Below are 49,017 nucleotides of genomic sequence, written 5' to 3'. Positions count from 1 at the left end.
TAAGTTAGTGTCCACTAATGGAACTAGAACGACATGGGTAGTCTCACAAATAACGGCACCAAAATCGATGGCTCAGACGTCCCTGAGACCGAGATTTCGAGCTCAGCGCCCGACGACACGTCGACCGGCAACGAGCGAGACGAGAGAGCCACATCCGACAGGGCGCCCGTCGCCCTGCCCGCCCATGTCGCAGGCTCCGGCACGCTCGATCGCCTGGTCGACACGGCCCGCGACTACGCTAAGGCATCGACGGCCGAGAACACGAACAAGGCCTACGTGGCCGACTGGAAACATTTTGCCCGCTGGTGCAGGCTCAAGGGGACCGAGCCCCTGCCCCCGTCCAATGAAATGATCGGGCTCTACCTCGCCGATCTGGCTGCCGGGTCGGGGTCCTCCCCTGGCCTGTCTGTCTCGACGATCGAGCGGCGGCTCTCGGGTCTCGCCTGGAACTACGTACAGCGCGGGTTTGCCCTTGACCGCAAAGACCGGCACATTGCCACGGTTCTGGCCGGTATCAAACGGCAGCATGCGCGGCCACCGGTCCAGAAAGAGGCCATTCTTCCGGACGACATCCTCGCCATGGTGGCCACCCTGCCCCACGACCTGCGCGGGCTCCGGGATCGTGCCATCCTGTTGATCGGCTTCGCCGGCGGGCTCCGGCGCTCCGAGATTGTCAGCCTCGATCACGGCAAGGACGATACCCCGGTTTCGGGCGGCTGGATCGAGATCCTCAAGGATGGCGCCGTCCTGACGCTCAATGCCAAGACCGGCTGGCGCGAGGTCGAGGTCGGCCGCGGCTCGTCGGAACAGACCTGCCCCGTTCACGCGCTGGAGCAGTGGCTGCACTTCGCACGCATCGATTTCGGTGCGGTCTTCGTGCGCACCTCGCGGGACGGCAAGAAGGCCCTGGAATCCCGCCTCTCCGACAAGCATGTCGCGCGGCTCATCAAGCAGACCGTGCTGGATGCGGGTATTCGCGCGGACCTGCCGGAGAAGGATCGGCTGGCTCTGTTTTCGGGGCACTCGCTTCGGGCTGGGCTCGCCAGTTCGGCCGAGGTCGATGAGCGCTACATTCAGAAGCAGCTCGGGCACGCCTCGGCCGAGATGACCCGCCGTTATCAGCGTCGGCGCGACAGGTTCCGGGTCAACATGACCAAAGCCGCGGGGCTCTAGGTTCTCCATCACGCCGCCTGCCCGCTCAACCGGCCATAGAAGCTGCGCTCGAGATGCAGCTCCCCTGCCCCGGCCTTCTCGATCATGCCGCGGAGATAGCCGCCCGGCGATGCCACTTCGCCCTTGGCATGCTTGTCGAAGGTCAGGACCAGTGCCGCGGTGGCGATCTGAGGCCCGAGACGATCCTGCGCCAGGTTCCAGGCGTGCTGGGAGACGCCGATCATCGGCCTCAACTGCCCCGCCACCCGGTGCAGATCGCCCCAATCCTTCAGGTATCCGCCCACATTGCGCGCCCAGGACGCGAATTCCGGACAGGCCTGCATCACCGTCGGCAGATCGAGCGCTGCTCCACGTTTCTTGCGCACCTCGGCAACCCAATCTTCCAGCTCCCTGTCCACGCGCTCTTCCGGTGGGGCATTTGGCGCGATGCCGGCCTCTTCCTCTTTTTCAGAGGAATTACTGGTTACAGGATTAAGTTTGGTTGTAGTTAGTATATGAGGTCCGGAAATGACCTCCCTGGGGTTCATTTCTTGAGTCTTCTCGGACACTTCTTCGATGGGCTCCGCCATGTTTTCCACAACCTCATCCGCTCGGACCGCCTTGAGGTAGGCTGCCTCAACCCGCTCCTGCAGCTCCCGAAACCAGTCCATGAGCCTCTCAAGCGTCTCTGACGCCGTGTGGCGGCGTGGAAGCCGCGCCAGGAGATCTTCGAACAGGGTCGTGAGCTGCGTCCAGGGGCCCTTCAGAGCGCCGCTCAGGGCCGCCTCGATCCGCGCCCGGATCATGCGCCGTGAGACGGTGATCTGGCGCTTCAGGCGCTGGCAGAGGGCACGTTCGGCCTGGATCTCGATATGCAGCTGCTCGAACTCCTCTGCACGGGCCGAGAGCGGCGACAGATCGAAGCCATAGGCCTCGATGATGACGCCCTCCTCATCTCTCCGGCCCCACCGTTTGCCATTCGGGCTATCCTTGAAGGAGATCACCCCTGCCTCGACCAGGCGCCGAGCATGACGCTTAAGGGCAGACAGCGAGAAGCCCGTCTGCTCCATCAGATAGGCGTTCGACGCCCAGACGATCGGCCGCCTGCCCTCCTCCCAATCCTGGGTCTGGGTAAACGCCCCGAGTGTGTCGAGGAGCAGGAGGTCGCCGGCTTTGAGGCCGATGTGCGCTCCGACTCGCTTGATTGCCACGAATGCTGTTGATTTGGGTACAGCTACCCGTTCACCGGCTTGGGCGAGCTGCTCCGCTACGCCAAGTCCCGGTGTCGGCTTGCGCCAACCTGTATGTTTCATGGATAGTTCTCGCCTCCTCTGCTTGATGGAGGGCAAAAGAATCCCGTTCGCTCAGGAGCGTTGCTGTTGACAGTGATTCGCCGGAGAACTATCGTGATAGCGACCAAACTAATCTTGATAAGCTCTCAGGCCCTCAGCTTGGGGGCTTTTCTTTTGCCGTTATCTCAAAGCATATCCGCTCCTGTTTCTTACCTCGTTTGGATCGAAGACCACCGTCTCCGCGGCTCCTGCCTCTTACTTCGATCCGTGCTTCTCCAAATACTCAGCGATGACATCACTCAAACCTCTGAGAATGTCCTCATCCAATGTTAGCCCCGTGGCAGCGACCGAGAGCTTCCCGCCCTGCCCTGTAACACTCAATTTCCGCGAACCGATCTTTCGCTGTACCGTGAGTTTCTTTGGGCTCTGCGATTTCTTTTTTGCAGGCTTGGACTGCTTCTCAGTCAGGTTACCAAGAACCTTTTCGAGGTCACGGTGGCTGAGATCGTAGACATCTTTGCACGCGTGCAAAATCTCAGCTCTAGCGGTATAGACAGCGCGACCACGTGATACCGCGCTGTTATGGACACCCACACGGTTGGCGAACTCGGTTGCAGTTATCTTCTCGTCCGGTTTGGCATCTTGTAGCCGCTCAAACATCTCGCCTATCGAAACCAGGCGCTCGAAAGCGCTGAGGTTTTCACGTTCCTCATTCTCCCGGAAGCGCATGAATAGCATCTCGAACTGCTCTTCACGGGAACCCCGAAGGGATTGTGGAACCAGAATGGCGCGGACAGGCAATCCCAAAGCTTCAAGGATCGCATGGCGTCGCCGACCCACGATCAGCTGGAACGTCACGCCTTCTACGTTCTCGGGCTCACGTTCATCCGGTCGCCAATCAGGATCCGCTGGCCGAACATGAATGGGCGTATCTTGACCATTCTTCTCGATACTCTCTTTGAGCTTCTCGAATGCCTCTTGGTCGCGCCAATCTTCACGCCGGTCCGATCCAATCACGTCCACGATCTGAGACGGATCAATCTGCAACTCATGTCGACCCGCGAGAATGCGCTCCACGACCTGCGCGCGCTCAACGTGAAGCATCTGGCTGGCGTCTGAAAGCGCTCCGGCCTTCCAAGCACTGCCAGAGCCGCCCAGTCTTGGCTTAACCCCACCAACCAGTTTCGCTTCGTCTTCGTGAACTTGTTCGCTTGCACCAGATCCAGGAGCCGCAGACACATCCTCATCTGGGCGCGTGGGCTTTTTCTTGAGGACCGAGCTGCTCAGTGTTCGCTTCATTCGGCTTCCTCCTCGAAATTGTAGAAGTTCTGCATCCAATCCTCGGCATAGCCACGCTCAAGACCAGGCCAGAGGCGTGAGACGATGGCGTCATTCACTGCGTCAGCATTCTCGATGAACCTGTTGATTCCTTTTCGCTTGCCTGGAGTATCTGGGTCGTACTCGTAGACGGATTGATAAACGTCCGACGCGTTCGAAATAGCATCAGAGCGAAGATAGAATACCGGCAGCACCTCATCTGGGCAGTTTTCGAGCAGGTTGCCGACCTGTGTGAGGTCTTGCTCATTTGTTCTCTGCACGATCGTGGGCAATAGCATATGTGCCGCACCGCCCATATCGATCCGATCCGTCGCGAAAATGTGGCGCAGCATGGTGAGGAGACCAGTCACAAAGGTGGACAAGGTCGCAATGTCGAAACCCTTCATCGTCTGCGGGATAATCAACGAAGTAGACGCCATCACATTGTTCAGCTGGAACAGTGTCAGCGCAGGCTGATAATCGATAATGATGCAGTCCAAGGTCTCGTTGAGGGCACTTTCAAGCTTCGCTTGGTCGACCCTACCGTTGCTCACCAGTTCATTCGGACGGGTGACCGGTGGATGCCCCTCTTTCCAACGATCTATGGAGTCTCTTAGGAACCTGTAGAACCGCTTTTCCGGGGTTCCCGCTCGCAACAACCTCGCGATCTGAATTTCACCTTCTGAGGTTTCGCCATGCGCAGGTACTAGCCGCACGCCCGGCCAAGAGGTTTTCTTGAAAAACCCGTCAAGCGTCTCCGCATCATAGTCAGTGTAGGGGATGGATTCGTCGGTCTGAAACAGCCCCGCGAAGTCAACCATCGTTGGAGTTTCGTCATCTGGCAAAGTTGGCATTTCTTCGCCGCCGACAAAATAGAGCGTGATCGTGCTCTGGGGGTCAGCGTCCATGACGCCGACTCGCATGCCGTAGTGCAGACTCAGGTACTGAGCGAAGTGCGCAGCACTAAGCGACTTCGCGGTGCCACCTTTCTGACTTGCAAACGAAATGACGGGCAAAGGATCGTCGGGTTTGCGCCAAGCAAGAAAATGCTCAGGCCGCTTTGCTGAGGCAGCCATCAAAGCCCGGATGTGCATCAGCTCCGTTAGGGTGAAAACACGCTCGCGCCCTACATGCTTGCCGGCAGGAAAATCCTCATTATCCTTAGCGAACTTCGTCAGATGCTGATGGCTAATGTTCAGGAAGCGAGCACATTGGCGCATCGACCAAGAGCGCTTGATGCGCTCACGCATCGTCAACTCCTTGTTGACCGAGACCATGGTCCGGCCAAGGCCCCGCTCGAGCTCTTGAAGGAACTGTTCTATACTGCCGCCCATTGCACCGCTCTCATTTCGACTCTCTCACGGAATCGCTCCGAGTTATGAATAGCACGGTTTTTGAGGAAATGTACAGATATTGTACGCCTACAGGATTTCCGGCGCACAATATGGGCTACACCGATTGAAAATACGGACAGCAACTTGAGCCGCCGAGGTGATTTTGCACGCGTGCAAAAACCTCGGAGCCTGGTGCAGCCAGACCGCCGGAGCGGTCTGGCCCTTGGCTTAGGCTGCGTCTTTGGGACCCCAGGGGATGATCGCTTGCAGGGAAAGATCGTCCTGGTTCGCGGCCTTGACGAGGTTGGCGTTGAAGCAGTGGTCGCGGATGGACAGCGTGTATTAGTCGGCGCCGGTCTCCTTGTTCTGCTTCTTCCAGATGCCGCCGCACTCGACCAGCTTGCCGCGCGGGAAGCGGTCGAGGACACGGTGTGTGGGGGCCATCGAGTTCGCGCTCCCGACGGGTTCGACCGTAATGTCGAGATCGAAGGTCAGGGTCGAGAAGGGGCCGGTGCCCTTGGCGGTTTCGATGTCGGCGCTGGTGAATTTGATGCAGTTCGTGGTCAAGGACCAGAGCATCTCATTGAGACGGATTCCAGCTGACTGCCCGTGAGGAGGCCGATGGTGATCTCGAGTACGTCGCCGTGCGAATTCGACTTCGACAGGCCGGAGCAGGGGGCAAAGATGGCTAACGGTCAGGCCGAAGGCGAGCGCAAACTCCGGTATAGCTTTGCCGATCGAGGAGGCCCACCTGAGACCTTCGCCGAAGAAGAGATCGGGTCGCCGCTTGCCGGACCAGAAACGGATTGCGTGGCCCTGAAGCTACCCGAGGATCCGTTTGGGGACCTTGATCGCGGCCAAACTGCCGGCGGACGGGTCTAGTAGGGTGCGCGCACATCCAGCGAACTAGCCGCGATTTGTCGGTGACCATCGCCAGCCGGGCACAGGCCCACTACGGCGAATCAGGATCGTCCTCGCTGTGCTGCAAAGATGCCCGCAAGTGATAGCGAATTAGCTGGACCAAGCCATGTGATCCCACGCCATTGAAAATTGGTCGTGGCCAAATTGCCAAGCACCGGCTTGCCTGCTGCGACGAGTGTCCGTGCCCGCGCTATGCGTTCGAGGATGCTGCGTTCGGAAGTTCTGACTAGTGAGATTCGTGAGGTGCGGTAAGGCCGGGGGGCTTCGCCGAAAACGGAATGAGCGTTTCTGAAGGCGTCCTTAAACGTGCCCAACCTAAGCCGTTCATGCAACATTTCGATCAGGTCTCTTAGCTGCCCGTCACACATCTGCCGGAAGCACGCAATTCTCTGAGAACTGTTACAAAGCCTTGAGCCGACGTCCACCGGCATCGACAACAAGATGCGTCTTCTAAACGCATGGATCACCGGTTTCTGCTGGTTGCCAGTCTCGCGGTTGCTGGCAAAAGCTCTGCTTCGTCCTTGGCGTTCGCGGCCAATTTAATGACGTTCAACTGGCTTGGCTCTAGCTGGTCGAGCGGCATCATCCGGATGTCGACTGCGCCGTCAGGCGCGACCGATCTGGTGATTTCGCTCTTCTTCGCAGTGGAAGACTTCGAGTGGTTTGTGGTCTTAGCCATGGCAAGGGACCTTGAGGCCGGACCCGGAAGAGACTCTCTCTATCCTTTTAAGCCCAGCACCAGGGCTTCCCTTTCACTAGCTCTCGGCAACGACAGAACATGTCGTCGATTGACCATTTAATCGAGCAGCTCACTCGCTGGGTTCTCCGCGACATCGACATCATCGTAGTATTTCTGCGCCTGTATTGGCGAACGATGCAGGGACAGACGCATTGCGGAGGGCAGGGGGGTGCCGGCAAGAGCGGCTTGCGTCAGGAAACCAGAGCGAAGCCCGTGTGGAGACGCAAAGCTCCTATCCAGGCCAGAGTCTTCCAGAAGTCGCTTGACGATCTGATTGACCGCAGCATCCGACAACCGCTTCTTGCCCAGCGCACCCGTGCGGGTGATCCGGCGGAACAGCGGCCCGTCTTCAATCTCGGCCGCGTCGATCCAGGCGACGAGCGCCCGGGCGGCGCGGCCCTTGAGCACGAGTTTCGGCGTGTTGCCTGCGTCGGTCGTCTTGGTGCTGGGCAACTGTATCCAGACGATACCCGAAGCATCAAACGCCTCCAGATCAATGTCGCCGCGATCGAGGCTGACAATCTCCGACCGGCGGCGACCACCCGAAGCCCAGCCGAGCATCAAGATGGCGCGATCACGAATGCCGCGAAGACCGGGACCTGCTGCCTCGGCGAGTTGCAACAACAAATCTCTCGTGATCGGATGAGCCGATTTCGGGGCAGGGGGCCTTGCCGCGGCTTTACGCGCCTTCGCACGGGCCTGTCGCACGAGCGGCGCCTCGAAGGGCGAGGCAAAGTTGCGCATGCGGTGAAAAGCCCGCCAGGAGGCAATGCGCCGGTCCAGCGTCGAGGGGGCAGGGCAGCTAAGGCTCTTGCGCAGCCCCATGGCGATCAACGCTCGCGCAACCTCACCGGCCTTCCGCGCATCGTTGCTCAGATCGCGACTGTGATCGAGGATGAAGCGCAGCGCGACATCTTCGCTTTCGGGCCATGCCAACGCCGGTTCATCAGCAAAGCGCATTTTCTTCCAGGCCGAGAGATAGATCAGATCCCGTTCATAGGCCCGCCGCGTGTTTTCAGGCGTGCCGCGCGCATAGAGGTCATTGAGCGCTTCGCGGTCTTCTGCGTCGAGACGCGGAACCGGGTAGGGCAGGGGGCTCTCTCTCGTCGCGCTGAGTGTTTTTGGCCGTGGTTTCATGCACTGAGAGTGACGAGAATGGCTGTTTCTGTCAACATTCGATAATTGTATCTTATCGTATGTTGGATTGCACCCCTTAAAACCCTTGAGTGGTGTTCATTAGGCATCTATTTTGCACATTATGCAGAGGCAACACTTTATTATCCGAGCTGATGACGAAGAGACCGAACGCGGTATCTACGATCCTGAGCCACTTCAAGATGAAGATCTCTGGTTCATGCCCGCGCCGGGTGGGGAGAACGCAAACGACCTTGCGCCGCCGCTGCCCCGGGCCGATCGCTCCAGGCTCATCAATGTCGACACATGGCGGAAGGCGGAAGCCAGTCTCGCCGTGCCGCTGGCTCAGGTCGCCGCGAAGCTTGGGGCCCTCGATGAACGTTTGCGGCGGGCTCCAGAGGGCTGGCGGCACCGGTTGGCTCTAATCGAAGCGTCCGGGTTGAGCTGGCTCGGGACCGAACGGATCTCGGCCGAGCGCCTGTCACTTTGGCGGGCCATGCGGCTCAGTGGCATTCAGGAGGACAACCGGGCTCTAGCACGCGCCGATTGGGCTTGTCGTCGCCTGACGGAGGGGCCAATGCCCGACGTGACGTCCGCCGAGAGCATCATGGACTTCCTTGGTCGTCAGGAACCCCTTGAGACGGATGATGTTCAGCATCCCTCTGGCGAGCCGATTGGGGAACAGCTTGCCGCATGGTGCGAAGAAATGGAAAGGGCGCGGGACTTCCATCCGATCAGTCAAGCCGCGTTCGGTCTGTTCCTGTGGGGACCAGCTGGCCTGCTAGCACATGTGCAAGGTGCCGAGATGGAGGCGGCGGTTTTGGCAGCGAGGCTTGCGACTAGTGGGCTGACAGGCGGGGCAGTATTCCTGCCGCTGGCGGGTGGCGGGTTGTCAAGGCTGCGTCGCGCCGGAAATCCGCAAGAGCGGCTTCGGCAATTTTTGGACGGGGCAGGGGCGGCGACATTGGCGGCGTTGCGTCATCTCGATCAGCTCGAGGCCTGGCAGGGCAGGGCAGAGCAAGCGTTGCAAGGCCGGTCGGGTCGTACACCGAAGCGATTGATTGAGGTTCTAACAGAATGGCCGCTGGTTTCCGCGCCGATGGCCGAAGCAATAACCGGGGCCAGCCGGGCGGCCCTTCAACGCAATCTCAATGATATGGCTCAGATGGGACTCATCCGCGAAATCACCGGGCAGGGCCGATACAGAGTGTGGTGTGCACTTGTATAAAAGGTGTTCCCTGGAACGAACCCCGGGCCTGACTGCCAAATCCGAAGGCCTAACCGGCCGCCTTCGCGAGCCCCCTGCGTATTTCCGGAATGACGTTTGCGCCGAGAATCTCGATGGCCTCCAGCATGGATCGGTGGTCGATAACGCCCACACCGAATTGAAGCAGGATCCGGTCAAAACGCAAGACCTCATGTGCGGCGAGAATTTTCTCGGACAATTGCGAGGGGCCACCGGTAAAATAGCCGCCATTGGGACCGGAAAACTTCTCGAACATCTCGCGGCTCTGCATGGGCATGCCGCGTTCGCGGCCGAGTTTTCCCATCTTCGCCGAATGCGCTGGATAGTAGATGTCCAGCGCGGATTTCATGCTGTTATGCACAAAACCATGGGCTGTCAGCGATGTCTTCAGGCGCGATGCCCTATGGCCCGCCTCATGCCCGGCCTGGTGATAAAGCTGGAACATTGGCGCGACACGTTTCCATTCGCCGCCCAGAATCAATGCCATCGCCATCGGCAGTCCCATGGTGCCGGCCCGCATGGCCGATTGCGGCGTGCCGCCAACCCCCAGCCAGATCGGCAGTTGCAGCTGAACCGGCCGCGGATAAACACCGAGCCCATCGAGAGGCTGGGTGTGGGCGCTCCCCGGCCAGTTTGCGTGCTCGGCCTTGTTGATCTCCAACAGCATGTGCAGCTTTTCGATGAACAGATCATCGTAGTCGTTCATGTCATAGCCAAAGAGTGGGAAGGATTCAGAGAACGCCCCCCGCCCGGCGATGATTTCGGCGCGACCATCGCTCAGTCCATCCAGCGTGGCGAATTGCTGAAACACCCGCACCGGGTCATCGGAACTGAGAACCGAGACCGTGCTGGTAAAGCGGATGCGCTTTGTCTGTGTCGCCGCGGCGGCGAGGGCAACCGCGATCGAGGAGACGGCGTAATCGTCCCGGTGATGTTCGCCGAGTCCGTAGACATCAACCCCGACCTGATCGGCCAGAGTGATCTCTTCGACGATGTTGCGCAGGCGTTCGGGCGCGCCAACGACCTGCCCGGTAACCGGGTTGGGACCTATATCGCCAAAGGTAAAAAGCCCGATTTCCATTGCGGTTCGCTCGATTGTTCCAGGGTCCGGCTCAGCTTATCGCAATAATGAGCTTGCCGGTTACACGGCCCTCAGCGCTGAGTTCATGGGCTGGGCCGACCTGATCCAGGGGGAAGGTTTTTTCGATGCGTAGATCCAACGCGCCCTCGGAGTAGAGCCGCGCTGCCTCCTGTAGCGCCTGTTCCGGCTGTGCCTGCGGGGTGGGCGAGAATTGGGCACCATGTTCGGGGGCGGAGAAATCGACGATTGAGATAACCCGCGACGCCTCGCCGGTGATTTGGATCAGTTCGGGAATGTTGCCCGCGCCGACGAGGTCGAGGGTCGCGTCGATCCCTTCTGGCGCAAGGGTCTTCAGCCGGTCGGCGAGCCCCGGCTCGTAAGTGGTCGGCGTTGCTCCGAGACCGCTCAGATAGTCATGCTTGGCTTCGCTGGCTGTGCCGATGACGGTGATCCCGCGCGCCTTAGCGACCTGGACCGCAACCGAACCGACGCCGCCAGCCGCGCCGGAAATCAGGATCGTCTCGCCCGCCTTGGCTCCGACATAGTCGAGGCTGCGAATGGCGGTCTCCGAAGCGACTGTCATCCCGCCAGCCACGTCAAAGGGCATCGCATCAGGTTTGGCCGTCCAGTAGTTCAGCACTGCATAGTCCGCGAATGTGCCGATACCTGCACCAAAGACGGCATCGCCCACGGCCACGCCGCTCACGCCTTCACCAACCTCATCGACCATTCCGGCGGCTTCGAACCCCACGCCAGCGGGAAACTCAACGGGCATGAAATCCTTGAAATACCCGGCCCGGATCTTCCACTCCGCCGGATTTACCCCGGCTGCGCGGACGGCAATCCGCACCTGGCCGGGCCCCGCATGGGGTTCGTCGACTTCGACCAGTTCAAGGACTTCAGGTCCGCCAAACTCATTGAATTTGATTGCTTTCATTGCCGTCTTCCTTAATTTACCCGCGAGCGGGACTATCTATTTCTATGTGGTTTGCCGGGTCGGCATTTTGTCAACTTTGACCCGTAGGCCTTTCACCCGGGGTAGACTTTCAGCGCGACCAGGGTCTCCAACATCTGGCTCTTTTCGTAGGAAACGAAATCGACGCCGGTCACTGCCGGACCGGCAGCGATTGCGGCGGAAACCAGCCCGACTTCCCCATTCGCAACCCAGTTCGGATCAACGTGTTCGCGTGCACGTGTAACCACTGGGCCAAGGACCTGCGACGTAACGCGAAGCCGGTCACCAAGTTCAGCGGTCAGCACCTTGCGCATCATCAAAAGCGCCGCCTGCTGCATGTTGATAATCGACGCGCCGGGCACCGGCATCTGGGCGCTTCCCCCGAGGATCAACTGGTAGGTTCCAGATTGCGGCAGATGGGGAACCCAAGCGCGAACCGTCGCGACATGGGCGCTACTTACGCTGACAAAGAAGCTCTGCCAGTCTTCGTCCGAGATTTCCCACAGGGGGTTTTTCTGCCACCATCCGCCGATCGAAGCAACGATATCCGTAACCGGGCCGAATTCACTAATGACGAGCTTGGCCATCTCCTCAGCGTCTTCGAAGCTGGCGGAGTCGCCGGATACAAAATCCACCCTTCCCGGACCTTCGAGATCCGAAAGGATGCCTCGCAGCTCATCGATCTTGCGATCGGTTCTGGACGGAACGACGACATGTGCACCAGATTTCACCCATGCGCGAATAATCCCCTCGTCAACATCTCCGGTTCCTCCGGCAATGACCACACGGCGGTGACCTAGATCGGGATAACGGGCTTTTGCCAAATCAATAATCTCAGCCAAATTGAGCACTCCTGTTGCTCGTAGCAGTCAGGCAAGGCCCGATGCTTGTTCGAGTTATTCGTTCAAAGTGCCTTCACAGTGGCACGCACCGTTTCGGTCCAGGGGGTTGTCGGGCGCCCGATCAACTTTTGAAGCGTGTGGCTTTCATCCTTCAGCGCACCCTTGGCTGCATTGGCGTCGCTGTCGGCAAGCAGCGCGGCAATCGGGGCGGGCAGGCCGGCGCCTTCCAAAGCGCCAGCAAATTCCGCCTCGCTCATGTTGACATAGGCGACGGGCTTTCCGGCCGCCGCAGAGATCACCTCGACAAACTCGGCCATCGTGTAGCTTTCGTCCCCGGCCAACTCGTAGATCGCCCCGGACTGAATGGTATCGGCGGCCAAAACGGCAACGTCGCCTTCTGCATAGTCCTGACGGGTCGCGCTAGAGAACAGCCCGTCGCCAGCCGCGCCGAGATAGGCCCCATGTTCGAGCGCGGGCGGGATCGAAGCCGTCTGGTTCTCGGTATACCAGCCATGGCGCAGGAAGGCGTGAGGCAGGCCGGAGGCCTTGATCGCCGCTTCGGTTTCGCGATGGTCGGCGGCAAGTCCGATGCTGTTCGTCTCGGCCCTGAGAACCGAGGTATAGGCAAGAAAGCCAACACCGGCCGCCACAGCGGCATCAACCGCATTCTTGTGTTGCTCGGCACGTCTGCCCATTTCGGAAGCAGAGATCAGGAGCAGCCGGTCGATGCCCTGAAAGGCCTGCTCGAGCGATGCGCGGTCGTCGTAGTCGCCGATGCGCACTTCAACGCCGTGCCCTTCCAGAGCGGCAGCCGCGTCGGGTCTACGCACAAGGGCCACGACGTTCTTGGCCGGAACCTTGCCGACCAGTTCGGCAACGACAAGCGCGCCGAGTTGGCCCGATGCACCTGTGACGAGGTATTTTGCCGTCTGATCCGCCATGAACATGTCCTTTACTTTGATTCTGGTATACATATGAGGTATGGTCTCTTTCAGTTACCTACTATTGCTCAGCATTGGAAGAAGGCAGTTGCAAATGACCAGGGAACACCAAAGTAACCCTGCTGATGTGCTCGGTGACCTCATCAAGCATTTCGAGACCAGTCCGGAAGGCGGCATTGATACGGCAAGTTGTCCGGTCCGCGATGTGCTGGACCGTATCGGAGACAAATGGTCGGTTCTGATCCTGACGCTGCTCGCTCGTGAGCCAAAGAGGTTCAGCGCATTGAACAGGGTTGTCGGTGACATCTCCAAGAGGATGCTGACCCAGACGCTGCGCTCGCTGCAGCGCGATGGGCTGGTTGAGCGGACCGTCTACCCGACGACACCGCCGATGGTCGATTATCGTCTGACGGATCTTGGCCGGTCCGCGCTCGAACCTCTGGCCGGGCTGATTGTCTGGGCCGACCGAAGCCATGACCAGATCCGCCAGGCGCGTGAGGCGTTTGACCATAAGGGAGAGGATATGCCCCTGGTTTCCTAGGGTCCGGGCCCCTGCCTTCAATGACCTGTCAGGTTTGTCACGGTCGACACGCCGGATGAGCCAGTCCTCGGGTCAACACATATGTCGATCGGCCCAAACGAATGGGCAGCCTTGGAAAGGTTCCTTTCATGCGCAGTTTCTATCTCACAGCCCTCGTCCTGGGCCTGCTGACTGCGGTCGGCCCGCTGGCGATCAACATGTATCTGCCCGCGCTTCCAGTCATCGAGGATGTCTTTGACACCGACACGGTGACCGTTCAGCTAAGCCTTCTTTCGTTCTTTGTCTCCATGTCACTGGCTCAGCTCATCTATGGCCCGCTTTCGGACATGTTCGGCCGCAGGCTGCCGCTATTCATCGGTCTGACACTCTATCTGCTGGGGGCGGTCGGTTCCGCGCTGGCCCCGGACATTCAATGGCTGATCGCCGCGCGTGCGCTTCAGGGGCTGGGCGCAGCAGCGGGAATGGTGATCGCGCGTGCCGTCATTCGAGATCTCTATACCGGCCCTCAGGCCGCGCAGCTCATGGCCACGCTAATGCTGGTGGTCAGTATTGCGCCGGTCCTCGCTCCGCTGGCGGGAAGCGCTGCGCTCGCCGCAGGTGGTTGGCGCACGATCTTCTGGTCGATGGCGGCGGCGGCCATCGCGGCGCTTGTGCTTCTGACCACCGCGCTCAAGGAAACCCGCCCCCCCGAACAGCGCGGCGACAGCAGCCTTGCACGCTCGCTCCGGGACTACGCAAGCCTTCTGCGCGAACCGAGGTTTCTCGGCATCGTCTTTGTTGGTGCATTCGGGTTGGCCAGCTTCATGGCCTATGTGGCGAACTCGTCCTTCATCCTGATCGAGTACTATGGACTGAGCCCGACGCAATACAGCCTCGCCTTTTCGATCAACGCCGCAGGGTTTATCGGCGTCGCCCAACTCAACGGGTATCTGAGCCGACGCTTCGGGCTAGGGCCGATGATCCGGTTTGCGACGGCGGCGAATGTGGCTGTCATGCTGCTGCTGCTGATCACGGAACTGGTCGGGATCGCAACGCTGCCGGTGATGATTGTTCTGCTTCTATGCGGCTATGCGTTTCTGGGTCTCGTCGTGCCGGGCACGGCGGTGCTCGCTCTGGAAGATCATGGAGAAAAAGCCGGAACGGCGTCAGCGCTGATGGGTGCACTGCAATTCATGACGGCGACGGTCATGATCGGGATTGCGGGCGCATTCTTTGACGGCACGCCCATTCCGATGATCGTGGCCATCGCAGCCTGTTCCGTGATCGCTTTTGCTCTGGCGATGCTTTCTGTACCTCGAAAGGAGGCGCAGATCCCCGCTGAATAGGGTGTCGGCGCCGGTCAGGCTGCGCCTGCGGCCACCTTCCCGATCCGGTAGGTGCAACGGCGGCCACCTCTCACAATATGCTCGACCCTCTCGATGGCGGTACCAGGGCCCAGAACCTGCTCAAAAACCGCCTGTTCGGACCGGCAGAAACCTTGACAGAAACGCGCGGCAGCGCAGATCGGGCAGTGGTTTTCGACAAATAGGAACGTCCCGTCACCGGCATCCTCGAAACTCGCCATATAGCCTTCGTCAGAGCGCAGTTCAGCCAGTCTGGCGACGCGCTCCTTCAGGCTGCCGCATCCCACCATCGCGGCTTCGTATTGTGCCCGTGTCCTAGTCTCTCTGGCCGAGATAACCCGATCCAGGGCCTCCGCACCCAACTCATCCTGAATGCTGCTCAGGATTTCAACGGTTAGCCCGGCGTGGGTATTCGGAAACCGTGCCTGCCCCTTTTCGGACAGGTGCCAGTAGGTCGATGGACGGCCTCGGCTCGCACTGCGCCGCTCTTCGCGGACCAGCCCGTCATTCGAGAGCTTCATGAGCTGCTGGCGCGCGCCCTCACCGGTGATCCCAAGCCGTTCGCCGATCTGCGACGAGGTCAACGCGCCCTGCATCTTCAGGGTCATCAGGATGCGATCCGACGGCGCACGTGGTGCATCCGGGTATTTTTCCAAGTGATCGCTTGACATATTGGCCGGATTGTTTTTCAAAGTCTTCACTTGTTTAATTACCCGCTCACGTACCATGACGCAAGCCGGACCCGATAAGGAGAGACATGATGGCCTTTGAATTGCCCGCCCTAACCTACGACCACGCAGCCCTTGCCGCGCGGGGGATGAGCCAGGAAACGTTGGAATTGCATCACGACAAGCACCATCAGGCCTACGTAACCGCGCTCAACGGCTTTGTGGACGCGAACGCCGACCTGCAAGGCAAGACACTGGAAGAAATCATCGCGCTCACCTATGGCGATGCCGATCGTGCGCCCGTGTTCAACAATGCGGGCCAACACTGGAACCACATTCATTTCTGGAACGCACTTTCGCCTGTGGGTGGCGGCATCCCGGGTAAACTCGAAGGCAAGATTGTCGATGCCTTCGGTTCGGTCGAGCAATTCAAGGCCGATTTCAAGACCGCAGCCAACGGTCAGTTCGGCTCCGGCTGGGCGTGGCTGATCCAGAAATCTGATGGCACATTGGCCGTCACCAAAACACCGAACGGCGTGAACCCGCTGGCTACAGGAGAGGGCACGACGCTGCTGGGCCTCGATGTCTGGGAACACAGCTACTACGTCGACTTCCGCAACCGGCGGCCCGACTATGTGACCAACTTCCTCGACAACCTGGCGAATTACGAATTTGCCGAAGCCAACCTCGCCTGAACGCGAGTCGGTCTCGGCGTCGGGGCCCAGTTTGAAACAGGCTTTCTGCGTTCCGAGTCGGCTCGACAATTCGATGCGTATCGGCCATTTCTTGATCTCAAACTCAAGAGAAGACCAAGTGAATACTCTTCTCGGATCTCACGTCAGACTTATGTAGGGCCTCCTTCAGTTGCCTTCCTCAAAAAAAGGCCTGGGGACAGCCGGCTCAAGCGAAGGAGAGTCACCAATTAGTGACCTAGCGACGGCGCATGGCAGAACGTTTGGAGGTGGGTGACACCGGGTGTAGCGCGGCTTATAGCATGAAATCGTCCAAGCAGTTTGGGCGATTATTCTCAAACAAGGAGGACGGGAACTGGATTTGCCAATTTCGCGACGCGCACCGAAACTCGTGATTTTTGACTGTGACGGTGTGCTCGTAGACTCCGAGCCGACCTTCAATCGCGTGCTGCACGCTTATTTGCTTTCGACTGGCGCAAGCTTGTCACTCGTTGAATGCCACGGCTTGTTCGTCGGCAAGAGCAGACATGATGTCGAACGTTATGTGAGCGAAAGGGGATTGCGCCTTCCTGCGAAATGGCCACACGACTTCTACGACAGAGTTCTCGAAGCCCTCGGAAAAGAGGTCGAGCCGATCCCGGGCGCCCGTGAGGCGGTGACGTTGATTTCGTCGGCTGGCATTCCGCTCTGCGTAGCCTCAAATGGGCTTCTGGCAAAGATGCGTGTCACACTGGAACGGGCGGGGCTGCTTCCCTGGTTCGAAGGAAATATGTTTTCGGCTTATGATGTCGGCGCCAGCAAACCCGCGCCCGATGTGTTTTTGCATGCGGCCGAAATGAATGGCGTTGCGCCAGAGGATTGCGTGGTAGTCGAAGATAGCATGAGCGGATTCGAGGCGGCCTCCAACGCTGCGATGACCTGTTTTGCCTACCTCCCGAAGACAGCTTTGAATCCAGAGAACGTCTTCGGTGCGCGACGGCTAACCGATATGGCTGACCTGCCGAAACTGTTGGGGCTTTGAGTGGTCAATCCATAGACGGCAACCAGCTTCGCATGGACCGGACGACGTATACCCGGCTGCAAATCTCCATCGGAACAAACAAAGTTTGTGACCTGCGAAGGAACACGGCCATCAAACAAGATAGTTGTTAAATTTTTGTATCCGCTTCACCAATTCTTGTTATTGATTGACTGAGCGAGCAGCATGCACCCAACCCCCTCGCGGTTGCCATCAGCATTTGGGGGAGGACCATCCACTCCAAAGCCCAGGCTGCACCCGACCGTTCCTGTTCATGGATCAAGGCATGATGCATAGCCGAGACCTGTACCGAATTGAACCGTGCCAACGTCACCAAGAGCTCGGCAGCAATCGGGTTGTTCTTGTGAGGCATGGCGGACGAGGTACCACCTCCTGAAATCGCGATCACACCGATGCCTTGCTGCGCCATGAGGGCGATGTCCTGCCCAATCTTGCCTAGAGTGCCAGAAATCATTGAAAGCAGAGACGCATATTCCACAATCCCGTCACGCATCGTGTGCCAGGCCTTTTTAGTCGGCGCAAGATCGAGCTGGTTGGCGACATCGGCGACAACTTCATCCGCCTTATTTCGGAGAGCCTTGCGGTCGCCGGAGGCCCCGCCAATCTGTACCCGCTCGATACGGGGACGGATTTGATCCAGCCGCACCCGATGCTCGGCCAAAGGCAGGCGCCAGGGTAGAACCCGATCACGTACCTTGATCACCGTGGCGGCCTGCATTCTTGTGCGCCCCATTAACGGTTCATCCCCGAACCGCTCTTCTAGCTCCTTGAGGAATTTCTCCAATTCAATCAATCTGTTGGTGATGAGCAATGAAGCCTCTCGCAGAACCAGGACTGTCGTGGTGTCGACCACATCCTGAGAAGTAGCGCCCATGTGGACGGCTTCTTCAGGTGCGATAGCCTTAAGCTGTTTGACCAGACTCGGCACCGGCAGACCATCCTGCGCCGTACCTTTGGTAAGATCGGTTAGATCGGGTTTGGCAACTTCGATTGCTTGTGCAGCTGTCTCGGCCAGAGTTGCGTCAATCAGTCCTGCCCGGCCACAGGCCCGCGACCATGCCGCCTCGAAGGCGAGCATGTGCTGAAGATGCCGTTCCGGAGAGAGGATCGCTGCCATAGCGTCATCGCCGAACAGACCGGATAGCCACGGACTCTCAAACACTGAAGCGCTCATAGCGAGCTCCTTATGGTGCGCCGAAAGCGCGGGATGACCAATCTATATGATGCCGCTTTTCCCGATCTGGTCAGATGTCGAGGAAAACCGTCTCGCCCTCGCCCTGTAGTCGAATGTCGAAGCGGTACTTGCCGTCGCCGGTTTTCTTGGCGATCAGGGTATTCACCCGTGGTCGCTGTTCGATTCGGATCAGCAACGGGTCATTGGCGTTGTCCTCGTCTTCGAAATAGATCCGGGTATTGAGACCTACGTTAATCCCACGTGCGACGACCCAAAGGGAAATATGAGGCGCGCTCTCGACTCCACCGCGCCCCTGGTAAGAGCCAGGTTTGACTGTGCGCAAGGTAAACTCGCCGCTTTCCGCGTCGGCCGCAAAGCGGCAATGGCCTGTAAAGGCCGGATCGGCGCTTTTATCGCCCGGAAACACGCCCCCAGCATCGCATTGCCAGCTCTCGATCAACGCATCTCGCATCGCCCAGCCGGTGCCGTCAAATACGGAGCCAACGATCTCAACGATCTCACCCTTGGCCTTGCTTTCATCCAGAAAAGGCGTGGTGCCAATCTCTTCGTCATAGTATCCTGCGTTTCCCGCATAGGTAGGCATCAGGCCGATATGGACATAAGGACCCGCCGTTTGCGAGGCGCTTTCGATCAGTGTTTCAAGTTTCTGAACCATTTCACATGCCCTCCAGCTTGTTTTCAAACATGGTCTGACGGCGACCCCGCAAAACAATGTCAAATTTATAGGCGAGAAAATCGAGTGGGCGCGATTTCGAGAAATCGAGCGGCGCGACCAGCCGGTCGAGCTGGCTGCGATCCTTGATGGTCGCGGCGATCGGGCAGTGATTGATGAGCGGATCGCCCTCGAAATACATCTGCGAGATTAACCTTTGGCCGAAGCTGTGGCCAAATATCGAAAAGTGGATGTGCATCGGACGCCAGTCATTGGCACGGTTAGGCCAGGGGTAAGCCCCTGGACGAATGGTCAAGAATTCGTAGTATCCGTTTTCATCCGTGATGGTCCGACCGCAGCCGCCGAAATTTGGGTCGAGCGGTGCGAAATAGGTGTCTTTCTTGTGCCGGTAGCGCCCACCCGCATTAGCCTGCCAGATCTCTATTAGCGCGTTCGGTATCGGGCGGTTCATCTCGTCCAGCAAGCGGCCATGCACCAGGATGCGTTCGCCCACGGCGGGAGCAGCACCCTTTGTCCAGTTCAAGATCAGGTTGTTGTCGAGCGCGCCGAGCTTCGTGTGGCCGAATCTCGGACCAGTCTCTTCCGAGGGAGTGCTCTCCATCGAAAGCAACGGCAGGAAGGGCGAGCGCGCGACGCTCGTTTTGTAGCCAGGATCATAGGGCTCGGGGTGGATCGCGCGGTTGCGCGGAATCAGTGGTCCATGGTCAGTCATTAGATACTTTCCTCCATTTCCGCATAAGTCTGCTTGGCCAGCTTTAGCGCGTGGTTGGCTTTCGGCACGCCAGCATAGATCGCGACGTGTTGCAGCGCCTCGGCGACATCCGCTTTCGAGGCACCGGTATTGGCGGTAGCCCGGATATGCATTGGAATTTCCTCGAAATTTCCTGTCGCGGCCAGCAGTGCGAGGGTCAACATCGAGCGTTCGCGTCGGGTGATCCGCTCCGACGCCCAAACAGTTCCCCATGCGCTTTCGGTGATCAACGACTGAAACGGCAAGTCGAATTCGGTCTTGCCTGCCTCTGCCCGGTCCACATGGGCCTCGCCCAGCACCTCGCGGCGCACTTGCATGCCTTTGTCGAACGTCTCTGTCATGGGATGATCCTTTCCACGAAATTCATCAGGGTGTGGGCAAATACCTTTGGCTGCTCTACCGCAGGAAGATGGCCGGAGCGGTCGAACATGACTAAATCGGAGCGGGGCAGGGCGGCGGCGAGCTTTTCGACCACGTCCGGCGGCGTCGCCTGATCGTGATAGCCGCCGATCACCAGCGCGGGCTGGGTGATTTCGCGAAGGCGGTCGGTGATGTCGGTGCCGGCGATCGCCGCGCAAGTGGCTATATAGCCTTCCGTATCTGTCCGGGTGAGCAGCGCCCGCCACAGATCGGTTTCAAGAGTCGCAAGCATATCGGGGCCGAACCACCGCTGTAGGATGCCGTCTGCCATTGCCGCCATGCCATTAGTGCGTACACCCTCGATCCGACTCAGCCAGCTATCCGCATTTCCCAGCATTGGGGCGGTATTCGAAAGCACCAAGCCGATCACCCTATCCGGCGCCATGAGCGCGATGTGCTGCGCGATCAGGCCGCCGATGGAGCAACCGACGATCACCGCCTGAGCGAGACCGATATGGTCCATCGCGGCCAGCACGTCCTCGGCCAGCTCTGGAATGCCATATCCCCGCGGCGCGGTACTGCTCAGCCCGTGACCGCGCTTGTCCATGCGCAAGTTCGACCAGCCCGCGGGTAGAAGCGCGACGACATCGTCCCACATCCGCAGGTCTGTGCCGAGCGAATTGATGAAGACAAGCGCGACACCTTCGCCGTCAGTGGCGCGCAGATGCGTGGTGCCCCAATCGCGTTTCAATGCCTGCATGGTATCCTCCTGCCGATAATTTGGCATAACTTTTCCCTTTACAAAAATATGATCTTGGCCAAAAGCTATAACCAAATGGATATACCTAATGGTCTGAAACTGCGCCATCTCGAAGCTTTCCTGACCGTTGCTCAAGCCGGAACAATCTCTGCTGCGGCGCGGCAACGGAACGTGTCGCAGCCGGCATTGTCAAAAACGATCTCGGAACTGGAGGGGCTGCTTGGCGCGCATCTCTTCGAGCGTACAGGGCGGCGGGCCGTCTTAACCCCGGCAGGTGAGAATTTTCGTGCTCATGCCCGCGCCGCGCTGCAAAGCCTCGAGGCAGGGGTGCGCGACCTGTCGGGGCAGGTGGCGGCGGGGCTGGTGAAGGTTGGGTTGCTGCCGACCGTGGCCGGTGGGTTCTTCCCCTCGGTCGCTCTTGCATTCTCGCAGGCGCGCCCGGATGCGCGGATCGGTATAATCACTGGGCCGAACCACTACCTGCTCGAACGACTGCGCGGCGGCAAGATTGACCTTATGGTCGGGCGCATGCCACGGGCAGCCGACATGGCAGGCCTGTCTTTCGAGTATCTCTATGACGAGCCGATCTTGCTGGTGGCGCGCGCCGGACATCCAGCGCTGGATCTGCCGGTGACCGACGCTCTGCTACGCTATCCCCTCATCCTGCCCAACCCCGGTGCGATCATTCGTCAGAGCGTGGATCAATACCTTGCCGCGATGGGGTTATCCGATCTCACACCGGTGTTCGAGACGGTGGCCCTGCCGGCGGCGCAAACGCTTCTCGAAGGTTCTGAGATGCTCTGGTTCATCTCGCGCGGCGTCGTGGCGCGGGAAATTGCGCGCGGCAGCCTTGCTGCGCTCGATCTAAAGTCGGATTACATGGCCGGGGCGGTTGGTCTGACACGCAAGTTCACGTTCGACGAAGACAGCCATGCCGATCTGCTGGCGCGGCTTCTGCACCGGCGGGTTGAAGAGGATTGCGCCCGTCGTTGAGCCAGTCAGACGGCTTCTAGCGCAATAGCAATACCCTGTCCTACACCGATACACATGGTGGATAGCGATTTCTCACCAGGCTTGAGGTCAAGCATCGCGGTGCCAGTAATCCGCGCACCCGACATGCCCAGCGGATGACCCAACGCGATTGCCCCGCCATTGGGGTTCACACGCACGTCATCATCAGCAATCCCAAGATTACGCAACGTGGCGAGGCCCTGCGAGGCGAAAGCTTCGTTAAGCTCAATCACTGCGAACTCCTCTTGGCGCAGGCCAAGACGCGCCAGAAGCTTTCTCGAGGCCGGAGCCGGGCCGAAGCCCATGATGCGCGGCGCCACGCCGGCGGTTGCCCCGCCGAGCACTCTGGCGATCGGCTTAAGCCCATGCTTTTCGGCAGCTTCTTTCGTCGAAAGGATCAAAGCGGCAGACCCGTCATTCACGCCAGAGGCGTTGCCCGCTGTCACAGTGCCATCGGCTTTCACGAAGGGCCGAAGTTTTTTCAGGCCTTCGTATGTAGTCGTGGAACGCGGATGCTCGTCGGTGTCGATGACCAGAGGATCACCTTTGCGCTGCGGGATCGTAACCGGCACGATCTCCTGGGCCAAACGGCCATTGACTTGGGCTTTGGCCGCTTTCTGCTGCGAGCGCAAGGCGAAGGCATCCTGATCGGGGCGCGAGATGCCAAAATCTTCGGCCACATTCTCTGCCGTCTCGGGCATGCTGTCGACGCCATATTGTTCCTTCATCAGCTTGTTAACGAAACGCCAGCCGATAGTGGTGTCGTGGACCTCATTGGCCCGCGAGAAGGCGGAGGTGGCCTTGGGCATCACGAATGGCGCGCGCGACATGCTCTCTACCCCTCCGGCGACAAGCAGCTCGGCCTCGCCGGATTTGATCGCCCGAGCTGCAGTGATGACCGCATCCATACCCGAGCCGCAAAGTCGGTTCATCGTCGTACCCGGCACCGTCTCGGGATAGCCTGCGAGAAGCAGCGCCATGCGGGCGACGTTGCGGTTGTCTTCGCCAGCCTGATTGGCGCAGCCGAAGATCACCTCGTCGATCGCGGCAAGGTCGAGGCCCGGATTGCGCGCGGCAATGGCCCGAAGCGGAATCGCGGCAAGGTCGTCAGCGCGGACGGAGGAAAGCGCACCGCCAAAGCGGCCGATTGGTGTGCGGATGTAGTCGCATATGTATACGTCAGTCATGAGATTCCCTCGGGAACATTGAGTTCGGCAACTTCGCCAACAATGTGCAACGTCGCGCCAGTCACCGCCTGCAAGGCGTCCAAAGTGATGCCCGGCAGTTTTTCACGAAGCACGAATTTGCTATCTTCGATGTCAATCACGGCCAGAGAGGTGTAGACGCGGGTCACGCACCCGACGCCTGTCAGCGGGAAAGTACAGGCCTCGACCAGTTTCGGGCCGCCATCCTTGGTTACATGGTCAGTTACAACCGCCACACGCTTGGCCCCATGCACAAGGTCCATTGCTCCACCCACGGCCGGCACGCCTTTGGTGCCTACGCGCCAGTTCGCCAGATCGCCGTTCTGGGCGACCTGATACGCGCCAAGAACGGCCAGATCGAGGTGGCCACCGCGCACCATCGAAAAGCTGTCGGCATGATGGAAAAAGGATGCACCGGGCTTCAATGTAATCGCCTTTTTGCCCGCATTAATAAGATCCCAGTCTTCCTGTCCCTCCGCAGGGGCTTTTCCGAATCCCAGCACGCCGTTCTCGGTATGATAGGTTACATCGCGGCCATCGGGCTGGAACTTGGCGATCATCTCGGGAAATCCGATACCGAGGTTCACATAGGAACCATCTTCGATATCCTGAGCGGCACGCCACGCGATCTGCGCGTTCGTCAGTTTGTCTTCCATTAAATTGAAACCGGACATCAGTAGACCACCCCCCTACGCACGAGTACTTCTTCTTGTTGAGGCGCGGGAACCTCGACAATCTTGTCGACGAAGATTCCGGGGGTAACTACCGCCTCAGGATCGATGGAGCCGGGTGCGCGGAGGTTGGAGACCTGCGCAATCGTGCGATCGGCAGCCATCGCCATCAACGGATTGAAGTTCCGGCCAGCCAAACGATAGGTAAGGTTGCCGGTCTCGTCACCATCATGGCCTTTGATCAGGGCGAAGTCGGCCTTCAACCACAACTCTTGCACGTACATCTTGCCGTCGAACGTCTCTGTCGGCTTGCCTTCGGCAAGCTCGGTACCAAAAGAAGTTGGCGTATAAAAAGCGGGAATGCCTGCTCCGCGCGCGCGAATGCGTTCGGCCAATGTACCCTGCGGGATCAACTCGAGCTCGATTTCGCCTGCCAGGTATTTTTCGTTGAATGCCTCGGCGTTGGAGCTGCGCGGGAAAGAGCAGATCATCTTCCTGACCATCCCCGCTTTGATCATCGCGGCGATTCCGATCGCGCCGTTTCCCGCGTTATTGTTTATCACGGTAAGATTCTTGGGGCTGCCGGTGGCACGAAAGCGGTCGATTAAAGCGTGGATCAGTTCGATCGGGGCTCCGGAGCCTCCAAAGCCACCGATCATAACCTGTACGCCATCGGGGATATCCGCAACCGCGTCAGCGAGGCTGGGCGATGTTTTGTTCATCAGGATCCTCCTTAGATACCCTTCGAAATATCCCTAGATTACCGCCGTAGCGAGTAAAATGTTCATATATTGATCTTTTTTCAACATGTGTATATCAGCGTTCGCATGTTGAACAATCCCACCGACTACATCGCATCGCTCGCCAAGGGGCTGAAAGTGATCGAAGCCTTCGGACCCACATCCCCGCGTCTTTCGATATCCGAAGCTGCCGTCGCCAGTGGCTTGGATCGCGCTGCTACGCGACGCGTACTGTTGACGCTCCACCGCGAAGGTTACGCCGACTATGACGGTAAGTTTTTTACTCTTACCCCGCGCATCCTACGGCTCGGAGTGGCCGCACTTGCTTCCCTACCGCTCTCGCAGATTGTCCAACCTTGGCTTGACCAACTCTCCGAGCAAATTGGTCAAAGCTGTTCCGTGGCACTGCTCGATGAGACCGAGATCGTGTATATCGCGCGCGCGGCGCAGAAACGTGTGATGTCCATCGGGCTCATGCCTGGGTCACGACTCCCCGCCCATTGCACCTCGATGGGAAGGGTTCTGTTGGCTGCGCTGCCTCGCGAAGAGGCTGACCTGCTTGTCAGACGCTCGGACCTTACCCCGCGGACCAAGTTCTCAATACTCGACCCAGTTCTGACCTTGTGCCGGATCGATGCTGCGAGAGAGGACGGATATGCGTTTGTGGACCAGGAAGTGGAAACGGGCTTACGGTCAATCGCTGTTCCGCTGAATGATCGCAAGGGTTTGACCGTCGCTGCTCTCAATATCGGTTTGTCGTCTGCCGGCTGGACACCGAAGCAGACGATTGAAACATACTTGCCGCACTTGCTTGGCGTCCAATCGGCCCTCGGGCGGGTTCTCTGATTGACATTATTTAGAAGTCTAAGTTATTAGGACCTCAAGCCGGGAGGATACCTTAGATGGAAAATCTGAAACTAGACGCGAAGCTCTCTCTTCAAGAACCAGCCCATCTCTACTACGGCGGCGCATGGGTGCCGCCACTAGAGGGAAAGTACGAAGACACTTTCAACCCAGGAACCGGCGAGCGGATCGGGTCGGTTGCGACGGCAAGTCGCGCCGATGTCGATGCGGCGGTTGCGGCAGCGAAAGAAGGGTTCGAGGTATGGCGGGATGTTGTGCCGCTGGAACGCGCACGTATCCTGAAGGAAATCGCAAATCTCTTGCGAAAGCATGGCGATGAACTGGCGATGATGGACGCTGCAAACTGTGGCAACCCCTATACTGAAATGCGCGGCGACGCCGCGATTGCGGCAGCGCAGATGGAGTTTTTCGCCGGTCTTGTGACCGAAATGAAGGGTGATACGATCCCTATGGGACCAGAGCGCATCAACATGACCCTACGCCAGCCGATGGGCGTGGTTGCAAGGATTCTTGCCTTTAATCATCCGTTCATGTTCTGCGGCGGAAAGATGGCAGCGCCTCTGGCCGCAGGCAATGCCGTCATCATCAAGCCGCCGGTTCAGGCTCCGTTGTCTTCGCTGCGGCTGGCGGAGCTCATCGATGGCCTGCTGCCTAAAGGCACGTTCAATGTTCTGCCGGGCGGCGTCGAGGCAGGAGCTGGGCTGGCCGAACATCCCGACGTCGCCAAGGTCACACTCATCGGCTCCGTACCCGCGGGCCGGGCGGTGATGCGCAGCGCGAGCGACACCGTCAAACCAGTGCTGCTCGAACTCGGCGGCAAGAACGCGCTGATCGCCTATCCGGACAGCGATCCGAAGAAGATCGCCGATGCGATCGTCGGCGGCATGAATTTCGGCTGGTGCGGGCAATCTTGCGGATCGACGAGCCGCGCTTTCTTGCATGTAGACATCCACGATGCGGTCATCTCACATCTCAAAGCGGCTGTCGAACGGTACAAGCCAGGCATTCCGACAGAGCCGGAGACCACGATGGGGGCGATCGTCAGCCGGACACAGTTCGATCGGATCATGGACTTCATCGAATCCGCCATGAGCGAAGGCGCGCGTGCCGTAACCGGCGGCCATGCGGTGACCGAAGGTGCGCTGGCACAGGGAAGCTTCATCGCGCCGACGATTTTTGCGGATGTAACGCCGCAGATGCGTATCGCTCGCGAAGAGATTTTCGGGCCAGTTCTGGCGGTCCGCAAATGGTCGGACGAAGATTCCATGCTGAACGAGGTCAACGCACTTGAGCTGGGGCTGACCTGCGCAATTTGGACTCGGGACTTGGTTACGGCTCATCGCACGGCTGCTCGTGTCGAGGCCGGGTTTGTTTGGGTTAACGAAGTTGGCCGGCATTTCCTTGGTGCCCCGTTCGGTGGGGTCAAACAATCGGGTATCGGGCGCGAAGAAGGTATTGGCGAGCTGATTTCCTTCACCCATGAAAAGAATGTGCATATCAATCTGTCGGGTCAGTAACCCGGTGCAGAGGTAATGTGCGAACGGGGTCTGGGATCCAAAAGCTTTTTCTTTATTGATTGCTTTGGCCGGGATGAGACCATCCCTTCCTACCCTTTCTGCAAACCGACAAGGATCTGAAAAATAATGAGCAATGTTGCGAACGTCCCCGATATCATCCTCGAACCTATGGTTCGGAACGCCATTGTGGAGGACCTGGGTGCAGCAGGCGACGTGACAACCCGTTCCGTTCTGCCTGAAGGCACGCGCTACAAGGCGCAAATGCGTGCACGGCAGGACGCGGTTGTTTCTGGGATGCAGGTGGCCTCTCTGGCGTTTCGGCTGATTGATCCCGATCTTATTGTCGAGACTGTTGTCGCGGATGGTACGGCCTGCAAAACGGGCGATACCTTGATGCGTATAGAGGGATCGGCGGCGTCGATCCTTGCCGCAGAGCGTGTTGCCCTGAACTTTGCCGGGCGGTTGTCCGGGACGGCAACTTTGACAGCGTCCTATGTGCAGGAACTTGCGGGTACCAAGACACGTATCACCTGTACACGCAAAACCACACCGGGGCTGAAGCTTGTCGAGAAACTCGCGATTTTGCATGGCGGCGGCCACAATCACCGGTTTTCCCTGTCCGATGCAATCCTGATCAAGGACAACCATATCGCAGCGGCTGGTGGCATCAAACAGGTGTTGGAAGCCGTTCAGCGAAATGTGGGTCACATGGTCGTGGTCGAGATCGAGATCGACGGTTTGCATCAGTTGGACGAGGTGCTTCAGACCGGGGGCGCAGATGTCATCATGTTTGACAATATGTCGACCGAAGACATGGCCGAAGCCGTAAAGCGCATTGACGGGCGGGCGAAGACAGAAGCCAGCGGGAATGTGACCCTTGGCCGTTTGCGCGAAATCGCATCGGCAAATGTGGATTATATTTCCTCCGGTGCTTTGACCCATTCGGCGGGGACCGTCGATTTCGGTTTGGATTTCTGATCCTCTGAACCGCTCCAGACCGTCTGAAATGCAAAATGCCCGCCCTTTCGGCGGGCAATAAATACCTATTGCGTACGCCTTTCAAAATGGGGCGCTGCTGCATCAACACTTCATAAGGAAAGGCCAAAACACATGACAGAGCACAGGCTGTATCAGGTTGAGCGCCCAGTATCGTCGGATAGTTTGGGAGTTTGGGGTAGCGATGTATTTGCGGATATGTTGCGAGGTTTGGGGGTGAAGTATGTTGCGCTGAACCCTGGGTCGAGCTTTCGGGGTTTGCATGACAGCCTTGTGAACCACCTTGGTAATGAAGATCCGCAGATGCTGTTGTGTCTGCACGAAGAGCATGCGGTTGCGATTGCACATGGCTATGCGAAGGTGACGGGGGAGCCATTGGCGGTGATTCTGCACAGCAACGTGGGTCTGATGCATGGGACGATGGCGATCTTCAACGCATGGTGTGATCGGGTTCCTGTGCTGATCTATGGTGCGACGGGGCCGGTTGATGCGGCGCTGCGGCGTCCTTGGATTGACTGGCTCCATACCTGCCGTGACCAGGCGTCGATGATCCGGAATTATGTGAAATGGGACGATCAGCCTGGCTCGATGGAGGCGGCGCTGGAATCGATGTTGCGTGCGGATGTGATCGCGCGGAGCGAGCCGAAAGGGCCGACCTATGTGAACTTTGATGTGTCGATCCAGGAAAAGCAGCACGCGCAGGCCCCGGCGCTGCCGGATTTTGCGCGTTACCAGCCGCCTTTGCCTGCGGCTCCTTCGGCCGAAGGCGTGGCACGTGCGGCGGACCTGCTGAAGAACGCCAAGGCGCCTGTGGTGCTGGCGGGGCGGGTGTCGCGCGATCCGGCGGATTGGGCGCGGCGTGTGGCCTTTGTCGAGGGGCTGGGGGCGAAGGTTCTGACGGATATCCGGATCGGGGCGTCTTTCCCGACGGATCACCCGCGGCATCGGGGTAAACCAGCCTTCTTCATCGACGACGCGGCGGGCGCGGTGCTGCGCGAGGCCGATGTGATCCTGAGTCTGGACTGGCTGGATGTCGCGGGTACGCTGAAACTGGCGGGCGAAGTGACGGCGCAGGTGATCCAGGCGTCGCTGGATTATCAGCTGCACAATGGCTGGGGGATGGAGCATCAGGCGCTGCCTGCGCTGGATCTGCACCTGGCCTGTGGCCCGGATGTTGCGATGCATGCGATTGCCGATGCCCTGGGTGTAGGGGCGGGCGAGATGCCCGGTGATTTGCCGGTCAAACCCGCGCTGAACGCCCCCGATGCAGATGTTGAGCTTGATATCATGACGCTGGCCGGGGCGCTTGGCGAAGGTTTGGAAGGTGTCTGTGCCAGCTTTGTGCGTTGGCCGTTGGGTTGGGCGGGCGAGGCGTGGCACTTCCGTCATCCGCTGGACTTCCTGGGTTCGGATGGCGGCGCGGGGATCGGCTCGGGTCCTGGGATGCTGATCGGGGCGGCGCTGGCGCTGAAAGACAGCGACCGGCTGCCTGTTGCGGTTCTTGGGGACGGCGACTTCATGATGGCGGCCTCGGCATTTTGGACGGCGGCGCATTATGGCACTCCGTTCCTGGCGGTGGTGTCGAACAATCGCTCGTTCTACAATGACGAGGTGCACCAGGAACGCGTGGCAGTGGCCCGCAACCGCCCGGTCGAGAACAAGTGGATCGGCCAGCGTATCGGTGATCCGGATATCGACATTGCCGGAGTTGCGCGGGCGCAGGGCTGCGAAGGGATCGGCCCGGTCTTTACCGCGGGCGAGCTGGTCGAGGCGATCAAACAGGGCGTCGAGATGGTGCGCGCGGGCAAGAGCGTAGTGATCGATGCACGTGTCCAGCCGGGGTATAACCCCAACATGGTCGCTGGCCTGACGCGGAGCGACTGATGATGACCCCGAAGATCTATATTGCGCAGGATCCTGTGCTGGAAGAGGTGTTGGACACCGCAACGGATCGGCTGCGGGCCGAAGGCTGGGAGGTCGTTCGCGGCCCCCAGATCACCCCGGGTGTTCCGCTGCGGCTGACGGAAGAGCAACGGCAGGCGCTGCTGTCGGACGTTGATATCATCGTGGCCAGCTCGCGGTCGCGGCTGAGCGAGGCGGATCTGGATGCCTCACCACGGCTGCGGGCGCTGGTCTTTCCGACGATCGGGGTGGATGCGGTCGATCTGGAGGCCTGTGCCGCGCGTGGTCTGATCGTGGCCAATGGTGCAACGCCCGAGAACTTTCTGGCGATGTCAGAGGCGACAGTGATGCTGATGCTGGTGCTGCTGTACCGGCTGCATGAATCCGAACGCCTGCTACGCGAAAATGCGGGCCGGCCGCAGCAGATGTATGCGCGGATGGTGCGGGGCCGGACGATCGGCCTGATCGGGTCTGGCCGGATTGGGGCCGGGGTGATCGAGCGACTGCTGGCGTTCGAGCCGGCACAGATCCTGGTGCACGATCCGTTCCTGACACCTGACACCGCACCCGCGGGCGTACGGTTGGTGGAGCGCGACGCGCTGCTGACCACGTCCGATGTGGTCAGCCTGCATGTGCCGCTCAACGCGCAGACGCGAGGCATGATTGCCGAGGCGGAACTGCGCGCGATGAAGACAAATGCGGTTCTGATCAACACCTCGCGCGGGGGTCTCATTGACGAGGATGCGCTGGTGCGGGTGATGACAGCAGGACACCTGGCCGGTGCGGGGCTGGACGTGACGGAAACCGAACCGCTGCCCGCCGACCACCCGCTGCGCGGCCTCGACCGGGTGATCCTCACCCCGCATATCCTGGGCCACACCATTGATCTCTACACGGTCATGCCCGACGTCCTCGTCGAAAACGCAACACGCATCATGAAAGGTGATCTGCCGACATATGTCAGGAACCCCGATGTGGTGGAACGCTGGCGACAAAAGTTGAACGATCTGAACTGACCAACCCCTCCGCGCGAACGGTGTGCACAGCCGAACTGCAGAGCCTATGTTCCTTGCACCTATTGAATGGCCGTGAACCGCGCCGGGTTTGCCGGAGGCGTTACACAACGGTTGCCCGGCGCTGTGCGGCACAGTGGTGCAAGGCAGGTGTCGGCGCATGATGGTCGCGTACTGGAAAGCAACCGGCGCACAATCCCGACACAGGGGCAAAACCACCCCGGAAGAAAGTCCATACTCGGGCCCAACGATAGGCACCCCGGCTTCCATGTCTTGACTTTGTACCAAGGCTCGGCACCTATGTTGCGCGCGCCACAACTCTGGAGTTCTTAGCTATCAAGTCCGGGCGGGCGCGCTGTTTGGATAAAAACCATGTGTGGAGACAGGCCGTGAGCGATGCGATGAAAGAAAAGCAATCAAGCCACGTACCTGTCCAACCCGACGAGCGCATGGCCCGGCTGGTACGACTGGCGGCCCGCGGGTTCAACCGGGCGCTTCAACTTCGACTGCAAACGGAAAATGTTACGTTCGGTCAGTGGATTTTCCTGCGCATCCTCTGGCAGGAAGACGGGTTGTCGCAACGCGAACTGAGCGACCGGGCGCATCTCACCGAACCCACCGCCCACACCGCGCTCATCAAAATGGAAGAATTGGGTTTCATAGAGCGACGCAACGTCGAGGGCAACAAACGGCGCCAGCACGCGTTTCTGACGCGGAAGGGCTTGGAGCTGCGCGACGTTCTCGAACCTCTGGCGCTCGAAGTGAACGATGCAGCGATGGCGGGACTGTCCAAGAAAGCTCAGGAAGACTTGCGACACGCACTTGCCGTGATGATCCGGAACCTCGAAAATGACGAACAGGATGCGGCCGCCAGAGGGGTCCGTGTTCCCCCGACCAAGGGCAACACAGCAAACTGAATCGCGAGCCATGCGTGCCGAGTGTCCGGCGCGGGCCATTCAATGGCGGTTGCGGACATAGAGAGCCTATGGGGGCGGGGGTTTGAGGCCTGCTGCTCCGGGGCTCCACGGGTTGATAGTGCGTCACGACAAAGCACCTACGCCGGACACACGGCTTCGGCGTGTTCCGCGTCAGGAACTATGACTTGAGTGGCTTTCGCTGAACAATAGTCTCGACTTCAATCAGGGTTGACGGGTGCGAGTGGATAGACTACTAGCATTAAAGATAGATATCTAATATTAGATGTCTACTGAAAACAGGGAGGAAGACATGAAATTTCCAATCAAAGCCGTTGCCGCATCGATCGGCCTCGCGGTTCTTGCGAGCGCTGCTTCCGCAGAAAGCGTTAATGTGACCCTTTCAGGCGGCAATCCCTCGGGGCTTTGGTCGCTTCTGGGCGCTGGTATTGACCGTGCCGTCAAGGCGGATGACCCGAGCGGCGTGGTGACCTATCAGGCCACCGGGGGTGGCTTTGCGAACATCGGCCTTCTGGGCCGTGAACGGACCGACCTGGGGATGGCACATGATGCCGAGATCAAGCTGGCCCTCGCAGGGGACGAACCGTTTGACGCGCCGATCGAGAACCTTCAAGCCATCGGCTACATGTACAACTGGGCGCCGATGCACTTCTTCATCAAGAAGTCTCTTGCCGAAGAATATGGCATCGACAGCATTGACGACCTCGCGACGTCCGGCGCGGCGATCCGTGTTGCGAACAACAATGCCGGGAACATCGTCGCCAACATCACGACCTTCATGCTCGAAGAGGCGGGCTACGACGAAGCCACGATCGAGTCCAATGGCGGCGTGCTTGTCCGCGGTGGTTCGTCACAGCAAGCAGATCTGATTGCAGACGGCCGCACCGATATGGTGATCAACGGCATTTTCATCGGACATTCGTCGTTCCGTAAAGTTGACGAGGGCAATGACGTCGTGTTGCTCAGCGTTCCCGAAAACATCATCGCTGCGACCAACGAGCGTTTCGGAACCGGCACGTTCACAATTCCAGCCGACAGCTACAAGAACCAGACCGAAGATGTCGTCACGCTCGCACTGGGTGCGATGGTAATCACTTCCGATGTACTGCCGGAAGAAACTGGCTACATGCTCGCAAAGAGCATCGCGTCCAATATCGACGAGATCCGCGGCGTGCATAAGGCGATGCAGGCGCTCACACCGGAACTTCTGACGTCGCAGACCACGCTGCCGTTCCATCCTGGTGCGGAGCGTGCCTACAAGGAACTGGGTCTGCTCAAGTAAGGTCGATCCCGCGATCCGGCCGGCGCGCGCTGCAACGACACGCGCCGGCCCACTCATGGACTGCACAGAGCAATGCCCCGCGGTGGCTACGTGAGATGTCACGTCATGTCATCGCGCGGCCCATACATCGCGGTTCTTTCTCTTCTCTGCCTTATACGGGGTCTACATGAATTTTCCTTCGCTTACAGAAACCGGTCGTCGTAGAAATTTAGGCTCGCCGATGAGAACCATCGTCATGGTTCTGGCGGCGGCATTCGCGGTTTGGGTAATCCACTCGAACCTCTTCATCATCTCCGATCCGCTCATTCAGGGCATTCTGTTCGTATCGGGCATTTTCACGATTCTCTTCCTCGCGATCGGCGCGACCTCGCGCGCGCCGGACAGCATTCCGATCTATGATTGGGTTCTCTCTGCGCTGAGCCTGGCCACAGGGGTGTATTTCTACGTGACCTCGGGAGCGATTGCGGACCGGATCAGTCTACTCGACGAATTCACAACCGATCAGTTTTTCTTTGGCTCAGCCTTGTTGTTTCTGACCATCGAAGCGACCCGCCGGACCACCGGCCTAGGCCTGACCGGCGTTGTCGCCCTCTTCCTGATTTATAATCTGTTTGGCTCTCTTCTGCCGCCGCCATTCGGGCATCGCGTCAGCGAGTTCAGCTATCTCTTGGATATTCTGGTTTTCACCACCGATGGACTTTTTGGCGTGCCGCTTCAGGTCGTTGCCAGCTATGTTTTCCTGTTCGTGATGTTTGGAACATTCCTGGCCAAGGCCGGGGGAGGGGACTTCTTTTTCAACCTTGCAGCGCTTGTGACCGGCAATGCGCGCGGCGGCCCCGCCAAAATCGCGATCATTTCGTCGGGCCTGTACGGCACGATGTCCGGGAGCCCAACATCCGATGTTGTTGCAACGGGGTCGATCACGATCCCTGTCATGAAGCGACTCGGCTATCGGGCACGGTTCGCGGGGGCGGTGGAAGTCGCGGCGTCGTCTGGCGGAAGCGCGATGCCTCCGATCATGGGGTCAGCAGCCTTCATCATGGCCGAGTATTCCGGCATTTCCTACAACGCCATCGTGCTCGCCGCTCTGGTGCCGGCGCTTCTATACTACACGGGTGTCTTCGCTCAGGTTCACTTCCGGTCAGTCAAGCACAACCTTCGACCCTCTGCAGACGAAATACCTTCAGCAAAGGAAACATTCAGGACCGGATGGGTTTTCCTGCTGCCGATCATCGGCATCATCGTCGCCCTCATTCTGGGGTATTCCCCGACCTTCACAGCCGGTGTCGGAGTTCTGGTAACCATCCTGTCCGCGATGATGCTGAAAGACACACGGCTGTCACTGTGGCAGTTGGTGGAAGGGCTGGGGGCGACTACGCTCCAGATTCTGCCAGTCGCCGGCGCTTGTGCCGCGGCCGGTCTTGTGATTGGCGGCTTGTCGATGACCGGCCTTGGAATGAAATCCGCGAACGTCATTTTGACTGTCAGCAACATGCAACCACTGCTGACACTCGTTATCGCCGCGGTCGTCACGATTGTTCTCGGTCTCGGGATGCCAACGCCCAGTGCGTATATCCTGGCAGCCGTGCTGGTCGGACCGGCGCTGGCAAAGCTCGGTTTCCCGACGTTGCCGAGCCAGATGTTTCTGCTCTACTACGCGATTCTCTCGGCACTGACGCCACCGATTGCTGTGGCTGCAATCGCGGCCTCAGCGATTGCCGACGAAGACCCCTTCAAGATCGCGTTCTCTGCAGTCCGGCTAGCCGTCGTCGGCTTCCTGCTGCCCTTCGCCTTCGTGTGGAACCCGGGTATCCTCCTAGAACTTGGCCCCCTGGCAAACACCTTGGCCGTCGTGGGTGCGTTTGCCGGAGCCCTCGCGGTCGCAGCCTCTCTGGAAGGCTTGGTCAAGACGCAACTCACTGCAATCGAAAGGGGCGTACTTCCCATCGCTGCGATTGGCGCCGTAAGCCCATATTTGGCGGTATCCGCGATCTGTATTTTGGTGATTGTCGCAATGCTAATCCGGCAGATCGCTTTCACGACAGAAAGCGCCCACGTCGACAGTGCCTAGCTGTGGCGCCTCAGCAGGTTGCCCCTATTGAAGTGCAGTCTGGTCATCGAGGGATTCAACCCAGAGGCGGCATTTGGTCTGGGCCAATTTTTAAGGTTGGTCCGGGCCGGTCGGCCTATGACACCGAACACAGGCGGCCACTTCCGTAGGTGGGAACTGATCATTTCGCAACCGGCGCAAAGTATGTCGAGGTTCAGAAAATGAATGAAACACGGGGGCCGGAAGAACTTGGGCCAAAACAGCTTTGTATTGGCACCGACGCGATCTCCGAGCTGTCGGTTTCCATCAGAGCACCCCTTGTACAGGCCGCGGTCGTCGCGAAGGCGATCAACGATGCCGCTCTTGATCACCTAGATTGGAACCGATTTGACGCGCACATGTCCCTACAGAATCAGACTGGCATTGACCAGATCATCTTCTCGGTGACCTTGCATGGGGAAGAAGCATCCGATTCGCTCCGAGACGGAATGGCCGCCTTGGGCCATGATCTCGAAGAGAGGCTGAGCTTCGCTTCGGTGACTGTAGGACACCAGGTGCCAGCCAGCGGTACGGACCCGAACCCATCGACCGCGCCACGTTTTTGGAAGGCCTGGGTGGCCAGCATGCTGGGTGTCTATCCCTTGCTGATCCTTATCTACTACGCGCTGCAACCGCTCACGCAAAACCTTCCAGGTCCGGTGTCTCTGTTCCTTGTTGCGCTGGTGCTCACCGGAGTGAACGGTGTCTACGTTGCGCCGTTTCTGGGCAATAGATTGCGTTTATGGCTCACACGGTGAAGCGAGATGGCGCGCTTGCCGCGACTCATGCGCAGGCTGGCTGCCATGGCACCTCAGTAACGGGCCCGGCAAGCCGCTGTCGGGGAGGTTCCGGAGCACAATTGCGCGAAAGTATCTCGGTCAGGCGATCTCGTCAGATTGGTCTAGTTCAGAACCCGCTATTTCGGGCAACAAGTGAGGTCATGTCCTACAACGCAGGCAAAAAAAGTGGCAGGTTACGTTGACAGACAAAACTTAGAGAGCTAAGAATAGTTGAGCGGTAGAGAACCACTCATCCACTGAAAGAGTCGGATGCCCTTGGAGGAGCCCAGATGCTTACACCCGAAGAGAATGAACTGCTTACACGCGTAACGGGGGATGCCCCGATGGCGCAACTCATGCGTCAACACTGGACGCCCGTATGCCTGATCGAAGAGGTTGAAGAGTCGGACGGCAAACCGCTTCGAGTCGAAGTTCTCGGCGAAAGCTATGTCGCGTTCCGGGATACCAAGGGTCGTCTGGGAATGCTGGATGAGCTTTGCCCGCACAGAAAGGCCTCTCTGGTATATGGCCGAAACGAGGAATGTGGGCTGCGCTGCCTTTATCACGGCTGGAAGATGGACGTCGAAGGCAATGTCGTCGCCATGTCTTCGGAGCCGGAAGGCAGTCCATTGATGGACAAGGTCAAACATCGTTCCTACCCCGTGCGGGAGTGGGGCGGTTTCGTCTGGGCTTGGCTCGGCGAGAAAGACGACATGCCCGAGTTCCAGCCGCCGGCCTTTGCGCCAACCGAAGACACCCCGGTTTCGATCCTGAAAATTCGCGTTCCTGCAAACTGGGCGCAGATCCACGAGGGTCAGATCGACAGCGCGCACTCGTCGTCGCTCCATTCGTCGAATATGGTTCCGGCACGGGTCGAGGGCGCCGCGGCAGACGACAAATCATGGTACCGCCCGTCGACCGACAAATCCCCACGTATGCAGACTGAGACCACGAGCTACGGTTTCCACTACGCGGCGATCCGAAAGCCAATCAAAAACGCTCAGACGCACAACTACCTGCGTATCACCGAATTTATCGCGCCTTATTATTCGCTGATTCCGCCGAACAACAACTACCGGGTCGCCAGCGTCATCGTGCCGATCAATGACGATGAGACAGCATTTCACTTCATAGCCTTCGACGGACCGAACGTTCCCTCCACCGAAGAGTGGCGCAAGTTTGCCCATGCCGTACCGGGTGAGGACGTGGACCACAAATGGCGCTCTCTCCGGACGTTGGAGAACGACTTCAAGCAGGACCGCGAAAGGATGAAAGAAGGCCACTTTACCGGCGTGGACGGCATTCCGAACGAAGATATTGTGATGTGGGTTTCGATGGGTAGCCGCGTACAGCGTCACACGGACATTCTTGGGGCCTCCGACCTGGCGATTGTCGAGTTCCGCCGCCTCATGGCCGATGCGGCAAAGAAAGTCGCCGAAGGTGGCCAGGCAATCGGCACCGAGTCGAAGATTCCGCAAAGGGTAATCGCCTCTCACGAGGGAGTGTATCCTAAGGACGTCGATTGGCGAACACTGGTGGACACGTCGAGCAAGACGGAAGCGGCGGAATAACTTGCGCACATGTTTCCTCCCTGAACCGTCCAAGGCCTCAAGGGGTTTTGGGCGGCTCTTTTTTCGTGGTGCCGTCGGACTTTCATAGCTTCCCTCGACGGATTCTGCTCGGCGGGCGACAGGCGTTATGACGACAGCAATCAATATCGAAGACTTGCGGGCGCAGGCACGGCGTCGCCTGCCACGGGTGGTGTTCGATTATTTGGATGGGGGCGCGGAATCGGAGGTGACGCTGCGGCACAATCGCAGTTCCTTCACGAATATCGTTCTCACGCCGCGAATCCTCAAAGGGGGGAGCGTCGATCTCACCTTGGAGCTGTTCGGGGAAACATACTCGAAGCCGTTTTTCATAGGGCCGACAGGGCTGAACGGCCTCTACTGGCCCCAGGGAGATCTGCACCTCGCCGCTGCGGCCGAACGAGCCGGGGTCGGGTTCACGGTTTCGACCGCCTCGAACACGACGCTGGAAGAGATCGCGCGGAGGAGCAAGGGTCCCCTCTGGTTCCAGCTTTATCCGTGGGGGAAGGGCGCATTCGCTGATGCGCTGATCGACCGGGCACAGGCGGCCGGTTACTCGGCTCTGGTACTGACTGTCGATTCACTCGTGGGCGGCAAGCGCGAACGTGATCTGCGGCACGGCTTCGCCCACGAAATCCGCATTGGCCCTCGGACTGTTCTCGATGGGCTTCTGCATCCTGCTTGGCTGACCTCCGTATGGCTCGGGCCGCACCGTCCCAGACTTGAGAACCTCTTGGACTTTGTCGGAAACAGCGCGAGCGACAGAGAACTGGCCGAGTTTACCCGATCTCAGCGGAACCCGGAGTTTTCTTGGGGAGATGTTCGCCGCATTCGGGAGAAATGGAAAGGCCCGCTGCTGATCAAGGGTATCATGTGCCCAGAAGATGCGATTGACGCGCAACGCGCCGGTGTGGATGGAATCGTCGTCTCGAACCATGGTGGCCGTCAGCTTGATGGCGCTCCTGCCACCATCGACGTACTCGCAGATATCATCGCGGCTCTTGATCGGAAGTTTCCGGTTCTGCTGGACGGCGGCATTCGTCGCGGCAGTGACATCGTGAAAGCCCTCGCCTTGGGTGCGAAGGGCATTCTGCTGGGTCGCGCGCCGCTCTATGGCTTGGCGGCGCAAGGCGAGGCGGGCGTGTCACGGGCGCTTTCGATCCTTGAAGAGGAGATGACGAGGACCATGACCTTTGTGGGCGCAAGATCCGTGTCTGCGGTCTCTGATTTCAACGTCGAAATTCGACGGTAATAAATGGTTCCTCCGCCAGTAGCGCTTGCACGATCAACGTTTTGGATGACTGCGTAGTTCAAGGTCGGTTGACACACATAACTTAGCTATCTAAACAAATTCACAATCACGACCATATGGGAGGACCTCATGGAGAATATCAAGATGCGCGTCGAGAAACGGCGTGACTTGACCCCGAGCATCGCCGAATTCACCCTGGTGCCGGTTGGGGCCGATGTGCTCCCTAGTTTCGATCCTGGTGCTCACATCACCTTGGAAACTCCGTCCGGAGCGATGCGTCGCTATTCACTGATCAACGATGGCAGCGACCCAAAGGAATTTGTTGTCGCGATCAAAAGAGAACCGAATTCGCGTGGGGGCTCCGCGTCGATGCACGAACAGGCGACCGTCGGGTCCGAGTTGACAGTCGAATTCCCGGAAAACGATTTCCCGCTAACCGATGTTCAGAAGTACCTGCTCATCGCCGGCGGTATCGGGATCACGCCGATTCTGTCGATGGCACGGTATCTCGACAAGAAGGGCAAGATGCTCAGAATCATCTACGTCAGCCGCAGTCCGGAGGAATCGGCCTATCTGGATGAACTGATGAGAGATTTCGATGGCCGGATCATTGTGCACCATGACGGCGGCGCTCCGGATGCAGTCTACGATTTCTGGGACGATCTCGTCACGCCCCGTGCCACTCACGTCTTCTGTTGTGGTCCGAAACCGCTGATGGATGAAATCAAGGCCGTTTCCGGGCACTGGCCGGAGGGGCGAGTTCACTTCGAGGATTTCAAGCCCGTCGATGTGGTGCGCCAAGACGATGTCTCTTTCGAAGTGGAGCTGAAAAAAAGTAGCGAAACCGTCACGGTGCCCGAAGATCGTTCGATCTTGGAGGCATTGCGTGACGCCGGATTCGCAACGTCCAGCTCCTGTGAAAGTGGCACATGCGGCACCTGCAAGATCCGCCTCCTCGAAGGGGAAGCTGACCATCGCGACATGGTGCTTATGGAAGAGGAAAAAAGCGACCATATAATGATTTGTGTATCGCGCGCGCTATCGGGGAGGCTGGTTCTTGACCTCTGATCCCGTCCGCCTCGGAGTTGCGGGATTGGGGCGGGCTTTCATGCTGATGGTCCCCACCTTTGATGCCGACGCACGCGTCAAGCTCACGGCCGCGGCCGCGCCGAGGGCGGAAAGCCGGGCCGCATTCGAAGAGCAATACGGCGGTGTCGCCTATCCGACTGTCGAGGAACTATGCGCCGATCCATCTGTGGAAGCGATCTACATCGCCACCCCGCACCAAATGCATGTAGATCACGTTCTGGCCGCGGCGCGCGCTGGAAAGCACATTCTCGTGGAAAAGCCGCTCGCGATCTCGATGGAAGACGCCGAGACCATGGTCGCCGCCGCGAACGAGGCGGGGGTTCACCTGATCGTTGGGCCCAGCCACAGTTTCGATCCGCCGGTCGAGCTGGCCGCGCAGTTGATCGCGAGCGGCAAGTTCGGCCAGCTGAGAATGATCCAGGCCCTTAACTACACTGACTTCCTGTATCGTCCCCGACGCCCGGAGGAGCTGCGCACCGAAGAAGGAGGAGGGGTGCTGTTCAGCCAGGCCATCCACCAGATCGACGTGGTCCGACGGCTTGCGGGCGGCATGGGAGAGAAGATTTATGCCATGACCGGGGCATGGGATCCAAAGCGTCCAACAGAAGGCGCCTTTACGGCGCTGATGAACTTTGAGGGTGGATGCGTCGCCAATCTCACCTATTCGGGCTATGCCCATTTCGATAGCGACATTTGGATGAACGACGTCGGAGAGCTGGGGCAGCGAAAACTCGCCGGCGCCTATGGCGATGCAAGGCGGGCGCTGATGGACCTCGATCCCGATGACGAGGCGCGCCTCAAGACGACGCGCACATTCGGCAGCGGTAAGACGGTCGACGCAAAGCACAACGAGCATTTTGGCCCAGTCATCGCGCTTTGCGACCGTGCCGACCTAAAGCTGACTCCGGACGGAGTTGAAGTATTTGGTGACACCGAGCGTGGCTTCATCGAAGTGACATTCGGGCCCGCGCCACGTAGAACCGTGAACGATGCACTGGTAGCCGCTGTCCGCCAGAACAAGGCCCCCGTCCAGACGGGCGCGTGGGGTCTGGCAAGCCTGGAGGTTTGCCATGCGATCCTGCAGTCCGCCTCGACCGGCCAACCTGTCGACCTGCGGCAACAATGCAAAACAAATGAGGAGGAACAAACTGGATGAGCAATCTCAAACTATCCCTTGCCATGGGAAATTATGACCGGACGCGTGCCATTGTGGATGGAAGAGTGCAGATAGACGGTGTCGATCCCGTGCCCATGCTACTGTCCCCAGAGGAAATGTTCTTCCGGGCGTTCCGCCACGAAGCTTTCGATATCAGCGAAATTTCGTTGTCCTCCTATTCGATCTCGGTCGCCCGCGGAAATCCGCACTATGTCGCGATCCCGGTCTTTCTGAGCCGGGCGTTCCGTCACACTTCTGTCTACATTCGAACCGACAAAGGAATCGAAACGCCTCAGGATCTGAGGGGCAAGCGCATTGGGATCGCCGAATACCAGCTGTCCGCCAATGTCTGGGTGCGCGGCATTCTCGAAGAGGAATACGGTGTCAAACCCTCCGACATCATCTGGGTGCGCGGCGGTATGGATACGCCGGGCCGGCCCGAAAAGATCAAGGTTCAGTTACCCGGCGATATCCGCATGGAAGAGGCGCCGGTCGGCAGCACGTTGAATGGCATGCTCGAAGCCGGTGAGATCGACGGCTTCGTCGGCCCGCGTTGGCCGCGTTGTTTCGCCGAGCGGCATCCGCACGTAGGTCGGCTTTTTGCAGACAGCATCGCTACGGCCGAAGCCTATTTCGAAAAGACCCGGATCTTTCCGATCATGCATGTTCTTGGGGTGCGCCGCAGCCTCGCCGAGGAATACCCGTTCCTACCCGCCGCCCTGCTCAAGGCGTTCACGCAATCGAAGCTAATAGCAGAAGAGGCCCTGTCGGACACCTCTGCAACGAAAGTAACGATGCCCTTCGTCGAGGATAATCTCAACCGCGTGCATGCGCTAATGGGTGACGACCCCTGGAGCTATGGCGTCGGCGGCAACGCCCATGTCCTGAACAAGTTTTTGGATTACCACGCGAGTCAGGGACTGTCGCCGCGCCGGGTGGAGATCGAAGAACTGTTCCATCCCTCGACCCTAGAAGCCTACAGCCTTTAAGAGGAGCGCCACAATGGAAAAGTACGCACCCGGAGATATCGTCGAGGTCGAAACAACGAAGGGGCTGGCTTACGTACAGCTCACACATACCCACCCGAGCTATCCTCCCGTGGTCAAGTTCCTCCCGGGGTCTTACGAACACCGGCCCGACAATGTGACTGTATTGGCCGAAAAACCCGCACCGATAGCCATGGTCCCCCTAACGGGGGTATTGAATCGGTTAGGGTTGAAGCACGCGCTTGCCGGAAGGTCGGACATTCCGCATTCGGAAAGAAGCTTCCCGATTTTCCGGATGCCGATTCGCGACAAGCAAGGCAAGATCATCTATTGGTGGTTCTGGGACGGCCAAGGGTTGACCTATTCTACCGAGCTGATGGAGCAGCAGGAGACGCTGCCAATGCGCGAGGTTATGTCTTCAGGCCACTTCCTGGATCAGTTGCTGGCCCATGACGAGTAGCAGGAACAATCCGCGCCGACAGGCGCGATGACCGCGGGGTTCGGTGGCCTCTTGGCCGCGTTCGGAGCGTTCTGCTACGCCTTGAGTTCGGTTTCCATTGCCAAGAGCTCCCAATCGGTTCAGGGCCGCGGCAACGACGTTCTTATCTCTGTGCTGATGACCGCCGTTGTCTCCGGGGCGCTTTGGCTGCTCCTGGGTCCAACGATGCCGGAACTTGGACGCGGTGTACTCATTGGTGTGGCCTATTTCGTTGCAGCCGGGGTGCTTGGCAACGTTGTCGGCCGTCTTACGCTGTTTCGCTCCGTAGAGCTTGCCGGAGCCATCGAGACCGGTTTCATCCGACGCCTGATACCGGTGTTTGCGGCGCTGTTGGCGTTCTTTCTGCTGGGTGAGGTCATCACCACACCTGTGGTCATCGCCTTCTTTCTGGTTACCAGCGGCGTGGTGGTCATGATGTCACGCGCTTCTGTCAAATCGGCTTCTGACTTAGCGGTCGGAGAGCCCGACCCTCTAGAGAGGAACAAGGGCCGCGCGATGGCCGTAGCGTCGGCCGCCGGATATGGTGGCTCTTTCGTCTCCCGAAAACTCGCGATGCAGACTTTGCCAGACCCTCTGGCCGGCGTGTTCATCGGTGCGATGACGGGTCTAATGTGGTTCGCGGTCTCCTGGGTGTTCCGGTTCAAATCGCGCAACGCGCTGTCCTGGCGAATTCAGCGGCCGAGCGGGTGGCAACTTCTGGCTGGCGGTTCGATGACCGTTGGACAAGTGGCGCTGTTCTTTTCGCTTATATTTACTGATGTGACCGTCGTCGCGATCATGTCATCGATCGAGATGTTCTTTGCCGCCTGGCTCGCAGGCCATATCTTCAAAACCGAACGGCGCCCAGGTCCCAGATTCTACCTGGCGTCTGCACTGGCCGCGACCGGTGTGACACTTCTCGCCCTTGCGCCAAGGTTTGGTTAGCGGGACTGGCAACACACGCTTGCGAGATTATCCAGAAGCTTGTCCATCGCAGCGAAAAGGCGACCCAACTCGTCGGGTTCAAATCCCGCCGAGGCGTGATCTGCCGCGAGACGCGCAGATTTCATTGCGCCATCGATCCTTCGAAGGCCTGTGTCAGTCAGGTCGACATGAACCACGCGCCGGTCGGACTGGCTGCGGTTACGCGTGATAAGATCTCGCTTTTCGAGCTCGTCCAGTACGCGTGTAGATGACGCCTTTTCGATGCCCAGCAACCCGGAAAGCTCGGATTGTTTTAGTTTGCCTTCCTCTCTCAGGCACCGGAGATGAATGTACTGCGCCATGCTGAGCCCGGTTTCGCGCAACTGCTCCTGCAGCAGCTTACCATAAAGATGATGCGCCAGGCGGAGCGACGCCCCAAGACCACGTTTCCTAGAAGGTGATTGCGGCACGATTTGCGCCCCCCTAATTTAGATGTCTTATTTCTTGACAATTCTAAAGCCACTCTTATAGTAAGGCAATCTTACTAACTTGAAGCAAGACTGGGCAACAGACGGAGGAGCTAAGATGCCAGAAAGATTGCTATGTGCGGTGTCGGACTTGAGCGACAAGACGGCAAAGATTTGCGAGGTCGACGGGGTCGAGATCGGGGTCATTCGGCACAAAGGAGACATCGTTGCATATAAGAACGTGTGTCCGCACCAAGGTGGCCCGGTATGCGAAGGCCTAAAGATGCCGCAGGTCTGCGTCGAACTCGACGACCAGCAGCGCGCGCTCCGGCAGACCTTCAACGAAGACGAACTGCATTTCGTTTGCCCGTGGCATGGCTGGGAATTCAAGATTGCGACGGGCGAAGCCGTTGGCGATCCAAAGTACAAAATGAAACGTTACAACGTGGTGGAAAGAGGAGGTGAGGTCTATGTCGAAGTTTGACCAGATAGCCGCTGAAGCTCCTGCTCTGGAGGCATCGGTCGATGCTGTCCTGAATGCACTGCGCAACCCCGAAAGCAGTGGCCTGCGCGCCGAGCAACTTCAGGCGCTGCTTTCACACGCTGTGACCGCATATGCGAAACTTCGCGAAACCAATGACGGCTTGCCCGCATTCCCACGAGACAACGATGTCTCGGCGACAGCTGTCGCCATCGCCGCGACCGGCATTCTCGATGCCGCCGATATGGCGGTGTTCGAGTTGGGCATGTGGCAGACGCTGAATCCGTAACACGAGGGGAGAGAGATAAAATGTCTTTGACGGGCAACACGATGAACTACAGCTCGGATAACGATCCGGCGATACAGGAATTTAACACCAGCAAGCTGCTGAAGAACGCACGTAAGCAAGCGGAAGACCGTAATTACAAAGACTTCTTCATTTGCGATGTGGACAGCCACCACTATGAGACTGAGGCCTTGCCGGAAATCCTGCAATACATGGACGACCCGGTGATGCGCCATCTTGGCTTGTCAGCCGGTAACGTTGGCCGCGCCGGCCTTATTCCGCAGGCGATCGGTTCGCAGGACATGGCTGGGCGCGTGACGCGCTATGCGGGTCGGAACAAGGAAATTGTCCCCGAAGAACCACACCGCGACATCACTTTGGCACGGCGCTGGATGGACGCGATGGGTACGGATATGGCGTGCCTTTTCCCAACCCCAATGCTGTTGTTGGCAACGCACCCCCAAGTCGAGGTCGAGGTGGCAATGGCCCGCGCCTATAACCGTTGGCTGAGCGAGCGCATTCTTGAAGAAGACAATCGCCTCGTATCCATGGTCTATCTGCCCATGAACGAGCCGCACGAAGCCGAGAAGATGATTGACGAGTTCGCCGAAAAGAAAGGCGTCGTTGGGTTCCTTTCGACTGGGTATCTCAAGCGGCCAGTGCATGACAGCGCAAACATGCGTATTTATGCCAAACTGGAAGAGCATGGAATGCCTCTTGGCTTCCACGCGGCTTATCACTGGGCCGACACCTCGTTGGCACAGCTGAACAAGTTTATCTCAGTTCACGCGCTTGGTTTCAGCTTCTGTAACATCATCCACATGACCAACTGGGTTATGAACGGCATGCCCGAGCGTTTTCCAAAGCTGAAAACCATGTGGATCGAAAGTGGTCTGGCTTGGGTTCCTTTCCTGATGCAACGGCTGGACAACGAGTACATGATGCGTACGTCCGATGCTCCGCTCTTGAAGAAAAAACCCAGCGATTACATGCGTGAGATGTACTACTCTACGCAGCCGATGGAGCTGGTGGACAACCGCGAAGCCTTGGAAGTCACCTTCAAGATGATAAACGCAGAATCGCAGTTGCTCTATTCGTCCGACTATCCGCATTGGGATATGGATCTTCCGAGCACGATCTATGACCTTCCGTTCTTGGACGAGAAGGCCAAGCGGAGCATTCTAGGTGGAAACGCGCAGAAACTGTTCAATCTTGACCCAGTTATGTCCGAGTGGAAACTGGAGGCAAACGCCAAAGGTTGACGCCGTTCTCGTCGTCCGTCTTCAACAGGACACGCATATACGGATCACTGCGAGGCTGCCCGGAGAACATCCGGGTGGCCTCTTTCATGCTTGAACGGCACGCAGTATGTCTGGCGGTTATCGCGACCTAGCTATCTCTTGAAGCGCGGCAAAAAACATAGACATCTAAGTAGTCAAATGATAGCATGTCTTAGCGTTCGATCAGTGAGGCGAAGATGAGCATCAAGAATATCCTTATTACGCATTCCGGGAGTGCTGGATTCCCGAGTGGCGTAGGTCATGCGACAAAAATTGCGGCCAAGCACGATGCATGGCTGACGGCGGTTTATGGCAGCACTTCTTCCTACTTCGAACATGTTCTCGGCCTGACCGAGGAACTTCTCGACAAGCTCGGAAATGTGCGAAATGAGAAAATCGAAGCTGCTCGAGCCTTTTTTGAGGAGCAAGCTTCTTCGGCAGGAGTGGCCGAACGGTCGCGTTTTGTTATGCCAAGCGAGATCGGAAAGTTAAGTTTGCCCGAAATCGCACGTAATTTTGATTTTGTGGTGACAGGCTACCAATCGAACCTTCCTACCGATGAATTTCGCGCTGTGAACCCAGATCTTATGGCACTACAAAGCGGCCGCCCAGTCCTTGTTGTACCCAATGGATACTCTACTGACAAACTCGGTTCACATGCTCTCGTCGCCTGGGACGGAAAGCGCTCGGCAGCCCGAGCGCTCAACGACGCAATGACGATCTTGGAGGAGAGACCGCGCAAGGTCACGATCTTGAGCGTTGGCGCGAGCCTGCCGAAAATGCCCGAAGGAACAGACATTGTCACCCACCTCCAACGCCATGGTGTTGACGTGGAACAGGTCGAGCGCCCCAAAGGCAAGAACGGCATAGCCGACGTTATTCAACGGACCGCTGCCGAGTTGGGGGCAAAGTTGATCGTGATGGGGGCTTACGAACACAGCAAATTCTCACAAGACCTGTTCGGTGGCGTTACCCACGAAGTCATCAGGAACAGCCAAGTGCCGGTGTTCATGTCCCACTGACCGCATCGTCGCGCCTTTCGGAGGGCGTCCTTTGCGTGGCTAGCAGTGTCGTCCCCCGCGCGGAGCCTTCTGTCCATGATCATGCAGGCTCGGCGAAGGATTGACGGATTCGGTCCATGAGCTGAATTTGCGGCGCGGAGAACACCGTCTTCTTGTCGTAGACCAGGAACAGCGGCATCGCAATTTCCAGCTCTGGTGTATGCACAAGGCGAAGCCCTGACACCTCTGGGTCCCTCGGCAATGCGCTCTTGAAGACGAAACCGGCCCCGACATCGGCGCGGATCGCATTTAAGATCGGCTCGGGATGCCCGAAGGCCAGTACGCTGTTGGTTCTCACGACCCCAGCGGCGCGCAGCACCTCATCGATGAGTTCTCGAGCCATTTGCCCCTTCGGCGGGGTGATCAGCGGCAATGTCCCTAGCTCATCGATGTAAGCGACATCGCCGACCAGTCGGCTCTCTATCGCGGCCACCAGATAAAGCGGCTCGCGCCAGAGCAATTCGATTTCCAACCGTGAGGTGTCGCGATTGTGATCAACCAAAGTGATACCGAAGTCGCAATCCCCAAGCAGAACTGATTCCGTGGCCAGGTAGGGGCTGGCCATCGACACCGAAATCCTGGCCGATGGGAATTCCTTTTTGAACGCAATTATAGTTTCAGACAACTTGTAGGTGCCGGCCACCATCGACGAGGCGATCCGCGTTCGGCCAATCAGACCTTTCTTGATGTCTGCGAGGTCAAGAAACATATCTGAGCTGCGCTGAATAGTTTCCTTCGCCCAGGCAAGAGTGCGACGCCCGGCATGTGTCAGTTCGATGTTGCGCCCGGCCTTGCGCACCAACTTGACACCAAGGCTCTTCTCAAGACTGCGCAGGTGGGCGGTTACTGCGGGTTGCGCAATATTCAAATACTCCGCCGCGCGGGTTACACTGTTGAATTTGGCGATCGTGCAAAAGACGTGCAGCTTGTGCAGCGTGAGATTGCGCGACCGAAGCAAGTCTTTCGACGGCGTGTCGTTCGGTTCTTCTGGCCGATCTTTGCGCAATTCCTGTTCTCCCGTGTCAGGCATCCGGTTTGATGGCTCGGAAGCATACCAAAACCACAATAAATCAGTCGGGCAAGTTCAGGAATCAACTCTATTGATTGAGTGCCCGGCATTAAATCATAACCATAGCCATATATATTGTCGACGTTTGCGTATTGGACCCGAGACCGCTCGGCATCGCACAATCGGAACATTCCTGATCCTTGCGCGGCTATCGCAGCGGCTCGAGTGATACAGTCGGCTAGAAGCCTGTCGTCCAGAAGAGTCGAAGGTTCATACCATTTGAAGGGAGGAGGAAAGTTTGAAGGAATTTGCGTTCGGTACGGAGCCGCCCGGGTCCGGTAGGATTTGCGTCGTCGGGGCCGGATTCATGGGATGTGTCATCGCGACACTCTATGCGCATCACGGCTATGATGCGGTGATCTGCGACAGCAATCAGACCATGCTTGACACTTACGTAGAGCGGGCCCGCCCGATCGCGGCAGGACTGGTCGAGGATTCGGATGCATCGGAGGCCATGCTAGCCGGAGTGACACTTGAGCCGGATCTTGCGAGCGCGATCGAAGGGGTCTTCCTCGTGCATGAAGCAGTGCAGGAATCCCTGGAAGTCAAACAGGCCCTGTTCGCGGAACTCGAAAGGATCTGTCCGGAAAACGTGGTGCTGGCGACCAATACCTCGTCCTTCCTAATCTCCGACATCGCCGCTCAAATGACACGCAAAGAGCGGATGATGGGCATTCACTATGTTACTCCGGGTCATATCGTTCCCGTAATCGAGTTGATCCATGCGGCCGATACGCCAGCGGAGTTGGTGGCATGGAGCCGCATGCTGGTGCAGAACATCGAACATGTCGGTGTCGCGATCCTCGAACGTCCAGGCTTTCTTGTGAACCGGATCCAGTTCGCCATGCTGACCGAGATCTATCGTCTGATGGACGAAGGCCTGGTGTCGCGTAGCCCTTAATTGTGAGATGAGAAATCC

General features: G+C 58.6%; 49 protein-coding genes and 1 pseudogene. 29 read left to right on the top strand and 21 right to left on the bottom strand.

Annotation, left to right across the window (positions count from 1 at the left end; translation table 11 throughout):
• Window positions 1-33: 33 nt before the first annotated feature.
• Entirely contained in the window at window positions 34-1,173 is a 1,140-nt protein-coding gene (locus tag D6860_RS23270) for a tyrosine-type recombinase/integrase (RefSeq protein ID WP_076626036.1), read from the top strand.
• An 8-nt stretch (window positions 1,174-1,181) separates the two neighbouring features.
• On the opposite strand, the gene repC is transcribed toward D6860_RS23270, so the two are convergent.
• The 4 genes and pseudogenes from repC to D6860_RS23250 all read right to left on the bottom strand — a co-directional run bounded on the left by repC (window position 1,182) and on the right by D6860_RS23250 (window position 5,662).
• On the bottom strand, window positions 1,182-2,465 hold the full coding sequence (gene repC, locus D6860_RS23265; protein ID WP_076626037.1) for a plasmid replication protein RepC: 1,284 nt from the start codon (window positions 2,463-2,465) through the stop codon (window positions 1,182-1,184).
• 234 nt (window positions 2,466-2,699) lie between these two features.
• Window positions 2,700-3,743: a ParB N-terminal domain-containing protein gene (locus D6860_RS23260; protein WP_076626038.1), complete on the bottom strand. Its 1,044-nt coding sequence runs from the start codon at window positions 3,741-3,743 to the stop codon at window positions 2,700-2,702.
• Window positions 3,740-5,095, bottom strand: a complete 1,356-nt coding sequence (locus D6860_RS23255; RefSeq protein WP_172839586.1) for a ParA family protein — start codon at window positions 5,093-5,095, stop codon at window positions 3,740-3,742. The genes D6860_RS23260 and D6860_RS23255 overlap by 4 nt, the downstream gene beginning before the upstream one ends.
• Before the next feature lie 228 nt (window positions 5,096-5,323).
• Window positions 5,324-5,662 (bottom strand): annotated as a pseudogene (locus tag D6860_RS23250) (DUF736 family protein).
• A gap of 54 nt (window positions 5,663-5,716) precedes the next feature.
• Here D6860_RS23250 and D6860_RS23245 point away from each other — a divergent pair.
• Window positions 5,717-5,977: a hypothetical protein gene (locus tag D6860_RS23245; protein WP_076626039.1), complete on the top strand. Its 261-nt coding sequence runs from the start codon at window positions 5,717-5,719 to the stop codon at window positions 5,975-5,977.
• Window positions 5,978-6,479: 502 nt separating this feature from the next.
• On the opposite strand, the gene D6860_RS23240 is transcribed toward D6860_RS23245, so the two are convergent.
• Both D6860_RS23240 and D6860_RS23235 read right to left on the bottom strand, forming a co-directional pair.
• Complete coding sequence (locus D6860_RS23240; protein WP_076626040.1) at window positions 6,480-6,695, bottom strand: hypothetical protein; 216 nt, start codon at window positions 6,693-6,695, stop codon at window positions 6,480-6,482.
• A 117-nt stretch (window positions 6,696-6,812) separates the two neighbouring features.
• Window positions 6,813-7,892 (bottom strand): tyrosine-type recombinase/integrase, encoded by a 1,080-nt coding sequence (locus D6860_RS23235; RefSeq protein ID WP_083698016.1) that lies wholly within the window; start codon window positions 7,890-7,892, stop codon window positions 6,813-6,815.
• A gap of 121 nt (window positions 7,893-8,013) precedes the next feature.
• Between D6860_RS23235 and D6860_RS23230 the strand changes: the two genes are divergently transcribed.
• Window positions 8,014-9,117, top strand: a complete 1,104-nt coding sequence (locus tag D6860_RS23230) for a helix-turn-helix domain-containing protein (RefSeq protein WP_083698017.1) — start codon at window positions 8,014-8,016, stop codon at window positions 9,115-9,117.
• 49 nt (window positions 9,118-9,166) lie between these two features.
• On the opposite strand, the gene D6860_RS23225 is transcribed toward D6860_RS23230, so the two are convergent.
• The 4 genes from D6860_RS23225 to D6860_RS23210 form a co-directional block, all read right to left on the bottom strand.
• A complete protein-coding gene (locus tag D6860_RS23225) occupies window positions 9,167-10,216 on the bottom strand; it encodes an LLM class flavin-dependent oxidoreductase (RefSeq protein ID WP_076626041.1) in 1,050 nt (349 codons plus the stop codon).
• 31 nt (window positions 10,217-10,247) lie between these two features.
• Complete coding sequence (locus D6860_RS23220; protein ID WP_076626042.1) at window positions 10,248-11,153, bottom strand: NADP-dependent oxidoreductase; 906 nt, start codon at window positions 11,151-11,153, stop codon at window positions 10,248-10,250.
• A gap of 92 nt (window positions 11,154-11,245) precedes the next feature.
• Window positions 11,246-12,013: an SDR family oxidoreductase gene (locus D6860_RS23215; RefSeq protein WP_076626043.1), complete on the bottom strand. Its 768-nt coding sequence runs from the start codon at window positions 12,011-12,013 to the stop codon at window positions 11,246-11,248.
• Between the two features lie 62 nt (window positions 12,014-12,075).
• Complete coding sequence (locus tag D6860_RS23210; RefSeq protein ID WP_076626069.1) at window positions 12,076-12,954, bottom strand: SDR family oxidoreductase; 879 nt, start codon at window positions 12,952-12,954, stop codon at window positions 12,076-12,078.
• 94 nt (window positions 12,955-13,048) lie between these two features.
• On the opposite strand from D6860_RS23210, the gene D6860_RS23205 reads away from it, so the two are divergent.
• Complete coding sequence (locus tag D6860_RS23205) at window positions 13,049-13,495, top strand: winged helix-turn-helix transcriptional regulator (RefSeq protein WP_076626044.1); 447 nt, start codon at window positions 13,049-13,051, stop codon at window positions 13,493-13,495.
• 128 nt (window positions 13,496-13,623) lie between these two features.
• The gene (locus tag D6860_RS23200) at window positions 13,624-14,820 is read left to right on the top strand and encodes a multidrug effflux MFS transporter (protein WP_076626045.1); all 1,197 of its coding nucleotides are present in this window, start codon (window positions 13,624-13,626) and stop codon (window positions 14,818-14,820) included.
• A gap of 14 nt (window positions 14,821-14,834) precedes the next feature.
• Here the strand turns inward: D6860_RS23200 and D6860_RS23195 are convergent, their stop codons facing one another.
• Complete coding sequence (locus D6860_RS23195; protein WP_229743357.1) at window positions 14,835-15,566, bottom strand: helix-turn-helix transcriptional regulator; 732 nt, start codon at window positions 15,564-15,566, stop codon at window positions 14,835-14,837.
• A gap of 32 nt (window positions 15,567-15,598) precedes the next feature.
• Between D6860_RS23195 and D6860_RS23190 the strand changes: the two genes are divergently transcribed.
• Both D6860_RS23190 and D6860_RS23185 read left to right on the top strand, forming a co-directional pair.
• Window positions 15,599-16,201: a superoxide dismutase gene (locus tag D6860_RS23190; protein WP_076626070.1), complete on the top strand. Its 603-nt coding sequence runs from the start codon at window positions 15,599-15,601 to the stop codon at window positions 16,199-16,201.
• Between the two features lie 358 nt (window positions 16,202-16,559).
• Complete coding sequence (locus D6860_RS23185) at window positions 16,560-17,219, top strand: HAD family hydrolase (RefSeq protein ID WP_076626047.1); 660 nt, start codon at window positions 16,560-16,562, stop codon at window positions 17,217-17,219.
• 127 nt (window positions 17,220-17,346) lie between these two features.
• Here the strand turns inward: D6860_RS23185 and D6860_RS23180 are convergent, their stop codons facing one another.
• The 5 genes from D6860_RS23180 to pcaD form a co-directional block, all read right to left on the bottom strand.
• Entirely contained in the window at window positions 17,347-18,411 is a 1,065-nt protein-coding gene (locus D6860_RS23180) for a 3-carboxy-cis,cis-muconate cycloisomerase (protein ID WP_076626048.1), read from the bottom strand.
• 70 nt (window positions 18,412-18,481) lie between these two features.
• Window positions 18,482-19,087: a protocatechuate 3,4-dioxygenase subunit alpha gene (gene pcaG, locus D6860_RS23175; RefSeq protein ID WP_076626049.1), complete on the bottom strand. Its 606-nt coding sequence runs from the start codon at window positions 19,085-19,087 to the stop codon at window positions 18,482-18,484.
• A gap of 1 nt (window position 19,088) precedes the next feature.
• A complete protein-coding gene (gene pcaH, locus D6860_RS23170; protein ID WP_076626050.1) occupies window positions 19,089-19,817 on the bottom strand; it encodes a protocatechuate 3,4-dioxygenase subunit beta in 729 nt (242 codons plus the stop codon).
• On the bottom strand, window positions 19,817-20,197 hold the full coding sequence (pcaC, locus tag D6860_RS23165; protein ID WP_076626051.1) for a 4-carboxymuconolactone decarboxylase: 381 nt from the start codon (window positions 20,195-20,197) through the stop codon (window positions 19,817-19,819). The genes pcaH and pcaC overlap by 1 nt, the downstream gene beginning before the upstream one ends.
• Window positions 20,194-20,976: a 3-oxoadipate enol-lactonase gene (gene pcaD / locus D6860_RS23160; RefSeq protein WP_076626052.1), complete on the bottom strand. Its 783-nt coding sequence runs from the start codon at window positions 20,974-20,976 to the stop codon at window positions 20,194-20,196. The genes pcaC and pcaD overlap by 4 nt, the downstream gene beginning before the upstream one ends.
• A gap of 54 nt (window positions 20,977-21,030) precedes the next feature.
• On the opposite strand from pcaD, the gene D6860_RS23155 reads away from it, so the two are divergent.
• Entirely contained in the window at window positions 21,031-21,969 is a 939-nt protein-coding gene (locus D6860_RS23155) for a LysR substrate-binding domain-containing protein (protein ID WP_162277753.1), read from the top strand.
• A 5-nt stretch (window positions 21,970-21,974) separates the two neighbouring features.
• On the opposite strand, the gene pcaF is transcribed toward D6860_RS23155, so the two are convergent.
• From pcaF to D6860_RS23140, 3 genes are read right to left on the bottom strand one after another with little or no spacing between them, the layout of a single operon-like run.
• Window positions 21,975-23,174, bottom strand: coding sequence for a 3-oxoadipyl-CoA thiolase (pcaF, locus tag D6860_RS23150; RefSeq protein ID WP_076626053.1), 1,200 nt, complete (start codon window positions 23,172-23,174; stop codon window positions 21,975-21,977).
• Window positions 23,171-23,848 carry a 3-oxoacid CoA-transferase subunit B gene (locus D6860_RS23145; protein ID WP_008335453.1) on the bottom strand — a complete coding sequence of 226 codons (678 nt, stop codon included), beginning with the start codon at window positions 23,846-23,848 and terminating at the stop codon, window positions 23,171-23,173. The genes pcaF and D6860_RS23145 overlap by 4 nt, the downstream gene beginning before the upstream one ends.
• Window positions 23,849-23,865: 17 nt before the next feature.
• Window positions 23,866-24,585, bottom strand: a complete 720-nt coding sequence (locus D6860_RS23140; RefSeq protein WP_076626054.1) for a 3-oxoacid CoA-transferase subunit A — start codon at window positions 24,583-24,585, stop codon at window positions 23,866-23,868.
• A gap of 105 nt (window positions 24,586-24,690) precedes the next feature.
• Between D6860_RS23140 and D6860_RS23135 the strand changes: the two genes are divergently transcribed.
• From D6860_RS23135 to D6860_RS23060, 16 genes are all read left to right on the top strand, one after another.
• Window positions 24,691-25,449: an IclR family transcriptional regulator domain-containing protein gene (locus D6860_RS23135; RefSeq protein WP_179949502.1), complete on the top strand. Its 759-nt coding sequence runs from the start codon at window positions 24,691-24,693 to the stop codon at window positions 25,447-25,449.
• A 56-nt stretch (window positions 25,450-25,505) separates the two neighbouring features.
• The gene (locus D6860_RS23130) at window positions 25,506-26,984 is read left to right on the top strand and encodes an aldehyde dehydrogenase family protein (RefSeq protein ID WP_007803185.1); all 1,479 of its coding nucleotides are present in this window, start codon (window positions 25,506-25,508) and stop codon (window positions 26,982-26,984) included.
• 126 nt (window positions 26,985-27,110) lie between these two features.
• Window positions 27,111-27,962 carry a carboxylating nicotinate-nucleotide diphosphorylase gene (nadC, locus tag D6860_RS23125; protein ID WP_007803184.1) on the top strand — a complete coding sequence of 284 codons (852 nt, stop codon included), beginning with the start codon at window positions 27,111-27,113 and terminating at the stop codon, window positions 27,960-27,962.
• A gap of 132 nt (window positions 27,963-28,094) precedes the next feature.
• On the top strand, window positions 28,095-29,864 hold the full coding sequence (locus D6860_RS23120; RefSeq protein WP_040545931.1) for a thiamine pyrophosphate-binding protein: 1,770 nt from the start codon (window positions 28,095-28,097) through the stop codon (window positions 29,862-29,864).
• Window positions 29,864-30,898, top strand: coding sequence for a 2-hydroxyacid dehydrogenase (locus D6860_RS23115; protein ID WP_007803182.1), 1,035 nt, complete (start codon window positions 29,864-29,866; stop codon window positions 30,896-30,898). Before D6860_RS23120 ends, D6860_RS23115 begins: the two co-directional genes overlap by 1 nt.
• Window positions 30,899-31,284: 386 nt before the next feature.
• Window positions 31,285-31,812, top strand: coding sequence for a MarR family winged helix-turn-helix transcriptional regulator (locus D6860_RS23110; RefSeq protein WP_229678654.1), 528 nt, complete (start codon window positions 31,285-31,287; stop codon window positions 31,810-31,812).
• 310 nt (window positions 31,813-32,122) lie between these two features.
• The gene (locus tag D6860_RS23105) at window positions 32,123-33,112 is read left to right on the top strand and encodes a TAXI family TRAP transporter solute-binding subunit (protein ID WP_076626055.1); all 990 of its coding nucleotides are present in this window, start codon (window positions 32,123-32,125) and stop codon (window positions 33,110-33,112) included.
• A 220-nt stretch (window positions 33,113-33,332) separates the two neighbouring features.
• Window positions 33,333-35,183 (top strand): TRAP transporter permease, encoded by a 1,851-nt coding sequence (locus tag D6860_RS23100; RefSeq protein ID WP_076626056.1) that lies wholly within the window; start codon window positions 33,333-33,335, stop codon window positions 35,181-35,183.
• Between the two features lie 200 nt (window positions 35,184-35,383).
• Entirely contained in the window at window positions 35,384-35,959 is a 576-nt protein-coding gene (locus tag D6860_RS23095) for a putative antibiotic biosynthesis monooxygenase (protein ID WP_076626057.1), read from the top strand.
• Between the two features lie 311 nt (window positions 35,960-36,270).
• Window positions 36,271-37,551: a Rieske 2Fe-2S domain-containing protein gene (locus D6860_RS23090; RefSeq protein WP_076626058.1), complete on the top strand. Its 1,281-nt coding sequence runs from the start codon at window positions 36,271-36,273 to the stop codon at window positions 37,549-37,551.
• Between the two features lie 127 nt (window positions 37,552-37,678).
• Window positions 37,679-38,821 carry an alpha-hydroxy acid oxidase gene (locus D6860_RS23085; protein ID WP_007803174.1) on the top strand — a complete coding sequence of 381 codons (1,143 nt, stop codon included), beginning with the start codon at window positions 37,679-37,681 and terminating at the stop codon, window positions 38,819-38,821.
• A gap of 129 nt (window positions 38,822-38,950) precedes the next feature.
• Window positions 38,951-39,889 carry a PDR/VanB family oxidoreductase gene (locus tag D6860_RS23080; RefSeq protein WP_007803173.1) on the top strand — a complete coding sequence of 313 codons (939 nt, stop codon included), beginning with the start codon at window positions 38,951-38,953 and terminating at the stop codon, window positions 39,887-39,889.
• Entirely contained in the window at window positions 39,846-41,066 is a 1,221-nt protein-coding gene (locus D6860_RS23075) for a Gfo/Idh/MocA family protein (RefSeq protein ID WP_256359826.1), read from the top strand. The genes D6860_RS23080 and D6860_RS23075 overlap by 44 nt, the downstream gene beginning before the upstream one ends.
• Window positions 41,063-42,055 (top strand): ABC transporter substrate-binding protein, encoded by a 993-nt coding sequence (locus D6860_RS23070; RefSeq protein ID WP_179949503.1) that lies wholly within the window; start codon window positions 41,063-41,065, stop codon window positions 42,053-42,055. The genes D6860_RS23075 and D6860_RS23070 overlap by 4 nt, the downstream gene beginning before the upstream one ends.
• 13 nt (window positions 42,056-42,068) lie before the next feature.
• Window positions 42,069-42,512: a hypothetical protein gene (locus tag D6860_RS23065; protein WP_007803168.1), complete on the top strand. Its 444-nt coding sequence runs from the start codon at window positions 42,069-42,071 to the stop codon at window positions 42,510-42,512.
• A gap of 27 nt (window positions 42,513-42,539) precedes the next feature.
• Window positions 42,540-43,475 carry an EamA family transporter gene (locus D6860_RS23060; protein ID WP_007803166.1) on the top strand — a complete coding sequence of 312 codons (936 nt, stop codon included), beginning with the start codon at window positions 42,540-42,542 and terminating at the stop codon, window positions 43,473-43,475.
• Here the strand turns inward: D6860_RS23060 and D6860_RS23055 are convergent.
• Window positions 43,472-43,924 (bottom strand): MarR family winged helix-turn-helix transcriptional regulator, encoded by a 453-nt coding sequence (locus D6860_RS23055; RefSeq protein WP_229678653.1) that lies wholly within the window; start codon window positions 43,922-43,924, stop codon window positions 43,472-43,474. The two genes, D6860_RS23060 and D6860_RS23055, sit on opposite strands and share 4 nt — an antisense overlap.
• 115 nt (window positions 43,925-44,039) lie before the next feature.
• On the opposite strand from D6860_RS23055, the gene D6860_RS23050 reads away from it, so the two are divergent.
• The 4 genes from D6860_RS23050 (at window position 44,040) to D6860_RS25840 (ending at window position 46,990) form a co-directional block, all read left to right on the top strand.
• Window positions 44,040-44,405, top strand: coding sequence for a Rieske (2Fe-2S) protein (locus D6860_RS23050; RefSeq protein WP_076626060.1), 366 nt, complete (start codon window positions 44,040-44,042; stop codon window positions 44,403-44,405).
• Window positions 44,392-44,691, top strand: coding sequence for a hypothetical protein (locus D6860_RS23045; RefSeq protein WP_007803160.1), 300 nt, complete (start codon window positions 44,392-44,394; stop codon window positions 44,689-44,691). The genes D6860_RS23050 and D6860_RS23045 overlap by 14 nt, the downstream gene beginning before the upstream one ends.
• Window positions 44,692-44,732: 41 nt before the next feature.
• Complete coding sequence (locus tag D6860_RS23040) at window positions 44,733-45,950, top strand: amidohydrolase family protein (protein WP_229743358.1); 1,218 nt, start codon at window positions 44,733-44,735, stop codon at window positions 45,948-45,950.
• A 215-nt stretch (window positions 45,951-46,165) separates the two neighbouring features.
• Window positions 46,166-46,990 carry a universal stress protein gene (locus tag D6860_RS25840; RefSeq protein ID WP_229678652.1) on the top strand — a complete coding sequence of 275 codons (825 nt, stop codon included), beginning with the start codon at window positions 46,166-46,168 and terminating at the stop codon, window positions 46,988-46,990.
• Between the two features lie 79 nt (window positions 46,991-47,069).
• Here D6860_RS25840 and D6860_RS23030 read toward each other — a convergent pair whose 3' ends face one another.
• Entirely contained in the window at window positions 47,070-48,035 is a 966-nt protein-coding gene (locus D6860_RS23030) for a LysR family transcriptional regulator (RefSeq protein WP_162277754.1), read from the bottom strand.
• 301 nt (window positions 48,036-48,336) lie between these two features.
• Here D6860_RS23030 and D6860_RS23025 point away from each other — a divergent pair, with 301 nt between their 5' ends.
• Window positions 48,337-48,999: a 3-hydroxyacyl-CoA dehydrogenase family protein gene (locus D6860_RS23025; RefSeq protein WP_007803148.1), complete on the top strand. Its 663-nt coding sequence runs from the start codon at window positions 48,337-48,339 to the stop codon at window positions 48,997-48,999.
• Window positions 49,000-49,017: the final 18 nt, after the last annotated feature.

The sequence above is a fragment of the Salipiger sp. D13 genome (assembly GCF_003703915.1).
Classification (GTDB): domain Bacteria; phylum Pseudomonadota; class Alphaproteobacteria; order Rhodobacterales; family Rhodobacteraceae; genus Salipiger; species Salipiger profundus.
The sequence above is the reverse complement of the archived record's forward strand: the minus strand, read 5'-3'. Positions and strand labels throughout refer to the sequence as shown.

Bases quoted from the DNA above. Each gene is read 5' to 3' on its own strand.
- D6860_RS23270 (WP_076626036.1), top strand. From the start codon at position 34: ATGGGTAGTCTCACAAATAACGGCACCAAAATCGATGGCTCAGACGTC.
- repC (WP_076626037.1), bottom strand. From the start codon at position 2,465: ATGAAACATACAGGTTGGCGCAAGCCGACACCGGGACTTGGCGTAGCG.
- D6860_RS23260 (WP_076626038.1), bottom strand. From the start codon at position 3,743: ATGAAGCGAACACTGAGCAGCTCGGTCCTCAAGAAAAAGCCCACGCGC.
- D6860_RS23255 (WP_172839586.1), bottom strand. From the start codon at position 5,095: ATGGGCGGCAGTATAGAACAGTTCCTTCAAGAGCTCGAGCGGGGCCTT.
- D6860_RS23245 (WP_076626039.1), top strand. From the start codon at position 5,717: ATGGTGATCTCGAGTACGTCGCCGTGCGAATTCGACTTCGACAGGCCG.
- D6860_RS23240 (WP_076626040.1), bottom strand. From the start codon at position 6,695: ATGGCTAAGACCACAAACCACTCGAAGTCTTCCACTGCGAAGAAGAGC.
- D6860_RS23235 (WP_083698016.1), bottom strand. From the start codon at position 7,892: ATGAAACCACGGCCAAAAACACTCAGCGCGACGAGAGAGAGCCCCCTG.
- D6860_RS23230 (WP_083698017.1), top strand. From the start codon at position 8,014: ATGCAGAGGCAACACTTTATTATCCGAGCTGATGACGAAGAGACCGAA.
- D6860_RS23225 (WP_076626041.1), bottom strand. From the start codon at position 10,216: ATGGAAATCGGGCTTTTTACCTTTGGCGATATAGGTCCCAACCCGGTT.
- D6860_RS23220 (WP_076626042.1), bottom strand. From the start codon at position 11,153: ATGAAAGCAATCAAATTCAATGAGTTTGGCGGACCTGAAGTCCTTGAA.
- D6860_RS23210 (WP_076626069.1), bottom strand. From the start codon at position 12,954: ATGGCGGATCAGACGGCAAAATACCTCGTCACAGGTGCATCGGGCCAA.
- D6860_RS23205 (WP_076626044.1), top strand. From the start codon at position 13,049: ATGACCAGGGAACACCAAAGTAACCCTGCTGATGTGCTCGGTGACCTC.
- D6860_RS23200 (WP_076626045.1), top strand. From the start codon at position 13,624: ATGCGCAGTTTCTATCTCACAGCCCTCGTCCTGGGCCTGCTGACTGCG.
- D6860_RS23195 (WP_229743357.1), bottom strand. From the start codon at position 15,566: ATGGTACGTGAGCGGGTAATTAAACAAGTGAAGACTTTGAAAAACAAT.
- D6860_RS23190 (WP_076626070.1), top strand. From the start codon at position 15,599: ATGGCCTTTGAATTGCCCGCCCTAACCTACGACCACGCAGCCCTTGCC.
- D6860_RS23180 (WP_076626048.1), bottom strand. From the start codon at position 18,411: ATGAGCGCTTCAGTGTTTGAGAGTCCGTGGCTATCCGGTCTGTTCGGC.
- pcaG (WP_076626049.1), bottom strand. From the start codon at position 19,087: ATGGTTCAGAAACTTGAAACACTGATCGAAAGCGCCTCGCAAACGGCG.
- pcaH (WP_076626050.1), bottom strand. From the start codon at position 19,817: ATGACTGACCATGGACCACTGATTCCGCGCAACCGCGCGATCCACCCC.
- pcaC (WP_076626051.1), bottom strand. From the start codon at position 20,197: ATGACAGAGACGTTCGACAAAGGCATGCAAGTGCGCCGCGAGGTGCTG.
- pcaD (WP_076626052.1), bottom strand. From the start codon at position 20,976: ATGCAGGCATTGAAACGCGATTGGGGCACCACGCATCTGCGCGCCACT.
- pcaF (WP_076626053.1), bottom strand. From the start codon at position 23,174: ATGACTGACGTATACATATGCGACTACATCCGCACACCAATCGGCCGC.
- D6860_RS23145 (WP_008335453.1), bottom strand. From the start codon at position 23,848: ATGGAAGACAAACTGACGAACGCGCAGATCGCGTGGCGTGCCGCTCAG.
- D6860_RS23140 (WP_076626054.1), bottom strand. From the start codon at position 24,585: ATGAACAAAACATCGCCCAGCCTCGCTGACGCGGTTGCGGATATCCCC.
- D6860_RS23135 (WP_179949502.1), top strand. From the start codon at position 24,691: ATGTTGAACAATCCCACCGACTACATCGCATCGCTCGCCAAGGGGCTG.
- D6860_RS23130 (WP_007803185.1), top strand. From the start codon at position 25,506: ATGGAAAATCTGAAACTAGACGCGAAGCTCTCTCTTCAAGAACCAGCC.
- nadC (WP_007803184.1), top strand. From the start codon at position 27,111: ATGAGCAATGTTGCGAACGTCCCCGATATCATCCTCGAACCTATGGTT.
- D6860_RS23120 (WP_040545931.1), top strand. From the start codon at position 28,095: ATGACAGAGCACAGGCTGTATCAGGTTGAGCGCCCAGTATCGTCGGAT.
- D6860_RS23115 (WP_007803182.1), top strand. From the start codon at position 29,864: ATGATGACCCCGAAGATCTATATTGCGCAGGATCCTGTGCTGGAAGAG.
- D6860_RS23105 (WP_076626055.1), top strand. From the start codon at position 32,123: ATGAAATTTCCAATCAAAGCCGTTGCCGCATCGATCGGCCTCGCGGTT.
- D6860_RS23100 (WP_076626056.1), top strand. From the start codon at position 33,333: ATGAGAACCATCGTCATGGTTCTGGCGGCGGCATTCGCGGTTTGGGTA.
- D6860_RS23095 (WP_076626057.1), top strand. From the start codon at position 35,384: ATGAATGAAACACGGGGGCCGGAAGAACTTGGGCCAAAACAGCTTTGT.
- D6860_RS23090 (WP_076626058.1), top strand. From the start codon at position 36,271: ATGCTTACACCCGAAGAGAATGAACTGCTTACACGCGTAACGGGGGAT.
- D6860_RS23085 (WP_007803174.1), top strand. From the start codon at position 37,679: ATGACGACAGCAATCAATATCGAAGACTTGCGGGCGCAGGCACGGCGT.
- D6860_RS23080 (WP_007803173.1), top strand. From the start codon at position 38,951: ATGGAGAATATCAAGATGCGCGTCGAGAAACGGCGTGACTTGACCCCG.
- D6860_RS23070 (WP_179949503.1), top strand. From the start codon at position 41,063: ATGAGCAATCTCAAACTATCCCTTGCCATGGGAAATTATGACCGGACG.
- D6860_RS23065 (WP_007803168.1), top strand. From the start codon at position 42,069: ATGGAAAAGTACGCACCCGGAGATATCGTCGAGGTCGAAACAACGAAG.
- D6860_RS23060 (WP_007803166.1), top strand. From the start codon at position 42,540: ATGACCGCGGGGTTCGGTGGCCTCTTGGCCGCGTTCGGAGCGTTCTGC.
- D6860_RS23050 (WP_076626060.1), top strand. From the start codon at position 44,040: ATGCCAGAAAGATTGCTATGTGCGGTGTCGGACTTGAGCGACAAGACG.
- D6860_RS23045 (WP_007803160.1), top strand. From the start codon at position 44,392: ATGTCGAAGTTTGACCAGATAGCCGCTGAAGCTCCTGCTCTGGAGGCA.
- D6860_RS23040 (WP_229743358.1), top strand. From the start codon at position 44,733: ATGAACTACAGCTCGGATAACGATCCGGCGATACAGGAATTTAACACC.
- D6860_RS25840 (WP_229678652.1), top strand. From the start codon at position 46,166: ATGAGCATCAAGAATATCCTTATTACGCATTCCGGGAGTGCTGGATTC.